We start from the raw sequence: 57,671 nt of genomic DNA on the forward strand, positions 1-57,671 counted from the left end.
GCTAAAAGACCCCGCTTCATGACCAAACAGTTCGGAATCAATTAACCCTTCGCTCAAAGCCGCACAGTTCAGGCTGACGAGTGGGCCATCCCATCGACGTGATAAGTAGTGCAGTCGCTTTGCGATGAGCTCTTTACCTGTGCCGCGCTCACCCAGCAAGAGGACGGGACGATTCAGTGGCGCGATTCGAGAAACATGATCGAGCACTGATAGGAAGTGATCCGATTCGCCAATAAGATTGTCAGGTTTCTGCATGGTTAAATTTACCAACTGTTAGTTTATTTCATCATACCTTGGTGGCGGCATAATGCATAAAATAATTTAAACTTATGATATTAAAGAAAAATAAAAGTTGGCACAGTGTTTGATATAAGAAAACCAATGAGGTCATTCCTCAATCGGTAGGCGCAAAGGGCGCATTCGGAATAAGGAGCATCACAATGGGTATTTTCTCTCGCTTTGCAGACATCGTTAACGCTAACGTCAATTCGCTATTGGATAAAGCAGAAGATCCACAAAAAATGGTTCGACTGATCATTCAAGAAATGGAAGATACGTTGGTAGAAGTGCGCACATCTTCAGCGCGTGCGTTGGCTGACAAAAAAGAACTGGCGCGTAAAATTGATGGTATCGAACGCCAATTGGCTGATTGGCAAGAAAAAGCCACGTTAGCACTACAGAAATCTCGCGAAGATCTGGCACGTGCCGCGTTAATTGAAAAACAGAAAGTGCACGATATCTTGCTGACTTTAAATGAAGAGTTCCATTTGGTAGAAGAGACCATTGGGAAACTTGGCAACGAAGTCGCTGAACTGGAAACCAAGCTGGCAGAAACGCGAGCGCGTCAACAAGCGTTGGTCATTCGTCGTGAAGCGGCAGGCAAACGCTTGGATGTGCGTCGTCAACTCGACACAGGACGTACTGATGAAGCGTTAGCAAAATTCGAGCAGTACGAGCGTCGTATTGATGAGCTTGAAGCGGAAGCCGAGAGTTACAGTGTTGGCAAAGGCAAACGCCTAGAAGACGAATTTGCTGACCTTCAAGCGCAAGATGAAATTGAAAAAGAGCTCGCTCGCATGAAAGCGGAACTCAAAGACAAAGAATAAAACCTAACAAGGTAAGGAGTTGGCATGTCAATGGCGTTTTTATCTATCCCACTGGTGGTGTTTCTTGTTTTCGTTGCACCCCTCTGGCTGTGGCTGCATTACCGCAGCAAGCGTCAAGTTGGTCAGGGATTGAGTGGTGACGAATTCGAACAGCTGCAAGCGTTGGCAGATCGCGCAGAAGCGCTGCAGGACCGCATTCATTCATTGGAGAGAATTCTTGATGAAGAAGCACCAAATTGGAGACATAAACAATGAGTAAAACGTTGTATCGTGATCCCGTAAACGGGAAACTCGGCGGCGTTTGTGCAGGGATCGCCGATTACTTTGGTGTAGAAATCTGGTTGGTAAGGATTATTACCGTGTCGGCTTTTCTTATTGGACTGGGCTTTTTCGTGATAGTGGCATATGTGGCCGCAACCTTGATTCTCGAAAAAATGCCGCCGGAAGAAGCAAAGAAAACTAACCATTTCCGCGAACATCAGGTCAAACAAAAGCCTTGGCAACAAGGTAAATCAGCGAGTAACTTATTGGCAGATGTTGATCAGGAAATGATGCAGATGGAGCAAGAGGTTGCCAAAATGGAAGCCTATGTTACATCGAGCGAATTCGATCTCAATCGTCAGTTCAAAAAGCTTTAATTCTCAGACTGACATCCTCATCCCTCGCTAATGTAGCGGGGGATTTCTGGTTCTAAGAGGAGCTTCCGCTGTCAATGAAATCCGTTAAAAGTCATGTCAATAAGTGGGTAAGCCGCGGCCTAGATCGTCATGTACGTCTCGCTGTTACTGGGCTTTCTCGCGCGGGTAAAACAGCCTTTATCACGTCACTCATCAACCAATTGCTTCATAGCGCGACCAATCCGAGAATGCCGCTGTTTCAGCCGGTACGAGATGGGCGTGTGCTTGGTGCTCGAAGAGTTCAACAGACACAACTGCACATTCCTGCGTTTGATTATGATCAGGGGATTCAAGCGTTGCGCTCTCAGCCCCCTCGTTGGCCTTCTCCCACGCGTGACGTGAGCGAGATTCGCTTGGCGATTCGCTATCGTCCAGATAGCGGGCCGATGAAACTGCTGCAAGATACTGCCACCTTGTACTTGGATATTGTCGATTATCCCGGGGAGTGGCTGCTAGATTTGCCTTTGTTGTCGATGAGCTTTGATGAGTGGTCGAGAAAACAATCGGGTATTTTGAGTGGTAAGCGCCAAACACTCGCACAAGATTGGTTGGCGGCTTTAGACGAGTTTGATCCGTTAGCTGAAGCCGATGAGGCGCATATCGCTGATCTTTCTGGTAAGTTCACCGCCTATTTGCATGCCTGTAAAGATGAAGCTGGCCTGCATTGGGTGCAGCCTGGGCGCTTTGTATTGCCTGGCGAATATGCTGGTGCGCCAGTGCTTCAGTTTTTCCCGCTGGTCAGTGAAAAGTACGGTGAAAGCCAACTGGCGCAAGCATCTAAAAACAGTAACTATGCGATACTTAAACAGCGTTACGATTATTACTGTCAGCATATAGTAAAAGGTTTCTACCAAGAGCACTTCTCAAAAGTGGACCGACAAATAGTGCTGGTGGATACGCTTCAACCGTTGAACGCAGGGCCAGAATCATTCAACGACATGCGCTTGGCGCTTGAACAGCTTATGCAGAGCTTTCGATATGGCAAAAGCGGGCTGATGCGTCGATTGTTCTCACCAAGTATCGACAAGATATTATTTGCCGCGACTAAGGCCGATCATGTTACGCCTGATCAGCACCCTAACCTCGTGTCTTTGCTGCAACAGTTGATACACGAAGCGTGGCAAACCGCCGCGTTTGAAGGCATTGATATGGAATGTATCAGCTTGGCATCCATTCAAGCCACAGAGCCGGGTATGGTTGATCATAAAGGTGAAACTGTTGCAGCACTTCGCGGAACGTTAGAAACCGGGGAGCCAATGTTAATGTACCCCGGCGATGTGCCTGGGCGTTTACCGGGCGATGCGTTTTGGCAAAACAATCAGTTTGAGTTTCGTCAGTTCAGGCCTATGCCAAATGATGTTGACGAGCCTTTGCCCCACATTCGAGTTGATAAAGCACTGCAGTATTTATTGGGTGACAAACTCAGATAAAGGTACGACATGAGCGACTATAAAAAAGCGATGGTGTTTGAAGACACCCAAAAGCCAAAAGATGATGCGCCAGAGTTGACGCTTCAAAAGCAGTTTGACAGTGAGGCAGCAACGTTTGCTGTCACAGAGATAGAGCCTGAAACTGAGGCAGAGCAGATCCTTGAATCAGCGCTAACCGCGAAGAAAAAGCGTTGGGGTGTTCGCACGCTCGCTGTGGCTGGTATCGGCCTTGTTGGTTGGCAAACAATAGACAGTGTGTGGACAGCAGTTCAAGCTTCTGATTGGCTCGCCGTAGGCTGGAGTGGCTTCGTGGCTGGTATTGCGGCTATGGGCATCGCGGCTTTAGGCCGTGAATTCATTGCCTTGCGCCGTTTGAAAGGTCGACAAGATGAGCGCGAGCAGGTGCTGTCTATCATTGATGCGGATGGTATTGGCAAAGCCAAAAGCGTATGTGAAAAGTTGGCGAAGCAGGCAAACAGCGAAATGACGGCAGGTTATGACAAATGGCAGACCTCGCTAGCGGCAACACACAATGATAGAGAAGTCTTCGAGTTATACGACCAAATGGTGGTGGTTGAGCAAGATATTCGTGCCAAGAAAATGGTCACGAAATACGCTTCTGAAGCGGCAGTGATGGTCGCATTGAGCCCATTGGCACTCGCTGACATGCTGCTGGTGGCGTGGCGAAACTTTCGTTTACTAGAACAAGTATCGACCATTTATGGCGTCAAGCTTGGTTATTGGTCTCGCATTCGTTTGTTGCGCTTGGTACTGGCGAACATGGCATTTGCAGGTGCAAGTGAAGCCATGACCGACATCGGGACAGATCTCTTGTCTGTTGATTTGGCGGGCAAACTGTCTGCGCGTGCAGCACAAGGTTTGGGCGTTGGGTTGCTAACCGCAAGGCTAGGGTACAAAGCGATGGCGGTAATGCGACCATTACCTTATGTCGGGACGAAAGCGCCAAAGCTATCTGACATGCGAAAGCAATTGTTACGAAGGCTAACATCAAGCAAAAAATAGTACTTACATGGGGCGGTGAAGCCACCGCCCTAAATTGATTTCGGGACACGGCGAAGTTATTCCCTCGTCGATTGACTGTGATTTCATTCCTTTCGTTTCTTCAAACCCCTAATTTCTTCAAACCTTAAGTTTCTCCTTTCACGTTTTATGTCTTGCCGCTTGACTCATGGGGGCTTGAGGCGCAAACTTCCAAAACTGTCAACAATTCCTGACACTTTACATCGAGTTTAAATGCTGAGTAATGTGACAGTGTATTGCTGCAATTTTTCTCATCAACATGGTCGATTTCGAAACGTTGGAATCTTCGACCGTACTGCTAGCAGGACATCACCGTGAGACTACAGGTCTTTTGCGAAGATCGACTTGGCTTAACCCGTGAGTTACTCGACATTCTGGCTCGACGCAGCATTGATCTGCGTGGCATAGAAATCGATCAAGTCGGTATCATTTACCTAAATTGCCCTGAAATAGAATTTGAGGAATTTCGACAGTTGATGTCGGAAATTCGTTTGATCAGTGGCGTCACTGATGTCAGGAAAATTCAATTTCTCCCCGCAGAGCGAGAACATCGCGAACTTCGAGCATTACTTGAAACGCTCAGCGATCCCGTATTTTCCGTGAGTTTGAACGGTAAGGTCGATTTGGCAAACAAAGCCGCTTTTCGACTGATGGATACGGAAGAATCACAGTTGATCGGTGAAGCCGCGAATAATCTCTTCCCTGATTTCAACTTCACGCATTGGCTAGAGCGAGATAACGCGAGTCAGGTGTGTCGTCAGGTCGTGATATCTGGCATGGACTACTTGATGGAAGTGATGCCCGTGTATGTCACGGATAGTGAAGACAAAGACTTGCTTGCCAGTGCCGTTATCCAGCTTAAACAAGTCTCGATGAGTCACCTGCCTACAACCTTGTATCGCACGCAGGGTGAGCATGGTTTTGAGCATCTTGTTGGCCAGTCGAGCAAATTCCGTACGCTTGTCAATCAAGCGAAAAAGTTCGCACTGCTAGATGCCCCGTTGTTGATCCAAGGTGAAACGGGAACGGGTAAAGAGTTGCTGGCAAAAGCGTGTCATCAACGTTCGCATCGTGCGGATAATCCATTTTTGCTCGTGAACTGCGTCTCAATGCCAGATGACGCCGCTGAAACCGAACTGTTTGGTTGCGCACCGGGTATTGACCATGATGGTAAAAAAGGCCAGTTCGAGCAGGCTGACGGCGGGACAGTGTTCTTGTACGAAGTGGGAGAAATGAGCCCGCATTTGCAGATCAAGCTACTTCGCTTTATGCAAGATGGTACTTTCCGCCGCGTCGGAGAAGAGCGTGAAATCAAAGTCGACGTTCGTGTGATTTGCTCCACGCAGAAGAATCTCGCAGAGCGTGTGTCAGCTGGGCAGTTTAGAGAAGATTTGTATTATCGACTCAACGTATTGTCACTCACTGTCCCTTCACTGCGCGAACGTCCATCGGATGTTCAGCCGTTGGCAGAGTTGTTCCTTAACCAATTTTCTGCGGAGTTGAGTCAAGAGAAACCGATGCTTCAGCAGGGTGTGCCTGAATTTCTCACCCAGTATTCTTGGCCGGGAAATGTCCGACAGCTTCGTAATGTCTTGTTCCGCGCAATGACACAGATTGAAGACGGTTGTTTGACCAAAGAGGACATTCAGCTGCCAGAAACCGAACAAGCTGCATTCCTTACAGAAGAAACCATGGAAGGCTCGTTGGATGACATCATGAAGCGTTATGAGTCTGGCATTTTGTCGAACTTGTATCGCAGCTATCCATCGACACGTAAGCTTGCAAAACGTTTGAATGTCTCGCATACCGCGGTGGCAAACAAATTGCGCGAATACGCAATCGGCAAAAAGTAATCGTAAAAAAGCGGCTAACCTAGGTTGCCGCTTCTTCCAATTGCAATAGCTTTTGTTTTACCTCAACGCCGTAGCGATACCCTGTGAGTTTGCCATTGCTGCCTATCACCCGATGGCAAGGCACAATAAACGGAATAGGATTGACGTTACTTGCCATTCCTACAGCGCGACAGGCTAGGGGGTTTCCAATGGCTTCTGCAATCTGGCTATATGTTCGTGTTTCGCCATAGGGGATGTCGCGGATGGCTTGCCAGACTTGGTGTTGAAACTCAGTGCCATGAGGGGCGAGGGTGACATCGAATTGGGTGCGATCGCCAGTCAGAAATTCGAGCAACTGGTTTCGATATGTTGCGATCTTTGATTTGGAGTGTTTCCACTCTAGGCTCTGTTCAAAGGGATGATGAAGACACAACGAAAGTTGTCTAAGTCCTGATTCATCCGCCAACATATGTATTTTCCCCAGCGGGGAATCAAAGCTATCGTAGTACATAAGACCAGTCCAAAAGGTAGACAGGAGGCAAGTTGTCAATCGAGATTATAAACCCTTTCCCTAGTTTAAACGTCGACAATCTTGTTATTCGAGCGATTCAAAAGGCTGATGTCGCAAGAGTGGTTCGATATTTTCAGGTCAATCGTACTTTCTTGACGCCGTGGGAGCCGCTAAGGCCGGATGGTTTTTTTACCTACGAAGGATGGGAAAGGCGTGTTATTCAGCTTACCGAGCTTCAACGACATGGTCTGGCGTACTATTTCCTGATCTTCGAACAAGGAAGTGAAGAGATAGCGGGAGTTATTACCTATAACAACATCATGCAGTTTCCTTTCCATGCCTGCAATGTTGGGTATTCGTTGGCAGAAGCTTCTCAAGGTAAGGGCTTAATGAGGCGTTCACTAAAAGTGACCAACCAATGGCTGTTCGATAACTTAAATCTTCATCGCATTATGGCTTCCTATATGCCTCGTAATACACGTAGCGAAGCGGTCCTCTTAGAAGCAGGTTTCGTAAAAGAAGGGGAAGCGAAAGACTATCTACTGATTAATGGTCAGTGGGAAGACCATATTTTAACCTCTGTAATCAATCCGCACTGGGTGGCATCTATCAATGAGTGATATTTCCTTCGTCGAAAGGGCGCTCAAACAATCATAACCAGAAATAACAAAGCCCCTTATGATCAGGGGCTTTGTGTTATGGCGATGCCAGCATCGCCATTTGAAGGCAGTTATCAGATAACTGTCATTTGAGAACTGCTATCAGGTCACGGTGATCAAACGCATAGTATTGGTCGCACCAACATAACCCATCACATCACCTTGCGTGAAAATCACCACGTCCCACGGCTGCAGATGGCCTTGTTCTTTGAGTAAGGTGATCGCTCGGTGTGCCACATCGGGGCCGGCACCAGTGTCACTTTGGAAATAGACAGGTGTAACACCACGATAAAGAGCAGCTCGACGCAATGTTGCTTCGTGTTGTGACAGAGCAAAAATTGGTTTGCCCGAACTGATGCGTGACATCATCAGTGCTGTTTTACCGGATTCCGTTAACGACACCATGGCTTTGACTTTTGGCATGTGGTTTGCCGCATACATGCTCGCCATGGATACCGTTTCTTCAATCAACTCGAACTCTTTGTTGAGTCGGTGATTAGAGACGTTGATGGATGGCATTTTCTCGGCACCAATACACACTTCAGCCATCGCTTTGACCGTCTCAAGCGGGTAATCACCTGCAGCGGTTTCTGCTGACAACATGACGGCATCAGTACCATCAAGTACGGCATTTGCAACGTCCATGACTTCCGCACGTGTTGGCATCGGCGCTTTGATCATCGATTCCATCATTTGCGTGGCTGTTATCACGCAGCGATTAAGGGCACGAGCACGGCGGATGAGTTTTTTCTGCACCCCAACTAATTCAGGGTCACCAATTTCTACCCCGAGGTCGCCACGTGCCACCATCACTACATCAGACGCTTCAATAATGTCATCGATGTTTTCGTCTGTCGCGACTGTTTCTGCACGCTCTACTTTAGCGACTAAACGGGCATCTAAGCCTGCATCACGCGCCAATGAACGGGCAAGGCGCATATCTTCGCCATTGCGAGGGAAAGATATCGCAAGGTAATCCACGCCGATTTTCGCTGCGGTCAGGATGTCTTGCTTGTCTTTGTCTGTCAGTGCGGGTGCAGAAAGGCCGCCGCCCTTTTTGTTGATGCCTTTGTTGTTCGACAGTGGACCACCCACTGTCACGTCAGTATGAACACAGGTGCCTTCAACTGAAATGACCTTAAGTTGCACGCGACCATCGTCGAGCAACAAGATATCGTCTGGCCCCACATCTTTAGGTAAATCTTTGTAGTCGAGGCCAACTCGGTCTTTATTGCCCTTGCCTACAGGTAAATCACTATCGAGGATAAAGCGGTCACCCACCGCGAGGTTGATTTTGCCGTCAGCGAAAGTAGAAACGCGAATTTTGGGGCCTTGTAGGTCACCGAGAATACCAACGTGTGTACCGAGCTTGGCTGCAATTTCACGTACTTGATCAGCGCGTTTAATATGGTCTTCTGCGCTGCCATGCGAGAAGTTCATTCGTACCACGTTTGCACCACTGGCAATGAGCTGTTCGAGTACTCCTTCTTTATCAGTAGCAGGGCCTAATGTTGTTACGATTTTTGTTCGTCGCATTGGGTCAGTCATGAAAGTCCCCTGAGAATATGATGTTTGTTATTCACTGTCGGTGAGTAATTGATATTTTGATTAGTAGAGTAAGTGTAGTTGAGAGAGCGGGAGAGAAAGAAAAAGGGCAGACTTTCTGCCTACCCTTTCAATTACCTATGTCTATTTAGGTCAGTGCTTCTTTGTTGAAGCGAGAATCTTTAATCGCGTCTTTAACACGTTTCAGGTTCTCTCTGAACCCTGGTCCACGTCGTAAAGTGAAGCCTGTGGCCAGTACATCAATCACGGTCATTTGCACAACTCGGCTTGCCATTGGCATATAGATGTCAGTGTCTTCTGGTACATCAAGCGTGATTGTTAGTGAGCATACTCTATCTAGCGGCGAGCCTTTTTCGGTAATGCCGATAACCGTCGCGCCGTTTTCTTTTGCCAATGTCGCTACGTCAACCAAGGATTTGGTTCGGCCCGTATGGGAAATCACGACAACAACATCGCCATCACTGCAGTTAATGCAACTCATGCGCTGCATAACAATGTCATTAAAACAGACAATTGGGATGTTAAAACGGAAGAACTTGTTCTGTGCATCGTGAGCGACAGAAGCAGATGCCCCTAAACCGAAAAATGAGATTTTTTTGGCTTGAGTGAGCAAGTCGACGGCGCGATTGATTTGTAGAGTATCGATGCTGTTTTTAGCAACATCCAAACACGCCATGGTGGATTCGAAAATCTTCGCCGTGTAAGCATCAGCGCTGTCGTGTTCTTCGACGTTACGGTTAACATATGGCGTACCGTTAGCGAGGCTTTGTGCGAGGTGAAGTTTAAAGTCTGGAAATCCTTTTGTGTCTAAGCGACGACAAAAGCGGTTAACAGTGGGCTCACTCACGTCTGCCATCTTTGCCAAGGTAGCAATACTTGAATGGATGGCTGTCTGAGGTGAAGCGATAATAACTTCTGCTACCTTTCGTTCAGACTTACTAAAATTTTCAATATTCTTTTGTATTTTTTCTAGCGTGTTCATTCAGATTACCGCTTGGCTTCCGATGTCTAAATTATCAGCAGGGCATGTCGACATAGCTAGTCGGCTCTTACTGACCTCATGGGTACAAATAACTCTAAGCTCAACAATGTTATAGTTGAGTCTAACGGGTGAATTCTCTTTATGACATTTTAACCAAGAATTGCCTGTAAAAAATTTGTATTCATTCACGCTTTTAGTTGCTTAATTACACCAAAGCGGAGCTTTTTTTCAGCAATCGTGCGCTAGATTCCGATCTTGTGGCACGCATTCGTTGATTTTGTCGTGCATATGAAAATAGGTTACAAGGAACTTTCGATGTCGAAACCATATAAAACAGTATCAGTATGCGGGTGTGGATGGCTGGGGTTAGCGTTGGCTGAAAATCTTGCCAATAACGGATTTGGCGTAAGTGGTTCAAAGCGAACTGACGCGGCAGCGACAGCGTTATCTCATCAGGGAATTCAAGGTGTGGTTTACGACATCTATGACGATAACACGGAGGATGAGGCATCTTCACTGTTTTCGAATGATGTGTTTGTCGCCAATATTCCGCCCGGTAGACAAACGTTCGAGCGCGAAAAGTTCGTGACCGCAATGAAAACCTTGGTGGACCGCGCGAAAGCGGGAGGCACGAAGCAATTTATTTTCATCAGTACCACATCTGTTTATGGCAGTGCGATGGGTAAAATTGTCGAGAGCACCTTGTGTGAGCCTGATACGGAATCCGGTAAAGCACACCATGACATTGAACGCTATGTGCTGGCGCAATTTCCAGATGGTGGTGTCGTACTTAGGTTCTCAGGGTTAGTGGGAGACACACGCCACCCAGCGAAACACATGGCAGGTCGCACTGGCATAGCAAACGGACATGACCCAGTGAATTTGATTCATCGTGAAGATTGTATACAGGCCATTTCAGCCATTATTCACAAGCAAAGCGGTGGAGAAACTTTCCACCTAAGTGCATTAGCTCATCCTTCTCGTCGAGAGTTTTATCGCTGGGCGGCAGGAGAAATGGGTTTAGTTCAACCTGAGTTCATTGAAGATGGTGGGGAAGGTAAGTGGATATCCCCTGACTATACGGTGCAGCATTTGGGGTTGAGTTTACGTTATTCGTCGCCCTATGACATGCCACTGCCTGAGCTGATTTAACGTACGTCGCTGGCCATTGCGGGTAAAAAAGCGCATAAAAACGCATAAAAAAACCCGCTTCCAAGGAAGCGGGCAACAAAAAATTTGAAACAGGAGTAAGAAAAAGCAGCAGTATCTAGTGATAAGTTAGAATTCATGTTTGGCGGCCAGCGTTACATTCAAAGGCACTTATCATCTATCTACATGTATTGAGACGCCCCCCATTTGAATTAGTTCAAAATAAAGTGAATTTTTTTTCGTATTTTTTTTCGCTCCCCATTTTTACTTCTCCGATCGGTTGCTGGCGTCATGTTACTCGTCAAACAAGTGGTCATAGTCAACCGACAAGTCGAAAAAAAGCCCGCTATCAATATCTGATACGGGCTCTAGAAGATCTAAAATTCTAAAAAAAAGCAGTGGCATTATATGTGACCTGCGCTTTCTCGTTTTGTTCCCATTAACGGCACTTTAATTCTTATAAATGAGCAAAAAAACATTAGCAAAGCCATTAACTTTTTGAATTTGTGTGAGTAATTTTTTTTGTTTCGAATGTGGTACGTGAAGGCGTCACAAGAGTAAATGTTTTGGGCTTGTTATTAATGCTAACGAGATGTAAAGTTAAACAGTTGTTTAATACAGGTGAATGAATATGGCAGGGAAAGGTGAAACCAAGAGCAAAATTCTTGACGCGGCTGAGCAGCTGTTTGCCGAGCATGGCTTCAAAGATACCTCTCTTCGCACGATAACGAGTAAAGCGGGGGTGAACCTCGCATCTGTCAATTATCACTTTGGCGATAAAAAATCGCTGGTTCGTGCCGTACTTGCGCGATACCTAGAAGAGTTTATGCCTCAGCTCGAGCGGGAACTGCAAACACTGCTGGTGAAAGACAATATCTCGATGGAAGACGTGTTTACCTGCACGAAGCAACCCTTGTTAGGGCTCGACACTTTCCGTCGCCGCGGCGCTTCTGTGTTTATGCAGTTGATAGGCCGAGGTTATACCGATGTGCAAGGCCACTTACGCTGGTTTATTACAACGCGCTACGACAGTGTGTTGAAGCTGTTTACCCAAGCGGTGGTGAAAGCGAACCCCTCACTCAAACCGGAACATGTGTTCTGGCGACTTCACTTTACCCTTGGCGCAGTGATTTTCACCATGGCATCCAATGTCGCGCTAGGGGAAATTGCTGAAAACGATTTTGGACACAATGTTTCAACTGAAGACATTGTTGACAGACTCATTCCTTACTTGGCAGCGGGCGTAGATGCACCTGTGAGTAATGATTTATCTCTTGTATCAAGCGATTCGTCGCGTAGTGCAAGCTAAAACTACAAGCTAAAACTATAAAAATAAAAAACATTAACGTCTGACGAAACAAAAGGATCTGAATCATGAGCTCTCAACCATCGCTAAGAAGACGCTATTTGAGCGACCCTGCGTTTAAGTTCTTCAAAAAAGTACTTCCACCGTTGTCGATTACAGAACGTGAAGCAATGGAAGCTGGCAGTGTTTGGTGGGACGGCGAATTGTTCGCTGGTAATCCAAACTGGGGTACCTTGCTGCACTACCCTAAACCTCGATTGTCGGACGACGAGCAGGCGTTCATTGATAACCAATTGGAAACCTTGCTGGCGATGTTGAATGACTTTGAGGTCGTTCAAGAACGCAAAGATCTGCCTCCAGAAGTGTGGGAATACCTCAAACGAGAAAAATTCTTCTCGTTGATCATTCCGAAAGAGTTTGGTGGGCTGGCATTTTCGGCTTACGCGAACTCAACCATTGTTTCACGCATTGCGACACGTAGCCTAAGTGCAGCGGTAACCGTCATGGTGCCGAATTCTTTAGGTCCCGGAGAGCTTCTTACTCACTATGGTACTGAAGCGCAGAAAGATTATTGGCTGCCACGTTTAGCCAATGGGGATGATGTTCCATGTTTTGCATTGACTGGCCCAGAAGCAGGCTCTGATGCTGGCTCTATCCCTGATAAGGGCGTGGTTTGCATGGGTAAGTTCAATGGCGAAGAGGTGCTGGGTATTCGCTTGTCGTGGAACAAGCGCTACATAACGCTAGCACCTGTTGCCACCGTATTGGGTTTGGCATTCAAGCTTGATGATCCTGATGGCCTCATTGGTGATACAGAGAATTTAGGGATTACGTGTGCGTTGATCCCAACAGATCATGAAGGCGTTGAAATCGGCGAGCGTCACAACCCGCTAGGTTTGTCATTCATGAACGGCCCGACACGTGGTGAAGATGTCTTCATCCCAATGGATTGGGTTATTGGTGGACAAGATTATGTGGGCAAAGGCTGGCGCATGCTGGTGGAATGTCTGTCGGCAGGGCGTGGTATTTCATTGCCAGCGCTTGGCACAGCGGTGGGCCACTTAGCAGCCCGCACGACTGGAGCCTACTCGTACGTACGTAAACAATTTGGCATGCACATCGGTAAATTTGAAGGCGTTGCTGAAGCGTTAGGGCGTATCGGTGGTCACACCTACATGTTAGAAGCGGCACGAACGCTAACTACCACCTCGCTCGACATGAAAGAGAAACCGGGTATTGTCACGGCGATTGCCAAATATCACATGACTGAACTGGCGCGTACCATCTTGAATGACTCGATGGATATCCATGCGGGACGTGCAATTCAGCTGGGGCCATTGAACTACATTGGTCACCATTACTTCGGCATGCCTGTGGCTATAACGGTAGAAGGTGCAAATATCCTGACGCGAAACCTGATGATCTTTGGTCAGGGCGCGACACGATGCCACCCGTACGTGCTTCAGGAAATGGAAGCGGCAGCGAACACCGATGATGCAAAAGGTGCGCAAGAGTTTGATGGCTTGCTCATGAAGCATATCGGCTTTGCATCGAAAAACGTCTTGATGGCGTTCACCAATGCCTTTACTCGTTCGCGCTTAAACCGTTCACCGGTGTCAGGCGAAACAGCAGATTACTACCGTCAACTGTCGCGCATGAGCCGAGCGTTAGCGGTAACCGCAGATGTCTCTATGCTGTCGCTCGGCGGCGAGTTAAAACGTCGTGAAATGTTGTCTGCTCGTTTGGGGGATGTGCTGAGTCATCTCTACTTGGCATCAGCAGTCTTGAAACGTTATGAAGACGAAGGCCGCCAGCAAACAGATTTACCTTTCGTTCACTATTCGTTGCAGCACTGCTTACATCAATGTGCGATAGCCTTTGATGGTGCGTTCAACAACTTCCCGCGTAAGGGCGTTGGTCGTACATTGAAAACGCTGTTATTCCCGATTGGCCTGCATTTTGATGCCCCATCAGATGCTATCAGCAACCAAATTGCGGATCTGTTGATGACACCAGGCGCACATCGCGAGCGTTTAACGCACCTTTGTTATGTAGGAACAAAAGAAGACGACCCTGTCGCCATCATGGAACGCGCATTTGAAGCGATGGTGGCTATTAAGCCACTAGAGAAGAAAATGGCCGTGGCTGCTAAGCAAGGGCAAATTCCTGCGAAGGGCATTTTGGGCGACAGGCTTGAAAAAGCCCTAGAACTGAATGTATTGACACAAGAGGAAGTCGACAAAATCAAGCAAGCTGACGCATTGCGTTCGAAAGCGATTCAGGTTGATAACTTCGAACCATCTTGGTTTGTTGATACAAGTAAGCAACCTGCGAAAAGTGGCAAGAAAGGAAAAGCCGCGTAACTCGTAGCGAGATCTTATCGACAAAAACGCCGCAATTGCGGCGTTTTTTTACGTTAACACCTCCAACCACTGACTGAAACGCGCCTTTTGCGACAAAAACGAGTGCGAAAACAAGATGAAGTATTTATCCTAAGCCCAACTTTGAAAGGAACATTAAATATGATCATCAAACCGAAAATTCGCGGATTTATCTGTACGACCACTCATCCAGTAGGATGTGAGGCCAACGTAAAAGAGCAAATCGAATACACCAAGGCTCAAGGTCCAATTGCAAATGCACCCAAACGTGTGCTCGTAGTCGGTTCATCTAGTGGCTATGGCCTGTCATCGCGCATTGCAGCAGCGTTTGGCGGTGGTGCAGCGACCATCGGTGTGTTTTTCGAAAAGCCGGGCACAGAGAAAAAGCCAGGTACTGCAGGTTGGTACAACACTGCTGCATTCGACAAACTAGCGAAAGAAGAAGGCCTCTATTCTAAGAGCTTGAATGGCGACGCGTTCTCTGACGAAGCGAAAAAGAAAACCATCGCACTGATCAAAGAAGAGCTCGGTCAGATCGATATGGTGGTTTACTCACTGGCATCGCCAGTACGTAAGTTGCCAAAAACGGGCGAAGTGGTGCGTTCATCGCTGAAGCCAATTGGTGAGGTGTACACCTCAACAGCGGTTGATACCAACAAAGATGAAATCATCTCTGCAAGTGTTGATCCTGCTACTGATGAAGAAATCAAAGACACCATCACCGTTATGGGTGGAGAAGATTGGGAACTTTGGATGCAAGCCCTTTCTGATGCCGGCGTATTGGCTGATGGTTGTAAAACTGTCGCATACAGCTACATCGGTACCGAGCTGACTTGGCCAATCTACTGGGATGGCGCTTTGGGCCGTGCCAAGATGGATCTAGACCGTGCTGCATCAGCATTAAACGACAAGCTTTCTGCTACAGGTGGAACGGCTAACGTTGCAGTACTAAAGAGTGTTGTGACACAAGCGTCTTCTGCGATTCCAGTGATGCCTCTGTACATCGCCATGGTATTCAAGAAAATGCGTGAAGAAGGCGTGCACGAAGGCTGTATGGAACAGATTTACCGCATGTTCAGCCAGCGCCTATACAAAGCCGATAGCTCGGTTGCAGAAGTGGACGACAAAAATCGTCTACGTTTGGACGATTGGGAACTGCGTGACGACATTCAACAGTACTGTCGTGAGCTATGGCCTCAAATCACCACAGATAACCTGAAAGAGCTGACTGATTACGTTGAGTATAAAGAAGAGTTCTTGAAGCTGTTTGGTTTCGGTATTGACGGTGTTGATTACGACGCAGACGTTAACACTGAGATTGATTTTGACGTTCAAGCCATCTAACAGTAACGGATAAACCGTTAGCTTGTTATTGAAAAGCCAGCAAAACCTTGCTGGCTTTTTTGTATCTCGAATACAGAGAGCGTGTTCTATAAGGGCTGTGAGAAAAATTTCCAGAGCTTTTTGCTAAAAATTTGATCAATGTGGCTGATATTTATCATATTTGCTCAATAAGAAAGCAAACGAACTAAAACCCTTAAATTAATGCGTGACAGCCTCATAAAGTTAGGTAGAATGCGGCACATACCAACGAGGAAGGCAACTTCCTCAGTGAGTATGAACCCCTAGGGGTTGGGAAACAAAGGCGCGTTGGCAGAGTGGCTATGCAGCGGATTGCAAATCCGTGTACCTCGGTTCGACTCCGGGACGCGCCTCCATTTGCGACACTAGCTCAGCTGGTAGAGCGCAACCTTGCCAAGGTTGAGGTCACGAGTTCGAACCTCGTGTGTCGCTCCAAATTTTGTCTTCTGATACGTCGGGAGATAAAGCTCTGAAGAAGAGTAAGTTTACGCCGTACTTTGAACGGTTAATCGGACGCGGGATGGAGCAGTCTGGTAGCTCGTCGGGCTCATAACCCGAAGGTCGTTGGTTCAAATCCGGCTCCCGCAACCACATTTTATTAATCGTTGAAAAACGATTAATACTGCGACACTAGCTCAGCTGGTAGAGCGCAACCTTGCCAAGGTTGAGGTCACGAGTTCGAACCTCGTGTGTCGCTCCAAATTTTGACTTTCGATTCATCGGAAGTAAGTATGTAGAAATACATACGACGATGGTGCCTATCATCGCAATCAAGAATTGCGTGCCCTGGTGGTGGAATTGGTAGACACAAGGGATTTAAAATCCCTCGACGTTCGCGTTGTGCCGGTTCAAGTCCGGCCCGGGGCACCATCTTTAAGAAAGCTCACCGAAAGGTGGGCTTTTTTTTCGTCTGTATATTTTGTTCTAAGCCTCTAAGCCTCTAAGCCTCTAAGCCCTTTTAAGTGCAGCCGCCGGACGAAGTAAGAAATATGGCTGTTATGTCTATTTACAAATCTATCCCCGCATCTACATCTTTAAAGACTTTACCTAGTCCTCGAATGAATAATGATACAGATCTAAATGGAAGATTAACTATCACTTCTAATACGTCATACCATGAAGTCTCATCGTCATGTTTTGGGGGCCACAAATAATGCGAGCAGACAAATCCAGCAGCACTTACAAAAAACAGCAACCAATCAAAACTGTAAACAATCAGGTCAACAATGAAGTATGCGCTTATTATAAATATCGAAACTGATAGAAAAACCCGAAAATTATTCATAATCCCTAGTCCACGCAATGTCACGATAATGGGCACTTCCTTGCCCAAGAGGAATCAGCTTAAGCGATTAGAGAGTAGGGTGCAAAGCAGGTAGGAAGGAGTGGTAAATTGATTGATTACTCAGTGACAAGAGCTTTGGTTCGGGTCAAACCTGCATTATTTTCTAAGTGGTATTTGTATCCAACATCTTGCTTTATGCGCAAACAACGTACCTCTAATTCTCTAAACATCTAGGCCGCTGAGTTACGGCAAAATACATTCGTAAAAGCTATATTTAACCGCGAAAATAACCCTTGAGTTGGTAGTGGAAACGGTGCGTTAACATATTGAATTAAATGATTATTCTTGCACTCAATCGCATAACTGTGAGCCCTTCTAAAATTATTAAACGCCATGTCGAAAAATAGCTGCTAAAAATCACGTTAATCTATTGATAGCCTTGTTGGTTGTTCTATTAATTTATAGCTTGAATTTAATCGCAAAGCACTTAGCTAAAAATGCTATTCGCCAATAAATAATGTGTATTGAAGGAAAACTATGAAGAAGTCCGCTGTCAGTTTATTGATCTCTGCCGCTCTGTTGTCCCCTGTAACTCTTGCTGATGCGCCAAACACTGATCTTCAATTAATGCCTTACCCAAGCTCGGTCTCTCTCCAAGAAGGCAACACCGAGATTAACCAAGATTTTTCTTTGTTCATTTCAGGTTATAGCTCCGAGCGTGTTGAAAAGCTGAGTCAACGCATTATTGATCGTGTGCAAAAACAAACAGGTTTGCTACTCAACAATCCGATTGCAGACCAACAATCAGATGCAACCCTAGTGATTGATATAAAAGCGGCATCAACGTCTTTGGTACAGACTATTGATACCGATGAGTCTTACAAAATCACTAGCAAAAATGGACAGATCACGCTTTCCTCGGCGTATCCTGACGGCGCAATTGATGGCGCAGAAACCTTCTTGCAATTGATAACGACGGATGCAAACTCAACCTACGTACCGAACGTAATAATCGACGATGAGCCACGCTTCAAACACCGTGGCTTGTTGATCGACTCATCGCGACATTTTGTTGAGCTTGAAACCATCAAGCGTCAAATAGACGGCATGGCATCGGCGAAGTTGAACGTACTCCACTGGCACCTTACGGATGACCAAGGCTGGCGCATCGAATCAAAAGCCTATCCATTGCTTCAAGAAACATCGCTTGGTGGGCAGTTCTATACACAGGAAGAACTTAAAGACGTGGTAGCGCATGCACGCGATCGCGGTATTCGAGTTATCCCTGAAATCAACCTGCCATCGCACGCCAGCCAAATTGTAAAGGCGTACCCTAACCTCGGTTCAGGTGATGCATCAACTTATGAGGGCACTGCGGAGTGGGGTGTGTTCCCACCGCTACTCGACCCAACTAATCCAGATGTATTTACCTTTGTTGATGCAATTGTGTCGGAGATGGCAGCCATTTTCCCTGACAAATCCCTGCACATTGGGGGTGATGAACCCTTGTATGGTGAATGGGAGAAGAACGCAAAAATTCAAGCGTACATGAAGGAACAAGGCATCAAAGACCCTCGAGCCTTACAAGCTTACTTCAATGCCAAAGTTCAAGAAATCCTAGCAAAATACGACAAAGACATGAGCGGTTGGGATGAAATATTCCACCCTGATTTGCCAAAGACAATCACAATCCAATCCTGGCGTGGGCATGAATCTCTCGCGGATGCTGCAAAAGAAGGCTACACAGGCATTCTTTCCACGGGTTACTACATTGACCAACCTCAGCCAACGAGCTACCACTACCGTAACGACCCAATGCCGTCAGGATTGACCGTTGATGACGCTCTGCACAGCGGCGAGACGTTCGAAACCTACACGTGGAGCAAACCACGTGGTAAAGGATCTGACCGAACCGGAACCCTGACCATTATCACTGACAAAAACGGTCAAGCGCGTGCATTCACTGATTACGCAGGCAAACCTCGTGCTGAAGTGGTTGTCACGGAATACGAAGCAGGCAAACGTTTCGTCGGTCATTTCGACAACTTCATGTCTTACACCAATTTCGTGTTAGACATGGAGAACGGAAAGATTGAGGGTGACACCTCATATCAAGTTATTGGTAACGTTCGTTGGCCAACCTTTGGCGATAAGACTGCGGGTACCGATATGGCAGGAACCGTTATTCCAGACAACATCAAACCCTTCGCACTTCCTAAGAACCTAGAAAAGCAAATTTTGGGTGGTGAGATGACACTGTGGGCCGAAAACGTATCTGACGAAACACTGTCAGTACGTTTGTACCCACGTGCCTACGCGATTGCAGAACGCCTATGGTCACCAAAAGAGCTCACAGACGAAGATTCTATGTACGAACGCATGCAATCTGTATCTGCGTGGGCTACGGTCTCTGTTGGCTTAGATCATGAAACCACGCCATATACTATGCGAGTTCGATTGGCGGGTACCACCGATGTAACCGCGCTAAACACCTTGGCCACGTATATTGAACCCGCTCAGTATTACGCGCGTAACTGGATCAAATTCAACAATGGTGTTTATCATCAATTCGAACGTTTGAATCGCTATGTCGATACCTTACCAGTCGAGTCTTACCGTATACGCGACATGGAAAAACTGGCTCTGTCTAACGAAGAAAAAGACATCCTCACACTCCAAGGTGACTTTTATAAAATTATCGCCAATCACAATGCGGTGGTTAGCCTAATGGCAAACAATCACGCCATGAAGGATTCTATCCCGGTTGCTGAACACGCATTCGCGATGGCGAAATTAGGAAACCTTTTGATTTCAAAAAAACTCAGCAATGAAACCCTAAGTCGCGCGGAGTTCACGAAATACGCGAAGCAGATTTCTGACTCTGCACAACCGCAAGATGAAATCATCGTTGCCTTGGTTAGACCGGTAGAAGTGCTTCTTCAATCGTTGAAAAAATAACAGTTCCAATACGCCCGTAGATTTCAAATACCAAAGCCTAGGGGATTCCTAGGCTTTTCTGCCTTGTTGTTTTTTGAAAGGGTAATTTTAGTCGCCTTAATAAAAGCGCAGTGATGACAATGCTTTGAATACATGAAATGGCGAATCATCTTGGGTGTAGGTTCCTCTGCTTGACTATGAAAGCAGAAATCTAATATGCAGGTCGCAACTTAACCAAAAGTAACCTTTTGGCACTGGATTAACTGTTAGGGAAACCAATAGTCTACTCAATGCACAAATTTACGCTGATTAAGGTTTTAAGTTGGACTATTTTTGCTTTGAAAAAATCAATAACTTGCCGGCACCCATGCACTTGGATTTTGACAATGAGGGAGTTGCACAACAAATTGGTAAAAACTTAGTTCGATATCGGCGTACTACAGGTGCGAAACAGCAATCAATGGCAGATGCCTTTGGTGTGTCAATTGCACAATACCGAAAGTATGAGAAAGGTGTTGATGTTGCAAAAATGCATTCAGTAGCGAGATGGTCAATTGTGACAGGTTCTCCGAACAATTTACTGTTGTGTGGTACTGAATATTCACCGTATCTAAATATATCCTCATCGTGTTGGGAAATGGCTCCGTTTTATTGCACGGTTTCTCATGCTAGCGATGCCACCTTCAATTCGCTGTGTCTGCTCAGTCAAGAGATCACGAAGAGCACGATCACACCCATTGTGAGTTCGGGATTAGTCCCCGATTTAAGTGATGTACTCCTTGATATTGAACTTAACTACTACGTTAAAGTGGCAAAAAACATGATGTTAATTCGTGACCACTTGGGGCTGTCTCAAGAGAGACTGGCTGAGTTTCTCGGTATATCTGATAAGACGTATCGACAGTATGAAAAACCGTGCAATCATCCTCGAATACCATTCACATTTTTTGCCCGTTCTCATGCCGCCTTACAATTGGATAATCGTTGGTCTGAAACTGGTACATCAGATTTTTCTATATTCAATCGCCGTAGAAACAATCGACTCTCAATGTTATCTCCGATTATACGTGGGGCTAACGAAGCTCAGAAAGCATCGCTATCTCAGATGTTCAATGCTGTATCTCAAGAGTTGATTGAGATACAGCTTGAAAAAGAGTTAGCAAACTATCAGTCCATGGGGACTTCTTTATAGCCTGAACAATGACAGGCTAGGCGAACACTTGGGGTTGGTTTTTCCAGTGACCATTTCGCCAACGTGTTAAGCATATTGCACACCGGAGATATTCGTCCACGAGCAAAGCTAACCAAACGCCGATCAAGCCATAATCGAGTACGATGGCAAAGAAATAAACCATGGGTAAACAGAGTAACCACATACTGGTAATGGATAGTCCAACTGGGTACTTAGCATCACCAGAAACAACGAGACTGTTAACGACGACCATATTTATAGCGCCTGCAGGATGGCGAAGTAGATCAATTGCTAGCAAAGTAGCACCTAAAGCCAAGATGTTGGGATCTTGGGTGAAAATGAGAAATGCGTAATCGGACAACATCCAGATGATGAAAAGCATGAAGCTGCTACCAGCGACGCTAAGAGTAATACTTTTATTTATCTGATTTTTTATCTTCTCAAGCTCACCTGAACCCAAAAGGTGAGAGATGATAATTCGGTTCCCCACGCCAATTGATTGGGAAAATATAATGGGTATCAAAATCAAGTTAAGAGTGTAGATTCTTGTCGAGATGGCCAATGCACCAAGTGAAATGACGGTGATCGTAATAAAAAATCTATTAAGCTCATAAGACATAGGCTCCATTGTGGCTGGGACACCTATATTTAACACTTGTGATAAATAAGATTTGAAATCTTTAAAGCTGCCAGAAAAGTCAAATTTGATTTTCTTCTTTATGTGAACAAAGTAGATAACAATGACTAATCCCGTAAAATATGAAAGGGCTGAGGCCAATGCCACACATTCAACACCACTAAATCCTATGTTTAATCCACCGAAGAGAAAGAGCGTATTAAGCCCAATGTTAACGGCGTTGGCAACTAGCGTTGATTGCATGTTCAGCTTTGTCCATCCATTTACATTTAAAATACTACCGTAGCCTATTTGGATGGATTTAATTAATAGTGCAGGTGTGAAAATAAGTAAGTAGGCGGATGTGAGATCATTCATCTCGCTACTCAACCCCATCATTGTGCCTATTTCATTATGGAGTAATAAGTATGCGATCATAACTGTTAGGCCAATGAAAAAATTGAATATAACAGTGTATAGATAGTTCTTTGCTAACTTGTCATGTATTTTTGCACCTAGCATTCGCCCAAGAACGCCTGTGGTGCCGATGGATAATGAATGCAATATAACAATAGGGATGACTACAACTGGCATCAATGTTCCAATTGCAGCGGCAGACTGTTCGGATATTTTATTCAAAAAAAGTATGTCTGTGAAGTTAATTAAATATGTTAATAGAACTTCCAAAAAGATAGGCCATGTGATTTTTATTAGCCCCATACTGACAGCTTCAGTATTTTTTGACTCGTCTAACGTCTTGTCGGTCATAGTCTATCCATGATGTGTTGAGTAATCGTTTCACAAACTGAGTGTGTACTATAGCTTCGTTGTGTGTGACCTATGTTGGATTCCCTATTTCTTACTATATCAAGCCAATGTTCAACCATTGAGTGAAACCCTTTTGTATATAGCGTATCACTCCAATCAGAAGATCTAATTATCTGCTCTGTCCCATTGATGCAGTGGACCCCTTGGGTGAAATTGTTAAATAGATAGCTTTCATTTATAAGAGAAAGCTCAACGGACTCACATGTCTTTCCATATTCTCTATTCATGCTGGCGGTCAAAATCTTCCCTGATTGTTTCCATTCCACATTGATGGTGGATAATTTACTCCCTTTCCCAATGAAGTTTATGTTTATGTTTGCATCTGAAAGTTCACCATCAATGTTGACTGAATCAATAACATGAATAAAATCATTGAAAATGTAATCTCTCGGCATTGCAACTAAATTGACTCTGTTTTTTTTCCAGTGAATGCTTCTTAGATCGTTTGAATGAATGGCTTCATTCCAAATTGGTATATATCTTCGGTTAAATCCTACAAATAGCGGGGTATTCTTTTGTTCTGATAACTCGGACAGTTCACGAAATTCGTGAAAAGTCATTGCTCCAGGCTTATCAACAAAAACAGGGATGCCTAATTTTAAAAAGTAACTAGCGATTGTATGATGTGACTCACTAGAGGTATGGATCATGACACCGTCAGGATTTAGCTCTTTCAAACTAAAAATATTGGTACAGCTTTGTTTTATTTGATATCTATGGCAATGATTCTTTAAAACTTGTATGTTTCGTGAGCATAAAATAAGTTCAATATTGGGCGTTTGCGACAGAATTGGTAAGTAAGCTTTAGATGCAATATCCCCTAGGCCAATGAGTGCTATTTTCATATTATTCTCTCTCGGTACATGAATGCAGCACGATGACTGCACTCATAAAAGTAGGTGACTACCAGCGTTTGACCCCAAGTAGCTTTTCCCCAAGAGAGCTTAACTTGGCTCTGTTATATGGTTCAGGATCGGGTTGCCCATTCAAGTTTCTATGACATTCAGGGGCTCTCATTTTCATGAAGCAGTCTATTCTTTCATCGCGACTTTGCTCTACTTCTGTTGGTATTGAGTCAATATCATCAGCACGAAACATAGTGATAAATTGAACAAAACGAGGCATATGGTAGTGATTGCTTACACACCCGTGTGGCAGGCGTGCATCCCAGATAATTAAACTACCTGCAGGAGCATCAATAGTAATAATATCCTTCTCCGTGAATTCCATGACATCACGTAGAAATAAACCTTTTGAACCAAATTTTTCTAGTGCATTCGCGTGCTCGAATTTACCATCTCTTATTTTCTTATAAACGCTAGGGACGCATGCAAATGCACCCTGGTTTTGATGTGTATCAGTAAGGTATATGAGGCCTTGATATAAGTTTTTATTTCGTAGACGGAAGTCATAGTCCCAATGCATGGGATTTTCATCGTTACCATATGCTTCTAAATCATATCTGCATGGAGGTCTGAATGAGGCTCTGTCCATTGTAACCCAAAGTTCATCTTCACCAAGGAGATGACGAAAAGTATTATATATCTTAGGATGTTGCCTTATGTCCCAAAATGCGGGGTGTTGATGTAAAGGTACCAATCCAATAGAATTTAGAGGTCGCTCTTTGTACCATGAACTTGGCTCTATGCGGGAGATATCTAAGAATTCACAAATTGCATCAACAGAGCTATTGCAAAGATTTGTTGGGGCAGCATCTTCAATGATGACATACCCATTTTTTTCTAAGAATTCCTTTTTTTCATTGGATAAAATACTTTCAAAATTATTGCTTTCTGATAAATACGGTTGCTTTTCTACAACGCTTTTATATTGGCTAATCATTTCCACTGTACAACCTAACCTTTAAAAATCAGGTTGTATAATATGCGGGAAAATTGCGCTTAAACAGGTGCGAAAGTATTAACTTTTATAGAGAAAATTACTATTTATCTTCAGTGTCATGCTTAGTTCGTAGATTCTGAACTCACCCTTGGCTTGATGTTGCCCCGAAAAGTAGGGTCGCCTTCCTAACGCTTCTCCCAGCCATGCTCTCGCGTCGATGAACCCTGGAATGAAGAAGTATCAATGGGTTGCTTTGCGAGAGTCATAAGCTGTAGCCAAAGCACCGGCGATACTCATCAAGAAAACTGCTCCCGAAAGTGCACCTTGTTGCTTTTATGTGTATTTTTTTTGCTCTTGGTTACAAAATTCACTTGTGTTCAAAAAGTAGCTTTGTTATTTTTCGCAACAATCTCGAACATCGCGCTTTTCGAGACACACGTGGCACGGCTTTTTTGAGTCTTGTTGTCGCACCGTAGGTACTGGGGACAACTCTCCAGTAGAAGGGCATTGATAATGCAATCCAGAAGGTCTGGGGCATATTGAGGAACCCAACTGTGATTAAGTCATACACACATTTCAGCTTCGTCTTACCCAACTGCAGTATCATTACTGAGCCTTGAACATTCCGTTCCATTGAGGCGCACTCCTAACGCTTGAGCTTTTTTCACGATCTGATCGTGCCGCTTTGCGTTCTAGAATCCGCGCTTCAATACACACTTTGGTTTCCGATGACTATGCATGATGCATTTGTCGCGGGTATTTCCCGATGAATTCGGGGGTGTGCGCTACCTACATTCTGATAATAACCGCACTTTCATGCACTTACGCCGTGCTTGGGGATTGTGGTCGTCATTCAAACTGAATGTTGGAAGTGGAACATGGAAGATCAAAAATAATGATTAGCTTTACCAACAATAATATTCAAGACACAAACACAGCCCAAAACGTACCTGTTTTGAGTGGGCTACACGATCTTACACCTGATGAGCTGTTGCTGAGCCAGGAGCACTACGAATCCGAGGTTCGCTCTTATCCTCGTCGATTACCACTTGCCATTGCGAAAGCCTCTGGCGCGATGGTTGAAGACACCCGCGGTCAAACTTATCTGGATTGCCTTGCTGGAGCAGGAACGTTAACACTTGGCTATAACCACCCAGAAATTAATCAGGCAGTGATTGAGCAGTTGAATGCGGGTATTCCGTATCAAACACTTGATATCACGACCCCTGCTAAAGACCATTTCATTCGTGAATTGATGGCCTTCCTCCCGCAAGATTTCTCTGACAATACCAAAGTGCAGTTTTGTGGCCCTTCTGGTGCTGATGCTGTTGAAGCTGCTATCAAATTGGCGAAGCAAACCACGGGCAGAAATACCATTGCCGCCTTCCACGGTGCTTATCACGGTATGACAAATGGCACCATGGCGTTGATGGGCAATCTAGGTACTAAATCTCGTCGCCAAGGCCTGATGGCCGATGTGCACTTTTTGCCATTCCCTTATGACTTGCGCTGTCCGTTTGGTCTTCAAGGTGAGCAAGGCGCGCGCCAAGGGCTTCGTTATATTGAGCGTATGTTGGCTGACGACGAAAGTGGCGTTCAAAAGCCTGCGGCTATTATTGTTGAACCAGTACAAGGCGAAGGCGGTGTGATTCCAGCCCCTGCATTTTGGCTACAAGAACTGCGCCGTATTACCGAAGAAAACGGCATTTTGCTTATCTTTGATGAAATTCAGTGTGGCATTGGCAAAACTGGCGAGCATTTTGCGTTTGAAGAATCCGGCGTTACGCCAGATATCTTGTGTCTATCGAAAGCCGTTGGTGGCGGTCTACCCATGTCGCTACTGGTGTTTGATAAAGAGATAGATACTTGGTTGCCAGGCGAGCATACCGGTACCTTCCGTGGCAACCAGCTTGCGATGGTATCTGGTGCGAAAACAATGGAGATTATTCGCCGCGATAACCTTGCGAACAAAGCCAAAATCACGGGTGATTACCTTCGCCGCGGGCTTGAAAAGATCGCATCAACAACCAGTTGTATTGCAGAAGTGCGTGGCAAAGGTCTAATGCTAGGCGTTGAGATTTGTGACCCTGAAGGTGGCAAGAACAAGTTTGGTGAACCGCTTTCTGCGCCCGAGCTGACAGTCGCTATTCAACGCGCTGCGTTAGAACGTGGTTTAATTATTGAGAAGGGCGGGCGTGAAGGATCGGTGCTTCGCTTCTTACCACCCATCATTATTACGTTCGAGCAAATCGACTTTGCACTCAAGGCGTTGCAAGACGCGATTGAATCGCTCGTTGAGCCAACGCAAGCTGTGCAGCCTGCCGATACTCTTCAGCAAAACTGGCGTGATCACTTTATCCATACGGGCAAAGATGGCGCAGAGAGCTTTGAAGCGGCGATGAACGCCACCACCCAAGCGCTGAAGAAGATCTTCGAAAACTCGGAATCGCCATACAGTGGCATAGATCCTACTGTGTTGGCCTCGCAAATCCGCCATGCGAATTTGGGTGAAACGCCGCAGTCATTGGATGACGTCATCGAAGAAACCAGCGATCTGATCGCGAAGAATTCGATCATCGTTCAGCATCCTCATTGTATTGCCCACCTTCACACGCCACCGCTGATCCCTGCTGTTGCAGCGGAAGCCTTTATTACCGCGCTGAACCAGTCGATGGACTCGTGGGATCAAGCAAGTGCAGCGACCTTCGTCGAACAAGAAGTGACGGATTGGTTATGCCAGCGCTTTGGCTTTGATGAAAAAGCAGATGGCGTGTTCACCAGTGGCGGCACGCAAAGTAACTTGATGGGTCTGTTGATGGCGCGAGATAACGCCATCGAAAAGATCTCAGGGACTGATGTTCAAAAAGATGGCTTGCCAGAATACGCAGATAAACTGCGTCTCATCACCTCGAAAAACTCGCATTTCACCATGCAAAAATCTGCGTCCTTGTTGGGGCTGGGCGAGCACGCGGTGATCTGTGTGGATACCTACAGCGACGGCACCATGGACATTGAGTCGGCCGATGCCACATTGGCGGCTCTGAAAGCCGAGGGATTAATCCCGTTTGCCATCACTGGCACGGCAGGTACCACAGACCATGGTGCGATTGACGATCTGGACGATGTTGCGATGCTTGCAGAAAAACACGGCCTATGGATGCACGTTGATGCGGCCTACGGCGGTGCGTTAATACTTAGCAGGCACCATGCCCGTTTGGAAGGCATCGAACGTGCTGACTCGTTAACTATCGACTTCCACAAGATGTTCTTCCAGCCGATCAGCTGTGGCGCTGTGATCCTCAAAGATAAAAACCACTTTGGGTATATTCGCCACCATGCAGACTACCTCAACCGTGAAGAAGACGTTCTGCCAAACTTGGTCGATAAGTCTATCGCGACAACACGCCGCTTCGACGCGCTCAAGCTGTGGATGACGTTGCAGAATGTTGGGCCTCAAGCGCTCGGTTCTATGGTTGATCACTTGCTTAATCAAACGCAGCTTGTGGCTGACATGGTCAACAACCGATCTCAATTTGAACTACTGGCAGCACCGTGTTTATCAACGGTTTTGTTTAGATATGTGGGTGTGAATCAAGGTCTCGACCTTGACTACCTCAACAAGCAAATCCGATTAGATGCTCTGGTCAAAGGGCGCGCAGTGGTTGGCGAAACCGTGGTTGATGGAAATGTGGCACTTAAGTTCACGCTTCTTAATCCATGCTTGAAGCTAAGCGACTTCGATAGCTTGTTGAATGAATTGGAGAGCCTTGCTGACGATGCGGTTAAGCAAGTTCAGGGTTAAATATTGAGTTTGATGTCTTTGCTTCATTGCTGATAGGCAAAGGCATCGCACTGTTTTCAAGACTATTTGTCTTATAAGGAATTAAGAACATGGCAATTTTACAGATTGGTGCGGGCGGTGTTGGTTGGGTGATTGCGCACAAAGCGGCACAGAACAATGACGTATTGGGCGACATAACAATCGCATCGCGCACGGTGGCAAAATGTGATGCGATCATTGCATCGATCAAAGGGCGCGATAACTTAAAAGATCCAAGCCTAAAGCTCGAATCACGTGCCGTTGATGCAGATGATGTTGATGCGCTTGTTGCGCTGATCCAAGACGTAAAACCTGAGTTGGTGATCAATGCGGGGCCTCCATGGGTAAACATGGCAATCATGGAAGCGTGTTACCAAGCAAAAATCTCTTACCTTGATACGTCAGTCGCTGTTGACCTTTGCTCTGAAGGTCAGCAAGTGCCACAAGCCTACGATTGGCAGTGGGGCTACCGCGAGAAATTTGAAGAAGCGGGTATTACGGGTATTCTTGGTGCGGGCTTTGATCCGGGTGTGGTGAGTGTGTTTGCGGCATACGCAGTGAAACACCTGTTTGACGAGATCGACACCATTGATGTGATGGATGTGAATGCCGGCGACCATGGGAAGAAGTTCGCGACCAACTTTGACCCTGAAACCAACATGCTAGAAATCCAAGGCGATTCTTTCTACTGGGAGAATGGCGAGTGGAAACAAGTGGCGTGTCATACCCGTATGATGGAATTTGAATTCCCGCTGGTGGGCAGCCATAAAGTCTATTCCATGGCGCACGATGAAGTGCGTTCAATGAAAGAGTTCATCCCTGCAAAACGCATCGAGTTTTGGATGGGCTTTGGCGATGCCTACTTGAACTACTTCAACTGCATGCGCGACATCGGCCTGTTGAGCCCAGAGGCTGTCACTCTGCAAGACGGTACAGTGGTCGAGCCGCTGAAAGTGCTGAAAGCACTTCTGCCAGACCCAACGTCGCTCGCACCTGGTTACACAGGTAAAACGTGTATCGGTACGTGGGTACAAGGCACGAAAGATGGTAAAGCACGCAGCGTGTTCATCTACAACAATGCTGATCATGAAGTGGCTTACAAAGACGTTGAGCATCAGGCCATTGCTTACACCACTGGCGTTCCTGCGATCACTGCCGCATTGCTTTATTTCAAAGGCGCATGGAACGGAAAAGGTGTGTTCAATATGGAACAGCTGGACCCAGACCCATTCCTTGAGTTAATGCCTTCAATTGGCCTCGATTGGGGTGTTGAAGAGCTTGAGCCTCAAGCGCCAACCATCAATACCCTGAAGTAAGTTTGCTGATAAAGCCTGCGATAGTTCGAATGAACGTCGCAGGCTTTTTGTGAGAAAAGTAATGAATGCATCGCCAATGAAAACATCGCAATTGACCCCATCGCAGTTAAAGACCCCGTACTTTCTGATTGATGAAGACAAACTGATCCGTAATCTCGAGATTGCAAAGCGCCTGAAAGCCTTGTCCGGTGTGAAACTGGTTCTGGCGCTGAAATGCTTTTCTACGTGGGGCGTGTTTGACATCATCAAGCCTTATCTTGATGGCACCACGAGCAGCGGCCCGTTTGAAGTGAAGCTTGGTCACGAAACGTTTGGCGGCGAAACCCATGCGTATAGCGTTGGCTATAGCGAAGATGACGTGCGTGAGGTTGCGGATATTTGTGACAAGCTGATCTTTAATAGTCAGTCACAACTGAAAGCACACCGCCACTTAGTGGAAGGCAAAGCGTCGCTAGGCCTTCGGCTGAATCCAGGCGTGAGCTATGCCGGACAAGATCTTGCGGATCCTGCGCGTCAGTTTTCGCGTTTGGGTGTGCATGCTGACAAGATTGACCCTGAGGTGTTTGCATCGCTAGATGGTGTAATGTTCCACATGAACTGCGAAAACAAAGATGTGGATGCATTCATTGGGTTATTGGATGCCATTTCGGACAAGTTTGGCACTTATCTCGACTCGCTTGAGTGGGTGAGCTTGGGCGGCGGAGTGTTCTTCACATGGCCAGGGTATGACGTTGAAAAACTCGCGTCTGCGCTAAAAACATTCAGCGAGCGACACGGCGTGCAGCTGTATCTTGAGCCGGGTGAAGCCATTATCACCCAAACGACGGATCTTGTTGTCACTGTGGTCGATATTGTCGAAAACGACATGCAAACCGCCATTGTAGATAGCGCGACGGAGGCGCATCGCCTAGACACGCTGATCTACAACGAACCAGCATCGATTGAGGAAGCGACTGAAAGCGGCGAACACACGTATGTGATTGGCAGTTGTTCATGTTTAGCGGGTGACCAATTCTGTGTGGCAAACTTTGATGAACCGTTGCAGATTGGTCAACGTCTACATATTTCCGATAGCGCAGGTTACACCATGGTGAAGCTGAACTGGTTCAATGGGTTGAGAATGCCATCCATCTATTGCCAACGCAGCAACGGGGAAGTGCAGTTGTTGAATGAATTTGATTACCAAGATTTCAAGCGTACTCTGTCGCAATGGGCTGTGTCGTAGCCTGCTATGAGCGAAGATCAGCGGCAAGGAGTAGCGATTTAACCGTCTGTTATTCGTCAAATAAATATCAAAAATGAGCGCCAAGTGCGCTCTTTTTATTCATATATATGATGTAACTCCTAGCATTTCTTCTACTCAATAGCGCAATTCCCCTAACTCCCTTATAAAGTCGGTGACCATGGATGGAGGAAAGAATATGGATGTGTTCTTGTTTGTGTTTGCCACCGTTGCTGTCGCGTTAGCGGCGAAAACGTTGCGTAGTTACTTTGTTTATCGTGCACAATTACGCGAATTTGAGATTAACCATCAAAAAACGACGGGCCTAAATCACGCATATCAGAAGGAACTGGATACGCTGAGATCCCGTGTGGAAGTGCTGGAAAAGATAGTCAGCAGTAAAGGCTATATCATCGATGAAGAGATCCAATCGCTAAGAAGTATTTAGCGGCGTCCTTCACTTAAAGGGAGAGAAAATGTTTTCTCTCCTCGCTATCGAGTTTTTCGATCGCATATCGCAGCATAGTTCTTGGTATATCTGCGATATGAGTGTTGAGAAAGCTTCGCAACAGAGCCACGTCTCGTTTTCCTACGTCACGCAACATCCAACCGCAAACCTTGTGGATCAAGTCTTCTTTGTCAAACAGCAACTTTTCTGCAAGTGCAATTGTGTCGTCAAACTGGTTGAGGCGAATAAAGGTAAAGGTTGCCATCATGGCAATGCGGCGTTCCCATAGGGATGTCGAGTCTGCAAGTTCATAGAGTATGGAACGATCTTTATCAGCTAAATAGCCCCCCACGATATGGTGTGCAGAGCTGTCGACTAAATCCCAATTATTGATTCGATGAGACTGGGACAAGTAGAAATGGTAGATCGTTTCTCTGTCAGCAGTGTTCGCTTTCTTAAATTGCTCTGATAACAGTATTACTGCAAACAAGCGTATTTCATGCCACTCACTGGCAAGCAGTTGCGCGATGGTATCAAGAGTTGCTGCTCGGTGGAGTTTGACAGCATGTCGAAGAGCGGGTACCCGTACGCCAATAAACTTGCCGCCTTCTCCATATTCCCCTGGCCCTGATTTAAAAAAACGCGCGGAACTCTGGGCGGATTTTGGATCGCCTTGGCTTCTTAGCGATTCAATAATGGATGCGGCATCGTTCATGGCATTCCTTTCTTTATAAAAGCGGCAATATACCCAAACAACCTGAATCGAACATCTTCAGGCTGATTGGGTAAATGCCAAAGATGCTAGCAGGCGTTGTTAGCGAGATATGTGGGCTCATCGCAGTGAGAGAAAATACGTTAACACATATGAATAATCTATGCGTTTGCGGTTGGCACTTGTTGTTTGTTGCATCTATACAGCCTGTGATTTTCATTGGTATCGGCAGTTTTTTAGCGGTTATTTCACACGTTCTGTTGCATAACATATTGATGTGACTCGGAAACCCATCATGTTAAACCTTTCGGGTGGGGCTACTGGCATTTGGCTCTCATTTTCACATTCCCACAGTGAATATATTGGTTTGGCTGTGAGGCAAAAATAGTCGCCACTTCTCCTTTTCAATCACAAAAACAGTCACGACACCGTATCGCATATTTCGTCGGTGGCGTTGGGCAAAGGTACAAGGTTGAGTAAGGCACAGATCCCGCAGCGTTAATTGGTTAAACCAGTGTACACACTGAATCAAATTTTCGATAAGGAACATTAACGATGAAACATTCAGTACTGGCCAGTGCTATTTTTAGTGCTAGCTTCCTCGCTCAAGCGGGCGTGACAATGAACCCACAACCAGACCCAGATAATCCTGGGGGATACGTTTTGTTGCGTTCAGAAGTTCAGGCCGCAGAATCAATGAAAGTGACAGACCCTATGTATGACGTATGGGCGCAAGCGCTTAGGACGGAATCAAATGCGGTCGTAGATGCCATTGATTCAGGGTTGGCATCTAACCCGGATAATGTAAAACGTGCTGAAAGGGTATTCACATCATCAGATTGGCAATTCCTGACGCAAATGGCCGCTCCTGAGTATACCTACACGCGTTTTCTTAAAGCGATAGGTAAGTTCCCGGCATTCTGTGGCGATTACACTGATGGTCGTGATGCCGATGCTATCTGCAAGAAATCCATCATTACTGCTTTTGCTCACTTTTCTCAAGAAACCGGCGGACACATTGCCGTTGATAATGTTTGGGATAACCCTTTAGCGTTGGAAGAGTGGCAGCAGGCTCTGGTGCATGTCCGTGAGATGGGGTGGTCCGAAGGTCAGGAAGGTTATACGACCGGATGTGGGCAAACCGATTGGCAAAACGCGCGTTGGCCTTGTGCTGCGGGTCAAGGCTATTTCGGTCGTGGTGCTAAACAGCTTTCCTATCATTTTAACTATGGCCCTTTCTCTGAAGTCATGTTCGATGGCGATGCCACCGTATTACTGAACAACCCTGCGCTTGTCGCGGATTCATGGTTAAACCTGGCGTCTGCAATTTGGTTCTTTTTGACGCCTCAAGCACCAAAACCCGCCATGTTGCATGTTATCGACCGTACATGGGCACCTTCTCAGCGCGAGACCGATGCAGGTATTGGTTATGGGTTTGGTACCACTATTAATATCATCAATGGTGGTATTGAATGTGGTGAGCAAAACAAAGACAAAGGCCAGCCAGTAAACCGAATTCGTTATTGGGAAGGCCTTGCTGCCCACTACCAAATCCCCATTGAAGCGGATGAAGCGAATACCTGTTGGCAACAAACGCCATACGGTAGCTTGAACCTCAATGGCGCGACGGATGTGCTCTATACCAATTGGGAGCAGGATTACACTTACACCCCAGGTTTCCCCGTTTCTTTCCAATGTAAGTTGGTGGGTTATCAAACCGCGTATTCTGCGCTCGTCCCTGGTGACTATGAAGCATGTGTCACCAATAAATATGGTTCGCATCAGGGCTATCCGAGCGTGAGAGTGATTGATGATGCAGGTCCTGTCACGGGTAAGCCTGTTTTCAATGGAGTTGATAACACGAGAGTACGTCAAAACGCAGCGTTTAATCCTTTGGACGGCGTGAGTGCCAGTGACAAAGAAGACGGTAGTTTGACAGCGAGCATCGTTGTTGAAGGCGCTGTTGATACAACCCGTTTGGGCACCACAGGTTTAGTGTACTCAGTGACAGATGCCGATAATAACGTCACGACAGCTAACCGCACGGTAGAAGTGTTCAGCGATAAGCCTGTGTTCGTGGGCACTGATAATGCCAGCATCAAAGTTGGTGCAGCGTTTAATGCGCTGAGTGGTGTGTCTGCCAGTGATACTGAAGACGGTGACCTTACATCTGCCATTAAGGTTATGGGGCAAGTCGATACAGCGACTGTCGGCACGTATACCTTGAACTATTCAGTGGCAGATAGTGCCAACCAGTCAGTCTCTGTTTTGCGCACGGTTGAAGTAACCAGTGATAGCGTATGTGTTGTAACTGCTTGGGATTCAACATCGACCTATAACACCGGCGACGTTGTTAGCCATGCTGGAAAAACGTGGAAAGCTGGCTGGTGGACTCAAGGTAAAGAACCTGGCACGACAGGACCGTGGGGCGTTTGGACTGAAACGAGCGACAGCAGTTGTGGCGGCGATGTGACACCAAATCCCGATCCAACACCAGATCCTGAGCCAACACCGACACCAGACCCAACGCCAGATCCTACACCGGGTGACTCGACTTGGAATGCAACAGCAGTCTACGGCGGCGGTGATCAAGTGACGATAAATGGCGTGACTTACCAAGCGAAGTATTGGACTCAGGGTGATGACCCTACAGCCAGCGGAGAGTGGGGGCCTTGGCAAGTTATCTAAATTAGGAAAAATAACCGATAAAGGCTGCGTTTTTACGTGGCCTTTTCTTTGTCTGTTGAGAACAAGGTTCAAAGAACGTCGAATAGATTAGTTGCAATTGAAGAGTTGTTGGTTTTTATTGTTTTTAAAACAATAGGTTGGAAGCGAGGTGTAGCAGTGGGGAGTGTGGTTTTGGACAGTTTTTCAAGGATGTAATCTGATAAAAGGTATCATAAAAAAAATACTAATATCAGTCTTGTTAATAATATTTCTGTTCCTATAATGCTGAAAACCGGAGCGTCTGCCAACGCTCCGGTTTTTTTGTGCCTGCTCATTGGTGAATGTTTGCACTATCTGCCAATAGTGAAATGTCTCATGAGCATATGTCCGAAAGGGCAACGTCTTAATCAGTAAGGAAAAGACACATGCGTATCGAACAAGACTTGAAGTTGGGTTTCAAAGATGTACTGTTTCGCCCGAAACGTTCTACCCTAAAAAGCCGCTCTCAAGTTGAATTAACCCGCGATTTTACATTCAAGCACAGTGGTCGTCAATGGTCTGGTGTACCAGTTATTGCTGCGAACATGGATTCAGTCGGCTCATTCAAAATGGGCAAGGTGCTTGCTGAGCATGGTTGTATGACGGCAATTCACAAGCATTACACCGTTGAAGACTGGGCGGCGTTTGTTGCTGATGCTGATGTGAAGACACTAAACAATGTGATGGTGTCTACCGGTACGTCTGACGCTGATTTTCAAAAAACCAAAGATATCATGGCATTGTCTGATGAGTTGATCTTCATCTGCATCGACATTGCTAACGGTTATTCTGAGCATCTTGTTCAATACGTTGAGCGTGTACGTGCAGCATTCCCTGACAAAGTGATCAGTGCAGGTAACGTTGTGACTGGCGACATGGTTGAAGAGCTTATTCTTGCGGGTGCAGACATCGTGAAAGTGGGTATTGGCCCAGGTTCAGTATGTACCACTCGTGTGAAAACGGGCGTAGGTTACCCGCAACTTTCTGCCATTATCGAATGTGCGGATGCTGCGCACGGCCTTGGTGGTCGTATCATCGGTGACGGTGGTTGTTCATGCGCGGGTGACGTGTCTAAAGCCTTTGGTGGCGGTGCTGATTTCGTGATGCTTGGCGGTATGCTAGCAGGCCACGAAGAAAGCGGCGGTGAAGTGATTGAACAAGACGGTAAGCAGTTCATGAAGTTCTACGGCATGTCTTCTGAGAGCGCGATGGCGAAACACTCTGGTGGCGTTGCAAAATACCGCGCGGCAGAAGGTAAAACCGTGCTGCTTCCATTCCGTGGCACAGTGAATGACACTATTTCTGACATTCTTGGCGGCGTACGTTCTACTTGTACTTACGTTGGTGCTGCGCAACTAAAAGAACTCACAAAACGCACCACGTTCATTCGCGTTCAAGAACAAGAAAACAACGTGTTCGGTAAAGAATAAATCCGAAAAAGCAGATATGTGTTGAAACAACCATAAAGTGGTTAGTTAAAACAATGCCACCCATTAGGGTGGCATTATTGTTTTTAGCGTTTCAATTATACTGTGGTGAAATCAAAGATATCTGCGGTTACATGGTCTGCATTAAACTGCTTGAGTGTAATGATTGTATTGTCGCCATCAAAGGTAATCACTGTTGATGCGCCCACTTGTTCAGCGTTGACTTGGTTGAAATGCGTCGCTAACGTGCTATCAAGCTCCAACGTATCAACGAATCGGTTGAAGTCCTGAATGGTGTCGTGTCCATTGTTATTACGGAATACGAAGGTATCAGCACCTGTTCCACCGACGAGGTAATCATCTCCAGAATGCCCCATGATTCTGTCATTTCCGTTTTGACCGATAAGTCTGTCATGACCAAGTCCACCCAATAAAGTGTCGTGGCCCGCTCCGCCGTTAAGAATGTCATCACCACTGTGACCGTTAAGGTAGTCGTTACCGTCGTTACCACCAAGAAGGTCATTACCACCTCCGCCAAGAACGGTGTCGTTACCGTTACCACCCCACGCCTTGTCGTCGCCATCTGCGCCATTTAGACTATCGTCGCCGTCCTGACCTCGAAGAATATCATTGCCGTAGCCACCAATGATTGTGTCGATGCCGCTGCCGCCATCAATTTCATCATTGTTATTGCCACCATGCAGATAATCGTCTCCGTCACCACCGAACATACGGTCGTTACCATTGCCGCCGCGTAAATTATCGTTACCAGTACCGCCCGACATCCAGTCATCGCCATTGGCACCAGCGAAATTGTCATCACCTTGGTTGCCTTTGATGATGTCGTTGCCCCACCCACCGTCACCATAGTCGTTGCCATAGCCGCCTTGAATGGTGTCCTCGCCATAACCACCCCAGATACCATCATCGCCGTGGCCGCCTTGAATGTTGTCGTTGCCGTTGTCACCTTTGATGATGTCGTTGTCGCCACCACCGTGGATGCGATCATCGCCGTCACCACCGAGCAACATGTCTTCGCCAGTGTCGCCGAATATTTTGTCGTCGCCAGCACCACCTTTTATGTTGTCATTGCCCCCATTTCCATGGAGGTAGTCATTGTCATCACCGCCATCGATAGCGTCATCTCCTTGACCGCCATCAATATAGTCTGCGCCGATACCGCCTGAAAGGGTGTCGTTACCACCATTGCCGTAGATTTCGTCCGCACCAGCGCCACCATTAATGACGTCATCACCTTCACAGTCATCGATGTTATACAGCGTGACATTATCAATCAGTGCACCAAACCCATCTGCAGCGCCATGGCCACTGAAGCTGACTGTGATGGATGAGGTGTTTTGAGGTATCGCTACCTGACCGTCAAACGTTTGGTAGATATCAATGTTCAATTCATTTTTGATAGACTTAGAAAACAGGACATTGCCGTCTTGGTCTGTTACGTCGATAGTAAAACCACTGGTTTTATTATCTCCGTCTTTAATTCGACTGGCATAATCAAATGAAAGATTGAAAGTGGTATCACTATTTGTTGTTAGGTATGCAACATTGACAGTCTGTTCAATAGATTCACCAGCAAGGTCGACTTCCATGACAGTATTTGTGACTGCATTGTGTGGCGTGCCAATAAACGAGCCTTGTTGCATTTCTACGGTACTGCCGTTGGACGAGTGCCATCCAACCAGTTCTGTTTCGTCGAGTAAGGCCCATTCATTCCCGGCGTTACTGCCCCAAGCTTCAAAGTTGCCGTTAACTAACAAGTTTGGAGAATCACCATAAATGATGTCATTGCCCGCGCCGCCTTCAATATCGTCGTCGTGACAACCGCCAGAAATCGTGTCGTTACCGTCACCGCCGTCAATAATATCGTTGTCATCACCAGCCCAAAGGTCATCATCACCAGCTCCGCCGATCAGCGTGTCTTCGCCAGTAAAGCCTTCAAGTTTGTCGTTACCTTCACCACCGTTTAGGTAATCGTCACCTGCTTGGCCAAACAACATGTCATCGCCATCGTCGCCATACATGGTGTCGGCGCCATCGCCACCTAGTAGTGTGTCATTGCCTTCATCGCCATGCAGAAGGTCGTCGCCATTCTGCCCTGACATGTAATCATCGCCAGTGCCGCCATTTTGGGTGTCATTGCCTTCGCCACCCCAAAGCACATCATTACCTTCTTCGCCGTTTAATATGTCGTTACCGTCATCGCCGAATAGAATGTCATTATCATTGCCACCATAAATGAGGTCGTCGCCATTACCACCAAACAAGCGGTCATCACCATCACCACCGTAAAGCTCATCCACACCATCTTGACCATAGAGAAAGTCGTTACCGCTGCCGCCGTATAGAAAGTCATCGCCATCGAAGCCTTCAAGCCGATCATTCCCTTCGTCGCCGTAGAGGTAATCGACATCTAATCCACCGCGAAGATGATCGTCTCCCTCACCGCCATGTAATTCATCACCGTCTTTCCCACCAATAAGTGTGTCGTTACCGGCTCCGCCATAAATTGTGTCTGCGCCACCGTCAGCACGAATGAAGTCGTCGCCATCGTGACCATAGATGATTTCGGCATCATCAGTCGCAATTATGATGTCGTCGCCATTTGTACCGTTGATTATATTGGTCATAGTCCGTCCTTAGTCTTGTCTTTTACTACCTCTAACGACGCAGTAAGTGATGGCCGCAGGTGTGTTGCGATGATGTTACGGTAGGGGATTCACACACACAAGGTGAGGGAATTTAGGGCGAGGGCTTAAAATTAGAAATACCTAATGCAGGTCGGGAGTGAAGACTGATAAAAGACTTAGTCTCCTCGCGGCATTGAATTCATTCAGAACTAATGAATATTTGGCTTTTATGTGCGTGAATGTTGATTTTCAAAGGGTTAGTGTGGGTTTGTATTGTCGTTTTACTCTTTTTTACACAGGTTTGGATGTGCAGATACTGTCAGTATGAAAATAATGCGAAATTCCCATTTCTGAGCGAGGAGGTCATGGCTAACACTTGGGTGTAAGGGCTTGGCTTGGAATTTTTGCGAGGACACTTAGTGGTATAGTGTCACTTCAGAATGAAATAGGGTCTAACAAGGAGCGTTAAATGGCTGAATGTGATCAGGTTATTCAGGCGTTGAAAAAGCAGCTAAAAGCCAGAGGTGTCAACTACCAAGATATTGCTGAAGTGCTTGATCTCAGTGAAGGGTCTGTAAAGCGGCTTTTTGCTAATGGAGGCAGTTTGAGTTTGGAACGCCTCAGTGCAGTGTGCAAACTGGTCGATATGGAAATGGCGGAGTTATTTAAACTCGCCTCAAAAGACAGCCAAAGCTTAACCACATTAACGTGGCAGCAAGAAGAAGAATTGGTGGCTGACAAAGCTTTGCTGTTGGTGGCTGTATGTATCACGAATGGGTATCGCTTTGATCAAATCCTTGAGCAATACAGCATACCTGAAACCGTATTGATCCAGAAAATGGCGCATTTAGACCGCTTGAATCTGATTGAGCTTCAACCCGAGAATCGCATTAAACTCAAAATTTCGCCCTCATTTTCATGGGTTGCTGGAGGGCCTATCCAACAGTTCTTCCAGCAACAAGTGATCAGCGCGTTCTTCCAATCTCGCTTTGCGGGAGAGGAAGAGAAACTCGTAATGTCTACGGGGCTGATGTCGTTGCCGACAAACTACAAATTTCAGCAACGTATTCAACGTCTGGTGAGTGAGTTTTATGATTCATGTAACCAAGATACGGATTTAACGATGCAAGAACGCCATGGCACCTCAATGGTGGTTGCGATGCGTCGCTGGACGTTCCCGCTTTTCGATGAATACGAATAGCGAAACAAAAATCACGCCACTCATCGTTCTACACTACATATCAATTAACGCTAAGATTTTGGGCGCTTAATCGCGATGGCGCTCCCCGCATTGGTCGGTGTTTCCAGTAAGTGATGGGCGACTTGTATTTCGTCAACCAATGCTTGGGTCTGGGCTAAAAAAGGCGCAGCCCTATGTGCTTGCATGTCCATGTGTAAGAGCAAAGTTTCCATGGTGGCTAATTCGTCATGCGTTTGCGCGTGATACATGGTCAGAAACAGTCTTAGCTTCTTGTTATCACTTTCTAATAATTGCCCTTGGATAAGAATGGGTTCGGCTTCGGCGACTTCTTTTTGGTAAGTCACCATGCTTTGTAGGGTATAAATGGAAACGCTTTGCGCTTCTCTAAACGCTTTATCCAGACCAATACGCAGCATAAAGGCATCAATTGCCTGACTGAACGCCACCACATAATAGGCATCATTCATGTGCCCGTTATAATCAATCCATTCTGGTAAAACAGGACTTTCGAATAACAGGATCCTATCCGCTTGGTTTGGCATTTTTACTCCTTGCTCACGCAAATCTTATGGTTGGCTTCTATGCTAGGCATAAAAGGACAGTACCTTTGATTAAAATCGTATAGAACTTGATTTTTTTCGACGTGTTAGTGGAATGAGGAGACGAAAGGTGTTTGGTGATCCTTCTAGGTCGAAAATACAAAAGATTCATTTCCTGTTGTTGCCGGGCTTCTCTTTGTTTGGGCTAACCGCCATGTTAGACCCTTTGCGCCATGCAAATCGCACGCAGGGGGAAGCGTTATATGAGTGGCAACTTATCTCAGAAAGCGGGGGGCTTATCTCAAGTAGCGACAGCATTGAGATAATGACGCATACCCACCTTGATGCCGTTGAAAAATGTGAAACATTAATAATTTGCTCTGGCAGTGATCCTGATTTGGTGAACACACCAGCCTTGTTAGGTTTTATTCGTCAGCAGAGTCACTTTGGGGCGGATATAGGGTGTCAGGATACGGGCACTTATATTGCAGCCGCTGCTGGGATCTTGGATGGTTATCGTGCAACCATGCACTGGGAAAACCATGAAACGACGCAGAAGGCTTTCCCGAATGTCACGCTTGTTCAAGAGTTGCTGGTCATCGACAGAAAACGTTTTTCTTGCCCTGGGGCCTTATCTGGATTGGATATGATGCTCTATCTGATCAGAACACAGCATGGGCAGGAGCTGGCAACCCTCGTGGCTGATGAACTTGTATATACCCACCAGAGAGAACACAGTGAACCTCAGCGTCGCTCCTTACAAATCCGCTTAGATAGCCGTAATCCCCACCTGATTGAAGCCGTTCAATTAATGGAGAAAAACATCGAAGAGCCGCTGTTAATTGCAGAGTTGGCTGAGGTGATTGGCATTTCCGATAGGGAGTTAGAACGTCTATTTAAACGGCACTTGGCACAAACGCCAAAAGCGTTTTATCGTCAACTTAGGCTAGAGAAAGCCCGTTGGATGCTGCAACAAACCAACGACAGCGTCACGTCGGTGGCGACAGCCTGTGGCTTTGTTTCCCTCTCCCATTTCACCCGCTGTTATCAAGAGCAATTCTCCAAACGCCCTAGCCGAGAAAGATAGATTCTAGGCAACACGCGTGAGTCAACATGTCGGAAATAGATAGCCATGCCTATTTTGCGACATGCCTTCATTTGCGTCTTTTTTAGGTTGGTAAGCATCGGGTTTAGGCAAAAACGTCCGTTTCTAACGTGTAACTCTGAGGGTGCGCAATAAAGAGAACGAGGCATGCCTAGCCAGCCTCTTGTTTTTATTTAACTAAAAAAAGAGCCCTTACGATGAATCAAGACGTCATTATTACTTGCGCCATTAATGGTGCTGGGGATACCGCGGACAAAAATCCAAATGTGCCGATCACACCAGAACAAATTGCCAATTCAGCGATAGAAGCATGGAATGCAGGTGCTGCAATTGCGCATATTCATGTTCGAGACCCAGAAACAAAACAAGGATCGAGACGCGTCGAATTGTACGCCGAGGTCTGTGAGCGTTTGCACGCGTCGAATTGTGACGTTGTGATTAACCTGACGGCGGGCATGGGGGGCGATCTCTATATCGGGCCGGAAGAAAATCCCACTGCCTTTTGTCCAGAAACGGATCTTGTGGGTGGTCTTGAGCGTCTTGTTCACATTGAAGCGCTCAAACCTGAAATCTGTACCCTCGATTGCGGCTCATTAAATTTCGGCGATAACAACCTTGTGTATGTCTCAACGCCAGACATGCTTAGGCGTGGCGCTGCACGTATTAAAGAGCTTGGTGTCACTGTCGAGCTGGAAATTTTCGATACGGGAAATCTTTGGTTTGCTCTGCAAATGATGAAAGAAGGCTTGCTTGATGACAACGCCATGTTCCAGCTGTGTCAGGGCATTCCTTGGGGGGCACCACCGGACTTTACGCTATTGAAAGGCATGGTGGATATGTTGCCAAATCACAGCCAATGGACAGCGTTTGCGTTGGGTCGTAACCAGTTGCCATGGGCGGCGCAGTCAGCCTTGTTAGGGGGTCATGTTCGAGTGGGCTTAGAAGACAATTTGTATCTCGAAAAAGGCGTGTTGGCGACAAATGGCCAATTGGTCGAACGCGCCGTCAATCTTATCGAAAACATGGGGGCGCGTGTTTTAAGCCCAACTGAAGCTCGTGAAAAATTGCGACTTCGTGGCACGCAATAGGAGGTTGATGATGGCGCGTCCGAATCCGGAACAAGTTTCAAAGGTGGGTGTCATTGGCACGGGTGTTATTGGTGGTGCTTGGGCCTTGCATTTCCTTCGCATGGGCATGGAGGTGGTCGCGTATGACCCCGGCCCTAATGCAAAAGAAAAGCTTCTAACCATGGTCGACAATATTTGGCCCACCATCGAAAAGCTGGGCTTGAGAGAAGGCGCAAGCAAAGACAAATTGCGTTTTGTTGATTCCTTAGAATCTCTTGCCAATCAGGTTGAAGTTATTCAAGAAAGTACGCCAGAACGAATGGATGCCAAGCGTGGTTTATTTGCAGAACTTGATCGCATCGTCCCCGCTGATGTGGTGATTATTTCCAGCACCTCAGGGTTTGCCATGACTGAGATGGCTCGTGAGCTTGAAGCTCAGCCAGATAGGTTTGTGGTCGGTCATCCCTTTAACCCGCCTTATCTCGTGCCTTTCTGTGAAGTCTGTGGTGGAGAAAGAACCAGCCAAGAGGTGGTTGATTGGACCGCTGCGTTTTACGAGGCCACGGAAAAACAAGTCGCCAAAATGGACAAAGAACTGCCGGGCTTTATTGGTAACCGCTTACAAGAAGCGCTATGGCGTGAAGCCCTCCATATGGTGGCAAACAAAGAATGCTCCGTCGAAGATATCGATAAAGCAATTGCCTATGGGCCGGGTTTGCGTTGGGCCATTATGGGGCACTGTTTAACCTTCCATTTAGGCGGCGGGCAAGGGGGGATGGCGCATTTATTGGATCACTTTGAGGATGCGTTAGAAGAACCATGGACACGTCTGAAAGCGCCAAAACTTACACAAGAATTGAAAGATGACATGGTGGCGGGTTGCTTGACGCAAGCCAATGGTGCGTCCATTGATGAATTGGTGCAAGAGCGCGATGATTGCCTTATTCGAATTATGCAAACGCTCAACGAGTATCGCCAAGAAAAAGGGATAAAGCGTTAAGTGTTTGAAGTATTAACGTTCGGAGTGGCGGTTTGGCATGGGTCTAAAAGAGGTGGAAATGAAATTGTAAAGCGAGAAAGAAAGCTCACTCACTCAAAATCATAGCAAAGGAGGATTTGCTGATGTCGTCTACTCCTCAAGAAGGCTTTGAAGCCGCAGAGACTAGGATGTTTAAAGCTGAAAAGCTTGCCCCATCAGGACCATTTAAAGGTATGCATAAGGGGATGACGATATCTTCGTCTCTGATGGTACTCGTGTTCGTGTTTTTTACGGGAGTGAACACGGAATTTGCGGGTGAGATATTTGGCAGTGTTCGTTCTTGGATTGAAGTGACGTTTGGTTGGTATTACATGGTGACCATCGTTTTCTTAATCGCGGTATGTGTTTTTATCGTGTTTAGTCGATTCGGTAGCGTGCGTTTAGGCGATGATGATAGCAGGCCGGATTTTACCAACTTCGCGTGGTTTTCGATGCTTTTTTCAGCGGGTATCGGTATCGGTATTTTATTCTTTGGCGTTGCTGAGCCGATCTTCTACCTCGATAACAGCGGGGCATTTGGTTATCCGAATAATCCCTATGCCGACATGGCGGGCGCCGAGGCCATTGGCTACGATCGCGCGGTAGATGCGCTGAGAGTCACTTTCTTTCATTGGGGTTTTCATGGCTGGGCAGTCTATGTGATTGTCGGTATGTCATTGGCCTACTTTGCTTATCGTAAAAAATTGCCATTAGCACTGCGCTCCGCACTCTATCCGTTCATTGGCGATCGTATTTATGGACCCATCGGACACATGGTCGATATTTTCGGTGTGCTAGGGTGCGTTTTTGGTGTTGCAACCTCACTGGGATTGGGCGTCAGCCAGATGTCCGTCGGGCTTGAAAGGCTGTTTGGTATTGACCCAGGTATCTCGACTCAACTTACCCTGATTGCTTTAATTACGATCATTTCCATTTTATCCGCTCTGTCTGGGGTGGGCCGCGGTATCAGAATCATTTCTCAGTGGAATATTATTGTTTCTATTATTGTCGTTGCGCTGTTTTTGTTTGGTGGGCCAACAGGCTGGGTGTTAGGTGCTTTTGGTTCTGCCGTCGGGGATTATCTCGCAAACTTTATTCAAATGGGACTTTGGTTTCCGGAAGAAGAAGGCCCAGCGAATTGGCAAAACGGCTGGACTGTTTTTTACTGGGGCTGGTGGTTAGCGTGGGCTCCCTTTGTTGGATTGTTTATTGCGCGAATTTCTCGAGGTCGAACCTTAAGAGAATTTGTGATTGGTGTGCTTCTCGTGCCGACAACTATCATCTTCGTGTGGCTAGGTATCTTTGGTGGAACCGCACTTTATCAAGAGCTGACAGCCAGCTCTGGAGTTGGCACTGCGGGGATCATTGATCTTGTTAATGCGTGGAACCTGCCTGAGGCGTTATTCGCTAACGCTGATGGAATCTTTGGTAACGGTGCTCTCGGTTGGATCGTGTCTGCCATGATGGTTTTTCTTCTCATGAGTTGGTTCGTCACCTCTTCGGACTCTGGCATTGTCGTGTTAACGACCATTTTGTCTTTAGGGAATGAAGATCCGCCAAAAACATTCCGCGTTTTTTGGGGTGTTGTTGTTGGGTTAGTTGCTGCAGCCCTGTTAGTCGCAGGGGGCTTGAGCGCGCTGCAAACCGCCAATATTGCAGCGGCTTTGCCTCTTAGCTTGGTGATTATTCTGATGACGCTCGGTGTGCTTAAATCGCTCTTCAACGACGTCAGTGGTTTGGGGAAAGGAACCGGTGGTGATAATGAAACACCGTTAGTCAAAGACGAATAATATTTTTGTTTAATGGCTAAGCTATGAAGATACGGCTGAAATAAATTGGCCGTATTTTTTGCAGGAGACTCGATGCTATCCTCATCATCCCAGCCCTCTATCCTAAAGGTGCAAAAACCACTAATTGCCGATGATGACGGGGTTTTCACCCTCTCTTTTTTACTGTTACCTGAATATGCCATGGTGTCACTGCTCTCTGCGATTGAACCTTTACGAATAGCAAACCGTTTGGCCGGCAAAACCTTATTTCGTTGGCAATGTTTTAGTGAAGACGGGGAGCCCGTTTTAGCCAGCAATGGTTTAGCGTTGCAAGACTCCTTATCAATACATGCCAGTGAAAAACCTCGTAACCTTTTTGTGAATGCGAGTTTCCATCCAGAAAAACACGCGTCAGATACATCTATAAAATGGCTGCGAGAGCTACATCGGCTTGGTTTCATGATCGGTGCGCTCGATACGGGCTGTTACTTGCTAGCCAAAGCCAAGCTGTTGGAAGGCTATCCAATCACCTTGCATTGGGAAGCGAAGCCTTGTTTTCAAGAGCGTTATCCTGAGCTTGAAATCAGTGACGAGCTATTTGAAATTCAGGGTAAGCGCGTTACCTGTGCCGGTGGCACCGCCGCAACCGACATGATGTTGTATTTAATCGACGCCTATTTTGAGCCAGAACTCGCGATCCTTGTGTGCGAGCAATTAATTAAAAGTGCCGCGAGAAACCAAACTGACCATCAAAGAGCCAGCCAAGCCGAAAAGCTCAAATTACACCACCCTAAAATGGTAAAAGCCTTAGCGTTAATGGCTGCTAATATTGAAACCCCCTTAGCCACATCGGATTTGGCTGACCACCTAGCTATTTCTGTTAGGCATCTGGAAAGGCTGTTCTTACAATATTTAGCCTGTTCTCCGTCTGCGTATTATGTGCAAATGCGAGTGGAGCACGCGCGGTATCTGTTGTCTGACTCCGGGCTCAGCATCGCGGATATCGCCTTAGCGTGTGGCTTTAGCTCTACCGCCCATTTTAGCCGTCGTTATCGTGCACTTTATGGCACGACGGCCAGCCAATACCGTTCTGGTATTCAATAATTGAATCTCGGCGAAATTAAAGCGCGTCCCTTTCAAGCACCCTTATTCGAGATAAGAGTTCATCTCTGTCGATATAGCAGCCTTGTAAGTGTCTCGAGCCCGTTTTTAGGTCAAACGCATTGCGTGCGTGTAAGACGCGGCGATTGTCAAAGACGATCAGGTCACCGCCATTAAGGCGATGGAAAAACTGAAACTCTTCCTCTCGGGTTAACCGAATAAAACAGCGATATGCTTTATACAGGGCGAGGGTTTGGTGTGCGGGCACATCAATGGGGCCCCTGAGAAAATTAGCAAGGCGAACTTCAACAACCTGATCATTTTCATCAACCACAATAGCTTTACCGCGAAAGCGATAATCACTGTGTTTGTCCTTGTTGTAAAAGGCCATCGGTATGCTGGATAGGCTCTGAAATTCTTCGGGATAATGCTCGCGCATGTGTTCGGCTATTTTAAAGCCATCGACCAAAATGGACTCTCCTCCGACAGCATCATTGATTAAACAATGTAAAAACTGCAGACCGGGCTGGAGTTCTCGTGTGGGTAAATCGGTATGCAGAGGTAAACGTAAATCGGTATACGCCGAGCTATTTGCATCCGCTTTCGCTTGCACATTAAAAATGGTGCCAAAGTTAGTTTCTCTGATAAAAGAGATGCGATTTGCGACATGAATGAGGGTGTTTGGCTCGGTATCTACGTTTTTAATCAGCGCGATTCCATAGTCCCTTAAATTCTTTAGCCACGCCAAAAGGTGTTGATCACTTTGCATGATGTTGAGGTAAGTGTTAGTGGGTAGGAACTGGTTTATGGCCTCTTTGTCCCACACTTTCGGTTGCCATTGCTTGGCGGCAAGTGCGCTTTCGCTGTAACAATGGCTGAATAACCAACCGGGATGATATTGGCTGCTGTGATCAGCGTGATCCCACTCGATGACAAGTCTGTTGTCTTCAGAGAGATAGGCTTCTTTCGGTTTAATGGTTTCGGGGACATCACAAATCTCAAAGACTTGCTCCCGAGAGAGCGAGGCGATGCATTCTGCACAATGGCAATTGTCCCTTAACCACAGGTAGTGGTATTCACTCTCATGTCCATTATCCCATTCGATCAAAAGCGACTCGCTGCCTAAATCAACACGAACAGGAAGATGTTTGATTGGATAAGGCGTAAAGGATGCAATTTCTGTGTGCGTATCGGCGACTGTCATCGTGCTTTCCCCGTAAATATCCCAATAAAAAAGAGGGTGATGCGTTGAGTCATCTTATTACGAGGATTCAGGATTTTCGTGATACCCAGTCGACATCATTTTGCACCAATCCGACATGTTTTCATGGGCAGTTTTATCGTTGACAACGTTCAGCCAATCTATAAGCCAATAACGTCTGCGAAAAAGTAACTGCCAACGCCCACCAACACGACGTTTCGGTGAGAAGGTGTCACATGATGCGACGTACCGTTACGTATATTGTCACTTCATGCGTGCCGCTTTTTATTGGCACTGTCTTGTTGCAAGCTTCTGAAAACGCAGAGAGTTAAAGGCGCGATGAACGCAAGCCTTCCCTTCCTGCACATGAGAGAACGAATCTCAAAGAAGCCACGCAATGGAGGCATACGATGCTAAACCAACAGCAAATGACGCAAAGATTCACGACGTGGGGAATGGTATTTCTCACGTTTGTATTTGGCTGGTTTGCACCTGCCGCAATGGCGAGCGGTTTATTAAAACCGATAAACAGCCAACATCAAGACCTCAACATTGAAACCCATAAGGTAGATGTCGTCATAGAAGATGGCTACGCAACGACGTCCATCGAACAAACCTTCCATAACCCGAATGACCAAATCCTTGAAGCACGTTACTCGTTCCCTGTGCCGCAAGAAGCCGTGGTGGGCGAATTTATCTACTGGATAAACGGCACGCCAGTGATTGCCGAATCGGTGGCGAAAGACAAAGCGAAAAAGATCTATGAAGAGCAAAAAGCACAAGGCAATGCGACGGCATTGACTGAAAAAGACGGATACAAAACGTTTGAGATGCGTGTCTTTCCTGTTCAGCCTCAGCAGAGTGTGAAGGTGAAGCTGGTTTATCTGCAAGATGCGTTAATTGACCATGGCATTGGCCGTTACGTGTATCCCATGGAAGAGGGCGGTGTTGATGAAGCGCGAGACAGCTTTTGGACCCGTAATGATGCGGTCGAGCAGGATTTCTCGTTTAACGTCACGTTGAAATCTGCGTATCCCGTTGATGGTGTGCGTTTGCCTTCGCACCCTAACGCAGCACTTACACAAGAAGCATTAGGTGAGCACACGATTTGGAAGGCGCAAGTAGCGAACCTAGCGTCAGGCGCGGTTGAAGAGGAAGGCGTGACAGCATCACCTTCTGCACCCGCGTACAGGTTGGATCAAGACATTGTGGTTTACTGGCGTCTACAAGACGGGTTACCTGGTCGTTTGGACATGGTTGCGTACCGTAACCCTGAAGAATCAAAGCGCGGCACGGTGAAACTTACCTTTACGCCCGGTGATGATTTGGGCCCCGTTACTCAAGGGCGTGATTGGGTCTTCGTATTAGACAAATCAGGATCGATGTCTGGCAAATATAATACTTTGGCAGAAGGGGTTCGACAGGGGCTGAACAAACTGCCACAGCAAGACCGTTTTCGTGTTGTGATGTTTGATAACACAACGTATGACCTTACCAACGGCTTTCTGTCAGCCAACAAGGAAAACGTGGAAAAAGCCTTGAGTGAAATCTCTGCCATGCAGCCGAGTAACGGCACCAACCTCTATGAAGGTTTAGGTGCAGCGGTGCGTAAACTGGATGCCGACCGTCCAACAGGTATTGTGCTGGTGACCGATGGTGTCGCGAATGTTGGGGTGACGGAGAAGCGAAAGTTTTTCCAAATGATGGAGAAATACGATGTCCGCTTGTTTACCTTCATTATGGGTAACAGTGCGAACACTCCACTATTGGTGCCGATGACCAAGTTATCAAATGGTGTTGCTACATCCGTTTCGAACGCTGACGATATCATGGGGCACTTGCTTAATATCTCTAGCAAACTAACGCATCAAGCGTATCGCGACATTCAATTGGATATCGACGGTGTGAAGGTAAAAGATCTGACACCAGAAGCTATCAGCAGCTTATATCGCGGTGAGCAACTGACGGTATTCGGCCACTACTTTAAAGCCGGCACTGCCGACGTCACTTTGAGCATGAAAGTGAATGGCGAGACGCGTCGTTATACCACCAAGGTATCGTTACCAGAGAAAACGTTGCGTAACCCTGAACTTGAGAGAATGTGGGCATTCTCAGCGATTCGAGATCTTGAAGCGCAGATGGATTACCTAGAGCAGAAAGATGCCGACAAAGAACAAGCGATAGAAGACATCGCTGTCGAGTATGGTTTATTGACGGACTACACCTCGTTGCTGGTGGTTGAAGAAGATGTATTCCAACAGATTGGTGTTGATCGAAATAACCAAGCACGGGTGCAGAAAGAACAGCAAGCACGACAAACACGCCAAGCTCAGAATGTTCAACCTACCCAAGCCGATACGAGTCAGCCAATGTTCACCCAACCTGCACCAACCCATTCGCGTAGTGGCGGTGGAAGCAGTGGTGGCAGCATGAGCTGGATGGTGTTTATGTTGCTAGGACTGGGGATGTTTGGGCGATGGGGGTTAGCTAACAAGCGATAGTGGCATTTTGTACAGAAACAGGGCGCTCGAGCGAGGGTCCTGTTTCATTTGTAACGTCACCAACAAAGAGTATTCTTGATTAAGAACTGGCATGTTTTTTTCTTCCATCGAAATCAAAATAAGTCTTTACAATGGCCCTGACTAGCGTAATATTGCCCTCGCTCTGTAAGTCAGAGTTATTAATAAAGCGTAAAGTAAAAGTAAAACCTCAGATTTCGTCACTAGTTGTAGTTCTCTGTGTTTCCCTTAGCTTCATCGTCACATTAAATAATTCCAGCACAGTGCATCGCATTAATGCGAATATTTTTTGAATTAAATATAAGGGACACAAAATGTCTAACAAAACAACTGGTCTAGTAAAGTGGTTTAACGAAGATAAAGGTTTCGGTTTCATCACTCAAGACAACGGCGGTGCTGACGTATTCGTTCACTTCCGTGCAATCGCTTCTGAGGGTTTCAAAACTCTTTCTGAAGGCCAAAAAGTATCTTTCGAAGTTGAGCAAGGCCAAAAAGGCCCACAAGCTGCTAACGTAGTAGCTCTATAATTTCGAAAGTCGGCGCAAATGGTTTTACCATTTGCGCTACTTTTTTATCTGCGCCATCCGAGTTACCTCCTCGCTACACCCCCAAAAAGCACTGCACTCTCTCTTAGCTCAATTATTTCTTCAATACTCCCTAGTTAGATTCTGTTACTCTACTTTCGTTATCTCTGCTTCTGTCTTCACTGTACCTTCTGAAAGACTTTTACTGTCTTGTATGTCTTGTATGTCTTGAGTTCTATTTCTATCCTGAATATTCACTTTTTTTTTCAACAGTTAGTTGAAAATAGCGATCTTAGCTATTTCTTAGCGCGGCATTAGCTTAAGCCCAACCCACCATCCATGACCAGTGTATGGCCCACAACATAACTCGCCTGCTCAGAGCTTAACCACAAGATGGCACTAGCAATTTCTTCAGGTATGGCAAACCTGCCATTGGGCACTTGTCTTGCGACCGTTTCTTTTAAGGCACCGCCCAATTCTGCTTGTTGCTGCTCCCAACGAGGCGTCCAAGTAACGCCAGGGGCGACGGCATTGACGCGAATACCTTTACGGATAGCATCAATCGCGACTGAGCGTGTTAGGCCTTCAATGGCATGCTTTGTCGCTGAAAACATAGCTGCGTTTGGGTTAGGGCGAGATCCATTGATTGAACTGACATTGACGATTGAACTGCCCTCGGACATGAGGTTGAGTTCATAACGTAGGCATAGTGCAGGTAACCAGAAATCCCCAATCATGGTGCTATAGAGGGCATCAATCGGCACATTCCCATAGTCGCCACGGGATTCAAGTGGCGGGGCTGCGTTGTTGATGGCGACATCGAGATGACCATAATTCTCGCGTATATAACCGAAGAAGCGGTCAACTTGTTGAACGTCTTTCAGGTCAACAGGGAGATAATCAATCGAGGACAAGTGAGGATAGCGAGCCAGCACCGTGTTCCATTTCTCTTCATTGCGAGAGCAGGTAATGACTTTGAATCCCGCATGATGAAATGCAAGGACTGTGTGAAGGCCAATACCGCTGCTGCCTCCCGTGACAAGGGCTATTTTCATGAGCGCTCCATTTGGAGAGTGAGAAGCGCTTGGCTAGCGGTGGGTAAATAAATCGTCCAGCAGTAATTTCTTTGTTCCGCGGACTTTTCTCTGTTCTTCGTGTTCTTCGTGAAATTGCTGCTCGCCAAGCATGACAAGAATATCAAAAAAGTAACTAGCGCTACCTCTTTGATTATTCATTGTTTTAAGCATAGCATCGCTGAAAATTTCTGGGTCGTTATGGATTAAGTCTGATGCGATTTTTCCAATTTGCTGGCAGCAATAGGTGGTTCTTGGCTTGTCTGCCGTGTGGGCGTAACTGACGCATGTGGTCCACTCCTCGCTTCGAAGTGACTTCCAAATATGGTTAGCGATTTGCAGGCGTTCCTCGAGAGGGGTATTCGATAATGACTTTATCAAGTATGTGTTTTTGGATTGAGCGACTCGACTTTTTACTCTATCGGACTCGACAAAGGTGTTGGTAAGCATCGGCATTGAAACCAGATAGACCAATAGGGTTACGCTAAGAGCCGCGATAAAGAATGCATCTTGCGTTAAGCCAAAATAGACACAACTGGCGATGGTGATCGCTGAAAACACTAAGAACGCTAGCGAAATAACAAGGCGCGCGCGCCATTTGGAAGTAGCAATAAAGTCAGGCATGCTTTTGTTAAGTGCTTGTAAGGACGCACTTTTAAAGGTCATGTCTGGGAGTTTAGGGACAGGGAATTGCTCCTGATGCATCACAAGTCTCCACATAAAAAGAATGCCTTATCAACACCATACGTCTTTGGACATGAAAAACGTTAATACATATCAACGAAACGAGCGATATTCGTGATATGTGCATCAAGTGCTGGTTTTCAGGGTAAGTTAGTCTCCTTGACCTTGCTGAATCCACCCTTGTTCGATTGCGTATTTCACTAGCCCAGCGGTGGATGTAACCCCAAGTTTCTTTTTGACGCGTAGGCGATGTGTTTCAACGGTTCTTACGCTGATGTCGAGCTCTCTGGCGATGGTTTTATTACACGCGCCATTGGCGATGAGAACCAAGACGTCTTTTTCACGAGGTGTGGGAAGGTTATCGTCATTCTCTTTCTGTTCTAAGGCGTTCATACTTTCAAGCAATGTTTCAGAGACACCAGCGCTAAAATATGACCCCCCGTTGGCAATAATATCCAACGCCTGAACCAGTTCTAACGATGATACATCTTTTAGCACGTATCCTTTAGCGCCGCCGCGCATTGCGGCCATGATGTATTCCTTGTTGTTGTGCATGCTCAAGATGACAACTTTAATCTCTGGTGCTTTTTCGCGTAAAACGGAGAGAACGTCTAAGCCCGATTTTTTCGGCATAGAGATATCAGTGAGAAGAATGTCCGGTTTCAGCTCGATCGCTTTCTCGATGGCTGCTTCACCGTCATTCGCGGCGCCCAAAATGGTAAACTGCGGCTGCTTAGACAGTCGCTCCATGAGTCCGTCTTGAAGCAATACATGATCGTCGGCGAGCAGGAGCGTCGTCATCTTTTTTCTCCTTGTTTAACGTTAACTGCCATTTTCTTTTCCTCAGCAATCCTTGCGAGCGTAACTAGTATGAGATGGGGACAATTGCACGAATCTCAGTGCCCTGATTAGGCAGGCTATTGATCGAAAAGGAGCCCTCCAAATTATCGATACGTTCACGCATGTTCTTTAAGCCCATCGACTGGGTTGAATGGTTGATACTATGCTCCTCAAATCCAACGCCATCATCTGCGATAGTCAGCACAATTTCTTGTTCTTCTTGCTGAAGTATGATGTCTACCCCGTTAGCATTAGCGTGTTTCTCGGCGTTATGCAACGCCTCTTGGGCGACCCGATAGAGTGTGGTTTCCGCAAGTTTTGATACTTCTGTCATGTCGAGGTGGTGCTCAAAAATCACCTGCATTCCTGAGCGTTCAGAGACCTCTTTGGCGAGATCTTCTAACGCAGATAGCAAGCCTAGGTCGTCCAAAAGAGCAGGGCGTAAGTCTTTCGATATTCGTCTGAGTTCGCGGACCGCATCATCGAGAGTGGTTTGACCGAGTGCAATGTTGTTGTCACGCTCTTGGTGGGTTTTTGCATCTTTGATGCTGTCCAGGCGGTACTTGACGGAAACCAGCATTTGATTGATGCCATCATGTAACTCTCTTGCTACTCGCGTTCTTTCTTCTTCTTGTGACTCGATAATTTGCCTATTCAGTGATTGCAGCTTTTTGTCGGCTAATTCACGCGCGTTTATGTGAATACTGGTGGCAAGGCTAGCCATGATGCCAATGGTGATCACGAGCGTGATGCCAAGACCGATAAATGTTTTGCTGATGGTTTCATCAATTTTCCCATGAACAGAAGCAACCTGTGTATCGATATCATCAATATACACACCGGTTCCGACCATCCATCCCCACTTATCCAGCCCAATGGCGTAACTCAGTTTTTTGACCTGTTCTTTTCGCGAAGGCTTATGCCAGTAGTAGTCCACATATCCGCCACCTTGCTGCGCAACGCGTATGAGCGCTTGAAGGAGTTTGAAGCCGCGGTTGTCTTCGACATCCCAAATATTCTTCCCAATCATTTCGGGTTGATATGGCAAAACGAGGTTGGTGCCGTCATAGGTATACGCAAAGAAGTAACCATCTTCGCCGTAGGTGAGATTATTCAAAGTATTGATGACGGCTTGTTTAGCTTCATCATCATTTTCGTTAGCGGTGTCATAAATCGGCGCAATAGAGGCACGAGCCAGTTCGACGTATTTGAGCAGTTCTTGTTTTTTGGACAACAAGGTTTCTGAACGGATGAGATTGGCCTGATTCTTAGACAGTGCATCGGATTGAATAACGACGAGCCCAATAATTAGCCCAAACATCAACAATAAGGGTAGCATCGCCAGAATTAAAATCTTGGCTCTTAACCGCGTGCTTATGCCTGATAATTTCGTCAACATGATTTCAATTTTTCTTTAATTCCCACTTAACTACGTAAAAACACGTACGTCGATTACGCATTGCTATGTACGGTAAGTACGTTTTCTAACTGATATTTTTTTATTTGTTGCACCGATAATCTAGACGGTAACAAATTATTAACAGCCCCAATGTGCTCTAAACCTCAACCCGACAAGCAGCATAACAATACATACAAAACAGTGATGCTGCGCACCAAGGAGTGGACAATGAATCGACCAATTTCAACGACATTAAAAGCACTGGCCGTCGCTACCCTCTGTGTCTCAGGCACAGCACTCGCGGACAAAGTGTTACTGAAAACCCCAATCGCATTTGGTACTCATCTACCTGCACTAGGCACGCCGATCAAATGGGTGTCTGAACGAATTGAACCTGTTACTGGAAACACCATCAGAATGAAAGTGTATGAGCCAGGTAAGCTGGTTGCGCCACTTGAGATCCTTGATGCAGTTTCCAGTGGCAAAGTGAATTCTGGATACGCTACTGCTGGCTATTGGCAAGGGAAAATGCCAGCAGCGGCTCTGTTCTCTGCTGTCCCTTTTGGCCCTGAAGCGCCCGAATATATGGCTTGGTTGTTTTATGGGAACGGCTTGAAGTTGTATCAAGGCATGTACGATGAAGCGGGTTACAACGTGAAAGTTCTCCCTTGTGCCATTATCTCGCCAGAGACATCAGGCTGGTTCAAAAAGCCGATTGATAAACCGGAAGATCTAAAAGGTTTGACCATGCGCTTCTTTGGTCTTGGCGGTCAGGTGATGGAGAAGCTGGGCGTGGGCACAGTGCAGCTGCCTGGCGGTGAAATCTTTGGTGCGCTAGAGAAAGGTGCGATCGATGCAAGTGAGTTTTCTCAACCTGCCATCGACCAGCGTTTGGGTTTCCAAAAAATCGTTAAATATAATTACTTCCCTGGTTGGCACCAACAAGCCACGGTCTTTGAGCTTCTAATCAACAAAGACACATGGAACAAGATGGATGAAGACCAACAATCTGCAGTAGAAACTTTGTGTTTGGCTTCTATGACTAACTCGATAGCTGAAGGTGAATCGATGCAGTTTGAAGCGATGCAAAAGGCACAGGAGCAAGGCGTAGAGCTTCGCTATTGGAATGACGACATGCTTAACTTGTTCCAAACCACTTGGCTAGATGTTGTGGAAGAGCAGAAGCAAGACCCGTATTTCGACAAAGTGTGGAAAGACATGTCTGAGTTCCGCCAAAACTATCAGATCTGGGAATCGAAAGGCTTCCTACCTCGCAATTAATCCCCGTGTTATGACGGGCAGCAGGACACTGCTCGTCATTGTTAACTTGGGTGAAGGAGCAAGTTATGACCCAGCCTTCTCACTCACTTCCTGCCTCTCCGTTAGCCGACAGCATTGACCAAGTTGTTCGTATCGTAGGACGAACATTTGCTTGGAGTTATTTGTTGTTGGTAGCGGTGATTATCGCGCAGGTAGTGCTTCGTAAGGTCTTTAGTAATGGCCAGATCGCGTTAGAAGAGTTGCAATGGCACCTTTACGCGATTGGTGTGTTGTTCGGTTTGTCTTATGCCGAAATTACGGGTACTCACGTTCGCGTCGATATCTTCTACCATCGTTTTTCAGCGAGAACGAAAGCATGGATTGAGATCATCACAGTGGCGTTTTTCGTTTGGCCATTTACCTATGTCCTTTTTATTCACTCGCTCGACTTTGTGTATGAAGCGTGGCGTGTCGGTGAGCGTTCGAACGCGCCGTCCGGTTTGCCATGGCGATGGCTGATTAAATCCGCTATCCCATTTAGTGTGGCATTGTTGGCATTTGCTAGTTTGTCGCGGCTACTTCGTGCGGTCGCTTTGTTGCGTCAGGGAGGCTCGCATGGAAGCGAATGAAATTCTCATCATGGCGATGTTTGGCAGTTTTATTTTACTGCTGTTCGTCGGAATTCCAGTTGCATGGGTGCTAGGTGGCGTAGGCGTCGCGTTTGCCATTATCGGCTACTACAGCGATATCTATCTCGACACGTGGACGGGGCTCGACTTCACCACGCTGGGGCTTGTGGTTAACCGCCTCTATAAGATCATGGATAACTGGATATTGGTGGCGCTGCCCATGTTCATTTTCATGGGAAATATGCTGGATAGATCAGGTGTCGCGGATCGATTGATGCAAGCGATGCAGGCGTTGTTCGGGCGTGTTCGCGGCGGTTTGGCGATCACAGTGATGGCGATTGGTATTATCCTCGCGGCATCCACAGGGATCATTGGCGCATCCGTGGTGCTGTTGGCGACCATGTCTTTACCTGCCATGATGAAGCAGGGCTACAACTTGCCCCTCGCATTGGGTACGGTGGCGTCAGCGGGTACGTTAGGCATTTTGTTACCGCCTTCGATTATGCTGGTGATCATGGCCGATCAACTCGGTTTGTCCGTGGGTGATCTGTTCATGGGCGCAATGTTTCCCGGCTTAATGCTGGGCACTATCTACATAGTGTACTTACTCATCATTGGTGTGGTGAAACCAGAAGCTGCACCGTTACCTGAGAATGCAAAACGTGCAGATTGGAATGTGGTTAAAGATGTTGCGAAGGCCATTGTGCCTACGTTCGCTCTGATCATCGCGGTGTTAGGTTC

General features: G+C 46.5%; 45 protein-coding genes and 5 tRNA genes (2 of these 50 running past the window's edge). 35 read left to right on the forward strand and 15 right to left on the reverse strand.

Going from position 1 to position 57,671, the window contains the following annotated elements; translation table 11 throughout:
* Window positions 1-255: the 5' end (the start) of a phage shock protein operon transcriptional activator gene (gene pspF / locus L4D06_RS10415; RefSeq protein WP_429739254.1), read on the reverse strand. It extends 747 nt beyond the left edge of the window; the window shows 255 of its 1,002 coding nt (coding positions 1-255); its start codon is at window positions 253-255; its stop codon lies off the left edge, out of view.
* 185 nt (window positions 256-440) lie between these two features.
* Here pspF and pspA point away from each other — a divergent pair, with 185 nt between their 5' ends.
* The 6 genes from pspA (at window position 441) to tyrR (ending at window position 6,107) form a co-directional block, all read left to right on the forward strand.
* Complete coding sequence (pspA, locus tag L4D06_RS10420; RefSeq protein ID WP_028022718.1) at window positions 441-1,106, forward strand: phage shock protein PspA; 666 nt, start codon at window positions 441-443, stop codon at window positions 1,104-1,106.
* Between the two features lie 24 nt (window positions 1,107-1,130).
* Window positions 1,131-1,361 (forward strand): envelope stress response membrane protein PspB, encoded by a 231-nt coding sequence (pspB, locus tag L4D06_RS10425; protein WP_274165658.1) that lies wholly within the window; start codon window positions 1,131-1,133, stop codon window positions 1,359-1,361.
* A complete protein-coding gene (pspC, locus tag L4D06_RS10430; RefSeq protein ID WP_274165659.1) occupies window positions 1,358-1,744 on the forward strand; it encodes an envelope stress response membrane protein PspC in 387 nt (128 codons plus the stop codon). The genes pspB and pspC overlap by 4 nt, the downstream gene beginning before the upstream one ends.
* Before the next feature lie 74 nt (window positions 1,745-1,818).
* Window positions 1,819-3,213 (forward strand): YcjX family GTP-binding protein, encoded by a 1,395-nt coding sequence (locus L4D06_RS10435; protein WP_429739255.1) that lies wholly within the window; start codon window positions 1,819-1,821, stop codon window positions 3,211-3,213.
* Window positions 3,214-3,222: 9 nt separating this feature from the next.
* The gene (locus L4D06_RS10440) at window positions 3,223-4,236 is read left to right on the forward strand and encodes a YcjF family protein (protein ID WP_429739257.1); all 1,014 of its coding nucleotides are present in this window, start codon (window positions 3,223-3,225) and stop codon (window positions 4,234-4,236) included.
* A gap of 332 nt (window positions 4,237-4,568) precedes the next feature.
* A complete protein-coding gene (tyrR, locus tag L4D06_RS10445) occupies window positions 4,569-6,107 on the forward strand; it encodes a transcriptional regulator TyrR (RefSeq protein WP_429739259.1) in 1,539 nt (512 codons plus the stop codon).
* Between the two features lie 19 nt (window positions 6,108-6,126).
* Here the strand turns inward: tyrR and L4D06_RS10450 are convergent, their stop codons facing one another.
* A complete protein-coding gene (locus tag L4D06_RS10450) occupies window positions 6,127-6,597 on the reverse strand; it encodes a methylated-DNA--[protein]-cysteine S-methyltransferase (RefSeq protein ID WP_274165663.1) in 471 nt (156 codons plus the stop codon).
* 32 nt (window positions 6,598-6,629) lie between these two features.
* Here L4D06_RS10450 and rimJ point away from each other — a divergent pair, with 32 nt between their 5' ends.
* Entirely contained in the window at window positions 6,630-7,217 is a 588-nt protein-coding gene (gene rimJ / locus L4D06_RS10455; RefSeq protein ID WP_274165664.1) for a ribosomal protein S5-alanine N-acetyltransferase, read from the forward strand.
* A gap of 141 nt (window positions 7,218-7,358) precedes the next feature.
* On the opposite strand, the gene pyk is transcribed toward rimJ, so the two are convergent.
* Both pyk and L4D06_RS10465 read right to left on the reverse strand, forming a co-directional pair.
* The gene (pyk, locus tag L4D06_RS10460; RefSeq protein ID WP_274165665.1) at window positions 7,359-8,804 is read right to left on the reverse strand and encodes a pyruvate kinase; all 1,446 of its coding nucleotides are present in this window, start codon (window positions 8,802-8,804) and stop codon (window positions 7,359-7,361) included.
* A gap of 145 nt (window positions 8,805-8,949) precedes the next feature.
* On the reverse strand, window positions 8,950-9,804 hold the full coding sequence (locus tag L4D06_RS10465) for a MurR/RpiR family transcriptional regulator (protein WP_274165666.1): 855 nt from the start codon (window positions 9,802-9,804) through the stop codon (window positions 8,950-8,952).
* A 315-nt stretch (window positions 9,805-10,119) separates the two neighbouring features.
* Between L4D06_RS10465 and L4D06_RS10470 the strand changes: the two genes are divergently transcribed.
* From L4D06_RS10470 to L4D06_RS10520, 11 genes are all read left to right on the forward strand, one after another.
* The gene (locus L4D06_RS10470) at window positions 10,120-10,956 is read left to right on the forward strand and encodes an NAD(P)H-binding protein (RefSeq protein WP_429739262.1); all 837 of its coding nucleotides are present in this window, start codon (window positions 10,120-10,122) and stop codon (window positions 10,954-10,956) included.
* Between the two features lie 628 nt (window positions 10,957-11,584).
* Window positions 11,585-12,262 carry a TetR family transcriptional repressor PsrA gene (gene psrA / locus L4D06_RS10475; protein WP_274165668.1) on the forward strand — a complete coding sequence of 226 codons (678 nt, stop codon included), beginning with the start codon at window positions 11,585-11,587 and terminating at the stop codon, window positions 12,260-12,262.
* Window positions 12,263-12,327: 65 nt separating this feature from the next.
* On the forward strand, window positions 12,328-14,622 hold the full coding sequence (locus L4D06_RS10480) for an acyl-CoA dehydrogenase (protein WP_429739264.1): 2,295 nt from the start codon (window positions 12,328-12,330) through the stop codon (window positions 14,620-14,622).
* 159 nt (window positions 14,623-14,781) lie between these two features.
* Entirely contained in the window at window positions 14,782-15,984 is a 1,203-nt protein-coding gene (fabV, locus tag L4D06_RS10485) for an enoyl-ACP reductase FabV (protein WP_429739266.1), read from the forward strand.
* A 300-nt stretch (window positions 15,985-16,284) separates the two neighbouring features.
* Window positions 16,285-16,358: transfer RNA gene (locus tag L4D06_RS10490), tRNA-Cys, on the forward strand.
* A gap of 3 nt (window positions 16,359-16,361) precedes the next feature.
* Window positions 16,362-16,437: transfer RNA gene (locus L4D06_RS10495), tRNA-Gly, on the forward strand.
* A 79-nt stretch (window positions 16,438-16,516) separates the two neighbouring features.
* Window positions 16,517-16,593: transfer RNA gene (locus L4D06_RS10500), tRNA-Met, on the forward strand.
* Between the two features lie 33 nt (window positions 16,594-16,626).
* Window positions 16,627-16,702: transfer RNA gene (locus L4D06_RS10505), tRNA-Gly, on the forward strand.
* Between the two features lie 83 nt (window positions 16,703-16,785).
* Window positions 16,786-16,872: transfer RNA gene (locus tag L4D06_RS10510), tRNA-Leu, on the forward strand.
* 952 nt (window positions 16,873-17,824) lie between these two features.
* Entirely contained in the window at window positions 17,825-20,245 is a 2,421-nt protein-coding gene (locus tag L4D06_RS10515; protein ID WP_429739268.1) for a family 20 glycosylhydrolase, read from the forward strand.
* A 301-nt stretch (window positions 20,246-20,546) separates the two neighbouring features.
* A complete protein-coding gene (locus L4D06_RS10520; protein ID WP_429739270.1) occupies window positions 20,547-21,416 on the forward strand; it encodes a helix-turn-helix domain-containing protein in 870 nt (289 codons plus the stop codon).
* A 16-nt stretch (window positions 21,417-21,432) separates the two neighbouring features.
* Here L4D06_RS10520 and L4D06_RS10525 read toward each other — a convergent pair whose 3' ends face one another.
* Genes L4D06_RS10525 through L4D06_RS10535 form a run of 3 tightly spaced genes read right to left on the reverse strand, consistent with a single transcriptional unit; the run spans window position 21,433 to window position 24,702 of the window.
* Window positions 21,433-22,800: an MATE family efflux transporter gene (locus L4D06_RS10525; protein ID WP_429739272.1), complete on the reverse strand. Its 1,368-nt coding sequence runs from the start codon at window positions 22,798-22,800 to the stop codon at window positions 21,433-21,435.
* On the reverse strand, window positions 22,797-23,705 hold the full coding sequence (locus L4D06_RS10530) for a Gfo/Idh/MocA family protein (protein WP_429739274.1): 909 nt from the start codon (window positions 23,703-23,705) through the stop codon (window positions 22,797-22,799). The genes L4D06_RS10525 and L4D06_RS10530 overlap by 4 nt, the downstream gene beginning before the upstream one ends.
* Window positions 23,706-23,763: 58 nt before the next feature.
* The gene (locus L4D06_RS10535) at window positions 23,764-24,702 is read right to left on the reverse strand and encodes a phytanoyl-CoA dioxygenase family protein (RefSeq protein WP_429739318.1); all 939 of its coding nucleotides are present in this window, start codon (window positions 24,700-24,702) and stop codon (window positions 23,764-23,766) included.
* 895 nt (window positions 24,703-25,597) lie between these two features.
* On the opposite strand from L4D06_RS10535, the gene L4D06_RS10540 reads away from it, so the two are divergent.
* The 4 genes from L4D06_RS10540 (at window position 25,598) to L4D06_RS10555 (ending at window position 31,508) form a co-directional block, all read left to right on the forward strand.
* Entirely contained in the window at window positions 25,598-28,504 is a 2,907-nt protein-coding gene (locus tag L4D06_RS10540; RefSeq protein ID WP_429739276.1) for a pyridoxal phosphate-dependent class III aminotransferase, read from the forward strand.
* A gap of 89 nt (window positions 28,505-28,593) precedes the next feature.
* A complete protein-coding gene (locus L4D06_RS10545; RefSeq protein WP_429739278.1) occupies window positions 28,594-29,838 on the forward strand; it encodes a carboxynorspermidine synthase in 1,245 nt (414 codons plus the stop codon).
* A 91-nt stretch (window positions 29,839-29,929) separates the two neighbouring features.
* Window positions 29,930-31,063 (forward strand): carboxynorspermidine decarboxylase, encoded by a 1,134-nt coding sequence (nspC, locus tag L4D06_RS10550; RefSeq protein WP_429739320.1) that lies wholly within the window; start codon window positions 29,930-29,932, stop codon window positions 31,061-31,063.
* A 196-nt stretch (window positions 31,064-31,259) separates the two neighbouring features.
* On the forward strand, window positions 31,260-31,508 hold the full coding sequence (locus tag L4D06_RS10555) for a hypothetical protein (RefSeq protein ID WP_274165677.1): 249 nt from the start codon (window positions 31,260-31,262) through the stop codon (window positions 31,506-31,508).
* Window positions 31,509-31,521: 13 nt separating this feature from the next.
* Here the strand turns inward: L4D06_RS10555 and L4D06_RS10560 are convergent, their stop codons facing one another.
* A complete protein-coding gene (locus tag L4D06_RS10560) occupies window positions 31,522-32,223 on the reverse strand; it encodes a DNA alkylation repair protein (RefSeq protein ID WP_429739280.1) in 702 nt (233 codons plus the stop codon).
* Between the two features lie 552 nt (window positions 32,224-32,775).
* Between L4D06_RS10560 and L4D06_RS10565 the strand changes: the two genes are divergently transcribed.
* Together L4D06_RS10565 and L4D06_RS10570 are read left to right on the forward strand one after the other, a co-directional pair.
* Window positions 32,776-34,908 (forward strand): glycoside hydrolase family 19 protein, encoded by a 2,133-nt coding sequence (locus L4D06_RS10565; RefSeq protein ID WP_429739282.1) that lies wholly within the window; start codon window positions 32,776-32,778, stop codon window positions 34,906-34,908.
* Between the two features lie 404 nt (window positions 34,909-35,312).
* Window positions 35,313-36,356, forward strand: a complete 1,044-nt coding sequence (locus L4D06_RS10570; protein ID WP_274165680.1) for a GMP reductase — start codon at window positions 35,313-35,315, stop codon at window positions 36,354-36,356.
* A gap of 95 nt (window positions 36,357-36,451) precedes the next feature.
* Here the strand turns inward: L4D06_RS10570 and L4D06_RS10575 are convergent, their stop codons facing one another.
* Window positions 36,452-39,001 (reverse strand): calcium-binding protein, encoded by a 2,550-nt coding sequence (locus L4D06_RS10575; RefSeq protein WP_429739284.1) that lies wholly within the window; start codon window positions 38,999-39,001, stop codon window positions 36,452-36,454.
* Window positions 39,002-39,470: 469 nt separating this feature from the next.
* On the opposite strand from L4D06_RS10575, the gene L4D06_RS10580 reads away from it, so the two are divergent.
* Window positions 39,471-40,202: a helix-turn-helix domain-containing protein gene (locus L4D06_RS10580; protein WP_429739286.1), complete on the forward strand. Its 732-nt coding sequence runs from the start codon at window positions 39,471-39,473 to the stop codon at window positions 40,200-40,202.
* A 50-nt stretch (window positions 40,203-40,252) separates the two neighbouring features.
* On the opposite strand, the gene L4D06_RS10585 is transcribed toward L4D06_RS10580, so the two are convergent.
* Window positions 40,253-40,744, reverse strand: coding sequence for a thioesterase family protein (locus tag L4D06_RS10585; protein ID WP_429739288.1), 492 nt, complete (start codon window positions 40,742-40,744; stop codon window positions 40,253-40,255).
* Between the two features lie 127 nt (window positions 40,745-40,871).
* Here L4D06_RS10585 and L4D06_RS10590 point away from each other — a divergent pair, with 127 nt between their 5' ends.
* From L4D06_RS10590 to L4D06_RS10610, 5 genes are all read left to right on the forward strand, one after another.
* A complete protein-coding gene (locus tag L4D06_RS10590) occupies window positions 40,872-41,828 on the forward strand; it encodes a GlxA family transcriptional regulator (RefSeq protein ID WP_429739290.1) in 957 nt (318 codons plus the stop codon).
* A 215-nt stretch (window positions 41,829-42,043) separates the two neighbouring features.
* A complete protein-coding gene (locus L4D06_RS10595) occupies window positions 42,044-42,934 on the forward strand; it encodes a beta-keto acid cleavage family enzyme (RefSeq protein WP_429739291.1) in 891 nt (296 codons plus the stop codon).
* Between the two features lie 10 nt (window positions 42,935-42,944).
* Window positions 42,945-43,913 carry a 3-hydroxyacyl-CoA dehydrogenase NAD-binding domain-containing protein gene (locus L4D06_RS10600; protein ID WP_429739293.1) on the forward strand — a complete coding sequence of 323 codons (969 nt, stop codon included), beginning with the start codon at window positions 42,945-42,947 and terminating at the stop codon, window positions 43,911-43,913.
* 122 nt (window positions 43,914-44,035) lie between these two features.
* Entirely contained in the window at window positions 44,036-45,721 is a 1,686-nt protein-coding gene (locus L4D06_RS10605; RefSeq protein ID WP_429739295.1) for a BCCT family transporter, read from the forward strand.
* A gap of 72 nt (window positions 45,722-45,793) precedes the next feature.
* On the forward strand, window positions 45,794-46,804 hold the full coding sequence (locus L4D06_RS10610; protein ID WP_429739297.1) for a GlxA family transcriptional regulator: 1,011 nt from the start codon (window positions 45,794-45,796) through the stop codon (window positions 46,802-46,804).
* Between the two features lie 16 nt (window positions 46,805-46,820).
* On the opposite strand, the gene L4D06_RS10615 is transcribed toward L4D06_RS10610, so the two are convergent.
* Entirely contained in the window at window positions 46,821-48,005 is a 1,185-nt protein-coding gene (locus L4D06_RS10615) for a TauD/TfdA family dioxygenase (RefSeq protein WP_429739299.1), read from the reverse strand.
* 407 nt (window positions 48,006-48,412) lie between these two features.
* Here L4D06_RS10615 and L4D06_RS10620 point away from each other — a divergent pair, with 407 nt between their 5' ends.
* The gene (locus tag L4D06_RS10620) at window positions 48,413-50,503 is read left to right on the forward strand and encodes a VIT and vWA domain-containing protein (RefSeq protein ID WP_429739301.1); all 2,091 of its coding nucleotides are present in this window, start codon (window positions 48,413-48,415) and stop codon (window positions 50,501-50,503) included.
* Window positions 50,504-50,835: 332 nt separating this feature from the next.
* Window positions 50,836-51,048 (forward strand): transcription antiterminator/RNA stability regulator CspE, encoded by a 213-nt coding sequence (cspE, locus tag L4D06_RS10625; RefSeq protein ID WP_016958898.1) that lies wholly within the window; start codon window positions 50,836-50,838, stop codon window positions 51,046-51,048.
* Between the two features lie 311 nt (window positions 51,049-51,359).
* Here cspE and L4D06_RS10630 read toward each other — a convergent pair whose 3' ends face one another.
* The 4 genes from L4D06_RS10630 to L4D06_RS10645 form a co-directional block, all read right to left on the reverse strand.
* Window positions 51,360-52,100: an SDR family NAD(P)-dependent oxidoreductase gene (locus L4D06_RS10630; protein ID WP_274165691.1), complete on the reverse strand. Its 741-nt coding sequence runs from the start codon at window positions 52,098-52,100 to the stop codon at window positions 51,360-51,362.
* Between the two features lie 33 nt (window positions 52,101-52,133).
* Complete coding sequence (locus tag L4D06_RS10635; RefSeq protein WP_274165692.1) at window positions 52,134-52,742, reverse strand: hypothetical protein; 609 nt, start codon at window positions 52,740-52,742, stop codon at window positions 52,134-52,136.
* 210 nt (window positions 52,743-52,952) lie between these two features.
* Window positions 52,953-53,603, reverse strand: a complete 651-nt coding sequence (locus L4D06_RS10640; RefSeq protein WP_274165693.1) for a response regulator — start codon at window positions 53,601-53,603, stop codon at window positions 52,953-52,955.
* A gap of 64 nt (window positions 53,604-53,667) precedes the next feature.
* On the reverse strand, window positions 53,668-55,041 hold the full coding sequence (locus L4D06_RS10645; protein ID WP_429739304.1) for a cache domain-containing protein: 1,374 nt from the start codon (window positions 55,039-55,041) through the stop codon (window positions 53,668-53,670).
* A gap of 228 nt (window positions 55,042-55,269) precedes the next feature.
* Here L4D06_RS10645 and L4D06_RS10650 point away from each other — a divergent pair, with 228 nt between their 5' ends.
* From L4D06_RS10650 to L4D06_RS10660, 3 genes are all read left to right on the forward strand, one after another.
* Window positions 55,270-56,322 carry a TRAP transporter substrate-binding protein gene (locus tag L4D06_RS10650; protein ID WP_274165695.1) on the forward strand — a complete coding sequence of 351 codons (1,053 nt, stop codon included), beginning with the start codon at window positions 55,270-55,272 and terminating at the stop codon, window positions 56,320-56,322.
* A 65-nt stretch (window positions 56,323-56,387) separates the two neighbouring features.
* On the forward strand, window positions 56,388-56,930 hold the full coding sequence (locus L4D06_RS10655; RefSeq protein WP_274165696.1) for a TRAP transporter small permease subunit: 543 nt from the start codon (window positions 56,388-56,390) through the stop codon (window positions 56,928-56,930).
* On the forward strand, window positions 56,917-57,671 hold the 5' portion of the coding sequence (locus L4D06_RS10660; RefSeq protein ID WP_274165697.1) for a TRAP transporter large permease. Its footprint extends 631 nt past the window's final position; the window shows 755 of its 1,386 coding nt (coding positions 1-755); the start codon lies at window positions 56,917-56,919; its stop codon lies beyond the right edge, outside the window. The genes L4D06_RS10655 and L4D06_RS10660 overlap by 14 nt, the downstream gene beginning before the upstream one ends.

Origin of the sequence: Enterovibrio makurazakiensis, assembly GCF_050336585.1 — a bacterium.
In the GTDB taxonomy this organism is placed as follows: Bacteria; Pseudomonadota; Gammaproteobacteria; order Enterobacterales; family Vibrionaceae; genus Enterovibrio; species Enterovibrio gelatinilyticus.

Bases quoted from the DNA above. Each gene is read 5' to 3' on its own strand.
- pspA (WP_028022718.1), top strand. From the start codon at position 441: ATGGGTATTTTCTCTCGCTTTGCAGACATCGTTAACGCTAACGTCAAT.
- pspB (WP_274165658.1), top strand. From the start codon at position 1,131: ATGTCAATGGCGTTTTTATCTATCCCACTGGTGGTGTTTCTTGTTTTC.
- pspC (WP_274165659.1), top strand. From the start codon at position 1,358: ATGAGTAAAACGTTGTATCGTGATCCCGTAAACGGGAAACTCGGCGGC.
- L4D06_RS10435 (WP_429739255.1), top strand. From the start codon at position 1,819: ATGAAATCCGTTAAAAGTCATGTCAATAAGTGGGTAAGCCGCGGCCTA.
- L4D06_RS10440 (WP_429739257.1), top strand. From the start codon at position 3,223: ATGAGCGACTATAAAAAAGCGATGGTGTTTGAAGACACCCAAAAGCCA.
- L4D06_RS10450 (WP_274165663.1), bottom strand. From the start codon at position 6,597: ATGTACTACGATAGCTTTGATTCCCCGCTGGGGAAAATACATATGTTG.
- pyk (WP_274165665.1), bottom strand. From the start codon at position 8,804: ATGACTGACCCAATGCGACGAACAAAAATCGTAACAACATTAGGCCCT.
- L4D06_RS10465 (WP_274165666.1), bottom strand. From the start codon at position 9,804: ATGAACACGCTAGAAAAAATACAAAAGAATATTGAAAATTTTAGTAAG.
- L4D06_RS10470 (WP_429739262.1), top strand. From the start codon at position 10,120: ATGTCGAAACCATATAAAACAGTATCAGTATGCGGGTGTGGATGGCTG.
- psrA (WP_274165668.1), top strand. From the start codon at position 11,585: ATGGCAGGGAAAGGTGAAACCAAGAGCAAAATTCTTGACGCGGCTGAG.
- L4D06_RS10480 (WP_429739264.1), top strand. From the start codon at position 12,328: ATGAGCTCTCAACCATCGCTAAGAAGACGCTATTTGAGCGACCCTGCG.
- fabV (WP_429739266.1), top strand. From the start codon at position 14,782: ATGATCATCAAACCGAAAATTCGCGGATTTATCTGTACGACCACTCAT.
- L4D06_RS10515 (WP_429739268.1), top strand. From the start codon at position 17,825: ATGAAGAAGTCCGCTGTCAGTTTATTGATCTCTGCCGCTCTGTTGTCC.
- L4D06_RS10525 (WP_429739272.1), bottom strand. From the start codon at position 22,800: ATGACCGACAAGACGTTAGACGAGTCAAAAAATACTGAAGCTGTCAGT.
- L4D06_RS10530 (WP_429739274.1), bottom strand. From the start codon at position 23,705: ATGAAAATAGCACTCATTGGCCTAGGGGATATTGCATCTAAAGCTTAC.
- L4D06_RS10535 (WP_429739318.1), bottom strand. From the start codon at position 24,702: ATGATTAGCCAATATAAAAGCGTTGTAGAAAAGCAACCGTATTTATCA.
- L4D06_RS10540 (WP_429739276.1), top strand. From the start codon at position 25,598: ATGATTAGCTTTACCAACAATAATATTCAAGACACAAACACAGCCCAA.
- L4D06_RS10545 (WP_429739278.1), top strand. From the start codon at position 28,594: ATGGCAATTTTACAGATTGGTGCGGGCGGTGTTGGTTGGGTGATTGCG.
- L4D06_RS10555 (WP_274165677.1), top strand. From the start codon at position 31,260: ATGGATGTGTTCTTGTTTGTGTTTGCCACCGTTGCTGTCGCGTTAGCG.
- L4D06_RS10560 (WP_429739280.1), bottom strand. From the start codon at position 32,223: ATGAACGATGCCGCATCCATTATTGAATCGCTAAGAAGCCAAGGCGAT.
- L4D06_RS10565 (WP_429739282.1), top strand. From the start codon at position 32,776: ATGAAACATTCAGTACTGGCCAGTGCTATTTTTAGTGCTAGCTTCCTC.
- L4D06_RS10570 (WP_274165680.1), top strand. From the start codon at position 35,313: ATGCGTATCGAACAAGACTTGAAGTTGGGTTTCAAAGATGTACTGTTT.
- L4D06_RS10575 (WP_429739284.1), bottom strand. From the start codon at position 39,001: ATGACCAATATAATCAACGGTACAAATGGCGACGACATCATAATTGCG.
- L4D06_RS10580 (WP_429739286.1), top strand. From the start codon at position 39,471: ATGGCTGAATGTGATCAGGTTATTCAGGCGTTGAAAAAGCAGCTAAAA.
- L4D06_RS10585 (WP_429739288.1), bottom strand. From the start codon at position 40,744: ATGCCAAACCAAGCGGATAGGATCCTGTTATTCGAAAGTCCTGTTTTA.
- L4D06_RS10595 (WP_429739291.1), top strand. From the start codon at position 42,044: ATGAATCAAGACGTCATTATTACTTGCGCCATTAATGGTGCTGGGGAT.
- L4D06_RS10600 (WP_429739293.1), top strand. From the start codon at position 42,945: ATGGCGCGTCCGAATCCGGAACAAGTTTCAAAGGTGGGTGTCATTGGC.
- L4D06_RS10605 (WP_429739295.1), top strand. From the start codon at position 44,036: ATGTCGTCTACTCCTCAAGAAGGCTTTGAAGCCGCAGAGACTAGGATG.
- L4D06_RS10610 (WP_429739297.1), top strand. From the start codon at position 45,794: ATGCTATCCTCATCATCCCAGCCCTCTATCCTAAAGGTGCAAAAACCA.
- L4D06_RS10615 (WP_429739299.1), bottom strand. From the start codon at position 48,005: ATGACAGTCGCCGATACGCACACAGAAATTGCATCCTTTACGCCTTAT.
- L4D06_RS10620 (WP_429739301.1), top strand. From the start codon at position 48,413: ATGCTAAACCAACAGCAAATGACGCAAAGATTCACGACGTGGGGAATG.
- cspE (WP_016958898.1), top strand. From the start codon at position 50,836: ATGTCTAACAAAACAACTGGTCTAGTAAAGTGGTTTAACGAAGATAAA.
- L4D06_RS10630 (WP_274165691.1), bottom strand. From the start codon at position 52,100: ATGAAAATAGCCCTTGTCACGGGAGGCAGCAGCGGTATTGGCCTTCAC.
- L4D06_RS10635 (WP_274165692.1), bottom strand. From the start codon at position 52,742: ATGCCTGACTTTATTGCTACTTCCAAATGGCGCGCGCGCCTTGTTATT.
- L4D06_RS10640 (WP_274165693.1), bottom strand. From the start codon at position 53,603: ATGACGACGCTCCTGCTCGCCGACGATCATGTATTGCTTCAAGACGGA.
- L4D06_RS10645 (WP_429739304.1), bottom strand. From the start codon at position 55,041: ATGTTGACGAAATTATCAGGCATAAGCACGCGGTTAAGAGCCAAGATT.
- L4D06_RS10650 (WP_274165695.1), top strand. From the start codon at position 55,270: ATGAATCGACCAATTTCAACGACATTAAAAGCACTGGCCGTCGCTACC.
- L4D06_RS10655 (WP_274165696.1), top strand. From the start codon at position 56,388: ATGACCCAGCCTTCTCACTCACTTCCTGCCTCTCCGTTAGCCGACAGC.